Origin of the sequence: Streptomyces sp. NPDC048258 (genome assembly GCF_043201995.1) — a bacterium.
Classification (GTDB): domain Bacteria; phylum Actinomycetota; class Actinomycetes; order Streptomycetales; family Streptomycetaceae; genus Streptomyces.
Genome location: NZ_JBICZH010000020.1, coordinates 1 through 55180, shown reverse-complemented (window position 1 = coordinate 55180; position 55180 = coordinate 1). Strand labels below are relative to the sequence as shown.

Genomic DNA, 55180 nt, shown 5'->3' with positions numbered 1-55180 from the left:
ATGGTGCCTTCCCTTCAGCTCGCCGGAACTCTCTCGTGCCGGCGGTACTCGTGTCCGGAACGGTGACGGAACTGAACGAACCCGTCGAGCCGGGATGAAGCACCGGCCGCCCACGTGATCCCGGTCAGGGTCGAATACGGAGCGTGGGGGACTGCACAAGAAACCGTTCCAGCATCAACTGACAGAAAACTGCGTGGGGCGGAACGCCGAAGTGCGTCCGCCCCACGCAGTTCAAGCAATTCGGGATTACCTGTAGCTCCAGCCCGCGCAGGCGTCCGGAACGAAGTCCTCCTCGTCACAGGCCCGGAGCTTGTTCACCGAATTGGTGAGCGACGGACCGTACTTGACCGTGCCACCGCCGGTGGTGTTACGGACCTCGCGCCGGAAGGCGTCGACCCCGTAGTAGTACTCCGCGTACGCCTCGTCACCATCCGCGCTGCGGTCGCGGACTGCGACCTGCTCGTTGGTTCCGTAGCTCCAGGCATCGGTCTCGTCCGTCGCGGACCACATGTCGGTGGCCATCGCAGGCGTCGACGCGAATACCGCGAACGCGGTGACTCCGATCGCGGCTGCCTTCTTGAAGCGATTCATGCCCACCCCTTGATTCTCGTTGATTTCAGCCATGCGACCTCGGCGCCGAATGATGCGCAATCAGAGTGGCCCGGCCGAATGGGCGGCGGTCTCGTCCGCTCGCCGACACGCAGATGATCATAGACGAGGCTCGGTGATCTTGGAATCTTACGAAGCAGCAGGTCAGCCCAAACGACAACCCCCCGGAGCCAGTTGCTCCGGTTCGGGGCGATTCGTCGCTGCCGACAGCCCGCCGTCCGCTGACGACGGGCGTTGCGACAGAAAGTGATCTGGCGTCAGGCACCTGGGGCGGAGCCCCGGCAGCGGGGCCGCAGGGGGCCGTCAGCGGGGCGTGGTACTCGCGGTGGCGGACGGGCGGACGACGTCGCCCAGCGTCGGGATCGACTCCGGGCGGGAGCGGACCGCGTCCGTGCAGTCCCACGCCCGCGGCGGATCCGCGTCCGGCCCGCCCAGAACCACCGGCCCCGGCCCCGCCGACACGGCTTCGCTGCCCGCCAGCGTGCACACGATCTGCGACAGGGCCACCGGCGGCAGATCCTCCGGCTTACGGCTCAACCGCACCGTGCCCGCCGGATCGCCCGACCTCGGCGCGACCGCCGTCAGCCCCGAGGGGACCCCGGTCGTGAAGCCGGCATCCCGCTCCTCCCCGCTCGGCGTCCGCTCCAGCGCCTCCAGCAGCGCCTGCGCGACGAGCGCCACGGGATCCTTCAGCACTCGCTTCTCGGGGATCGGAACCACCCGCTCCACGCCCACCAGCTGCGATCCGCAGACCAGTTCCACCGTGGCCCGGAAGCCCTGCACCCCGCTCTGCCCACTCGGCTGCGCCGGGGTGTCGCAGGACACCCGCGAGGGCGCCGGGCCCACATCCACGGGCACGGTGGTCGCCCTGATCCCGCATCCCGACACGGCCAGCAGCACCAACGCCACCGGCAGAGCCCTACGCATCCTGGTCACCCGCGATCACCTTCCCCACATCCACCGGCAGCCGCAGCGTGAACAGCGCCCCGCCCTCCGGCCCGTTGGCGGCGGTGATGTCACCGCCGTGGATGTGCGCGTTCTCCATCGCGATCGACAGGCCCAGCCCGCTCCCGTCCGACTTCGGCCGCGACGCGCTCGCCTTGTAGAACCGGTCGAAGACGTGCGGCAGGACCTCCTCCGGAATGCCCGGCCCGTTGTCCTGGACCGCGATCACCAGCCACTCGCCCTCCACGACCACCGACACCCGCACCGGCGAGCCGCCGTGCTTGAGCGCGTTGCCGATCAGGTTGGCGAGGATGACGTCGAGGCGGCGCGGGTCGAGCCGCGCCACGATGCCCCGCTCGGCGTCGAGTTCGACCGCGTCCAGCCAGGCCCGCGCGTCGATACAGGCCGTGACCTGGTCGGCGACGTCCACGTCGTCCAGCACCAGCCGGGCCGTCCCCGCGTCGAAGCGGGTGACCTCCATCAGGTTCTCCACCAGGTCGTTGAGGCGCCGCGTCTCGCTGACGACCAGCGCCACCGCCGGCGCGATCATCGGGTCGAGGTCGTCGACCTCTTCCTCCAGCACCTCGGAGACCGCCGTCAACGCCGTCAGCGGCGTGCGCAGTTCGTGCGACATGTCCGCGACGAAGCGCCGGCTCGCCTCCTCCCGCGCGCTCATGTCGGCGACCTTCTTCTCCAGCGCCTCCGCCGTCTTGTTGAAGGTGTGCGACAGATCGGCGAGTTCGTCCGTCCCCGACACGTCCAGCCGGTGGTCCAGTTCGCCCTCGCCGAGCCGCCGCGCCGCGTCGCCGAGCCGCTGCACGGGCTTGAGCACCGTGCGGGCCGCGGCCTGCGCCAGCAGCGCCGAGCCCAGCAGCGCCAGACCCGTCGCGATCGTCAGCGACCAGGCCAGCGCATTCAGGTCGTCCCGCTCCTGCGCGAGCGACTTGTACATGTAGCCGGTCGGGCCGCCGCCCACGATGCGCGTGCCGCCGACCAGGTACGGATTGCCGTTCGGCTTCGTCCGCTGCCAGTACACGTGGTACTCGGCGTCGTTGGCCGCCGTCGTCTTCTGACGGTCGTTGACCGCGTTCTGCAGGGACTTCGGTACGTCGCCCAGCCCGAAGGTGTCCGGCCCCGCGGCCCCCGACACCTGGCGGTGGTCCTTGAGCTCCTGCACCAGCAGCACGCTGTACCCGGGACTGCTCCCCGCCATCAGTTCGGCGGTGCGCTGCAGCTCCTCCGGCGTCGGGTCGGCGGGCAGCGCCGCGGCGCGGTTCTGCATCTCCTGCCGGAAGTCGCCGAGCGCGGCGTCCTGGGTGCGGGTGAGGACCGCCTCCCGGTTGAGCCAGTACGCGATCCCCGAGGCGGACACCGCGGCCGTCAGCGCGACCAGCGCGAACACCACGAGGAGCCGCAGCCGCAGGCTGGTCCAGCGCCGACCCGCGAACAGAGCTCTGATCACTGCGGGGAGTCCAGCCGGTAGCCGACACCCCGGACGGTACGGATCAGGGTCGGGGAGGAGGGCACTTCCTCGACCTTGGCGCGCAGCCGCTGCACGCAGGCGTCGACGAGCCGCGAGTCGCCCAGGTAGTCGTGCTCCCAGACGAGCCGGAGCAACTGCTGCCGGGACAGCGCCTGTCCGGGACGGCGGCTCAGCTCCAGCAGCAGCCGCAGCTCGGTCGGCGTGAGCTGGAGGTCCTCGCCGTTCTTCGTCACCGTCATGGCGGCGCGGTCGATGACGAGGGAGCCGAAGCTCGCGGAGTCGCTGGACTCGCGCTCGCCGCGGCGCAGCACGGCCCGGATGCGGGCGTCGAGGACCCGCCCCTGGACCGGCTTGACCACGTAGTCGTCGGCCCCGGACTCCAGGCCCACGACCACGTCGATGTCGTCGCTGCGCGCGGTGAGCAGGATGATCGGCAGCTGGTCGGTGCGCCGGATGCGCCGGCACACCTCGAAACCGTCGATCCCGGGCAGCATCACGTCCAGCACGATCAGATCCGGCCGCTGCTCGCGCAGCAGTTTCAGGCCGTCCTCGCCCGTCGCCGCGGTGGCCACACGGTGGCCCTGGCGAGACAGCGAGAGTTCGAGGGCCGTGCGGATGGCGTCGTCGTCCTCGATCAGCAACAGGAAAGGCACGGGCTCATTCTGTCCCATCGGCCGACGGGAGTTCGACCGTCAGGCATACGGGTTCTCGCGGCGGCCCCCGCGACGGGCCCGGCGAGGTGGCTGTGACAGGGCTGTGACAGTCGACGGACACCCCGGTTAAGTCGGCCGGGCAGTCTTCTCATCAGCAACCGAACACGACGGACCCAAGCAGACTCCACGACGGGGGGCGCGAGATGAACACGCTGCACAGCACCACCACCAGCGCGGTTGTCACGCGGCTGCACGATGTGAACCGCCGGGCGGGTGTCCGTACGGTTGCGGTCACCCGGCCCCGGCCGGCACATGTCGTAGCCATTGACGCAAACCAGTACCGGGCGGTTCCCGCACAGGGCACCACCCCGTCCTCCACGTCGGAGGCCGAGTTCACGGCGTACGTCCAGGAGCGCCGGGCCGCGCTGTACGCGACGGCCTTCCACCTCACCGGCGACCGCCACGAGGCCGAGGACCTGCTGCAGAGCGCGCTGTTCTCGACGTACCGCGCCTGGGACCGGATCAGCGACAAGGCGGCCGTGGGCGGGTACCTGCGCCGCACGATGACGAACCTGCACATCAGCGCGTGGCGCCGGCGGAAGCTGAACGAGTACCCGACGGAGGAACTGCCGGAGACGGCCTCGGACACGGACGCGATGCGCGGCACGGAGCTGCGCGCGGTGCTGTGGCAGGCGCTGGCCCGGATCCCGGAGCCGCAGCGCACGATGCTGGTGCTGCGGTACTACGAGGGCCGGACGGACCCGGAGATCGCGGAGATCCTCGGGATCAGCGTCGGCACGGTGAAGTCGAGCATCTGGCGGTCGCTGCGGCGCATGCGGGAGGACGAGGCGCTGAGCTTCGGCCGTGACGAGTCGGAGTCGTTCGAGGAGCTCGTCGCGTAGCGCGGCGCGGCACCGAAGAGACCATCGGGCCAGGGGGCCCGTCCTACGGGGGTGGGGCGGGGGCCGCGGGGGGAAAAGGCGGGATCAAGCGGCCGGGGGTCCGCATGATCCCGCCTTTTCGCATGCGCGGCTCGCCGGTGGGGCTGGACTTGCCTGGCGCGGCTCAAAACCTGGGGCTCCGCCCCAGACCCTCCCCCAGACTCCGTCCGGGGGGACCCCCACGCCTCAAACGCCGGCGGGGCTGAATTTGCCCTCCGGGCAACCCAGCCCGCGCCAGCCAAGTCCAGCCCCACCGGCGTTCGAGGCGCGGGGGCCCAGGGGCGGAGCCCCCACCTCCAGCCCCGCCGACGCTTGAGCCGCGGGGGCCCCGGGGCGGAGCCCCCGTCTCCAGCCCCGCCGGCGTTTGAGGCGCGGGGGTCCGGGGGCTGGCCCCCGGCAGCGGCGCCGCAGGGGTCCGGGGGCTGGGGCGGAGCCCCGGCAGTGGAGTTGGGGGCGGCTACGCCGGGGCGGCGGCGCGGTGGCGGCCCGCCGCGGCGGCGGCCAGGCGACCGAGGGCCTCGTCGCGGCCACAGGCGTGCGCGCCCAGCGCGACGTGCCGGGCCACGATGCCCCGCTCGGCCCGCATCAGGCGCAAGCCCCTGCGCAGCAGGAAGGGGACGGACTTGCGCCCCTCCCGCAGGTCACGGGCCAGCCGCCGCCGGAAGGTGGTCGAGGGCCGCCCCCGCAGACAGATCGCGTCGGCCAGCAGCCCGAGCTCCTGGCAGCGCGCCGCGATGTCGGCGGCGAAGATCCCCTCCGCGATGAACAGCGGCGTCCGCGGCGACCGCGAGACGTCCAGGGTCTCGGTCCCGGTCCGCGAGGAGGTGGCGATGTCGTACACCGGCACCTCCGTCCGCCCCGCCGCGCACAGTTCCGCGATCGCGGCCACGGCCGCCTCCGCGTCCCAGGAGCCCGGGGAGTCCCAGTCGATGTCGGAGCTGCCGTCGACCAGCGGGAGGGTGGGGTCGCCGCCCTCCTTGTAGAAGTCGTCGAGACGCAGCACGGGCAGCCCGGAACGGGCGGCCAGTACGGATTTTCCGGAGCCCGACGGACCGGTCAGGAGTACGACGCGGGTCGGTGAAGGAGAAGAACAGCTCACGGGACACCAGTCTGAACCATTCCCCCGGGTAGGGGATCCTCCCGGTGGCCGGTTGGTATCCAGGATCACACGTCAACTACGCTGCGTGCGCACGCGACTACGACCACAGGCGGGAATCCCATGGCACGTCACGCAGCCCCCTCCGCAACGAACCGGCTCCGCTCCGCCGGGCTGACGGTCTCGATGGCCGGCGCGGCCCTGGCGATGGCCGCCGGCGGCGCGCAGGCCGGTGAACTCGATGTCCCGGCGGCCCTCACCGGGGTCACCGACCCGATCTCGAACCTCAAGGTGAACCCGCTGGCCCACACCGGCGTGGACCCGCTGGACAACGGCGTCGCCACCAAGGTCGCGGACTTCCCCGCGGTCGGTACGGGCATGGTCACCGGCGTCCTGACGCAGGGGCCGTCCGTCGGCGAGCTCCCCACGGCCGCCGTCACCTCGCTGCTGGGGCCGGTACTCCCCAAGGCGTAGGCACACGGGTACGAGAAGGCCCCGGCAGTGCTGGGGCCACCTCCCAGCGGTAGCTGGGGGAGGGACACTGCCGGGGCCGGTTCTCGGAGCTCCCCCGTCGGAGAGGTCCCTGGTCGGGGCTCTAGTACGAGGATCCGCCCGCGCCCAGCGAACCCGTCGGGTGCCAGACGGTCTTGGTCTCCAGGAACGCCGTCATGCGGTGCGTGCCCGGGTCGGCCGCCCAGTCGTCCACAGGCTGTGGACGGAGAACGCGCTTGAGGTTGTCGGCCGCCGCGATCTCCAGCTCCTTGGCCAGCGCGACATCCGCACCCGCCAGGTCGATCGCGTTGACGTCCTGGTGGGACGCCAGGTGCGGGCCCATCTCGGCGGCCTTGCCGGACAGGATGTTGACCACGCCGCCGGGCAGGTCGGAGGTGGCGAGCACCTCGCCGAGGGAGAGCGCCGGGAGCGGCGCCTTCTCGGAGGCGATCACGACGGCGGTGTTGCCGGTGGCGATCACCGGGGCGAGCACCGAGACGAGGCCCAGGAAGGACGAGTCCTGCGGGGCGACGACCGTGACGACACCGGTCGGCTCGGGGGTGGAGAGGTTGAAGAACGGGCCCGCGACCGGGTTGGCCCCGCCGACGATCTGGCCGATCTTGTCGGTCCAGCCCGCGTACCAGACCCAGCGGTCGATGGCCGCGTCCACGACGGCGCCGGCCTTCGACTTGGACAGGCCCTCGGCCTCGCCGACCTCGCGGACGAACTGGTCCCGGCGGCCCTCCAGCATCTCGGCGATGCGGTAGAGGATCTGGCCGCGGTTGTATGCGGTCGCGCCCGACCAGCCGCCGAAGGCCTTGCGGGCGGCGACGACCGCGTCACGCGCGTCCTTGCGGGAGGACAGGGGGGCGTTGGCCAGCCAGTTGCCCTTGGAGTCGCTCACCTCGTACACCCGGCCGCTCTCGGAGCGGGGGAACTTGCCCCCGACGTACAGCTTGTAGGTCTTGAAGACGCTCAGGCGGGACGGTGCCGCCGACTGGTCAGACATCGAGGTAGCCCTCCAGGCCGTGGCGGCCGCCCTCGCGGCCGAAGCCCGACTCCTTGTAGCCGCCGAAGGGCGAGGTCGGGTCGAACTTGTTGAACGTGTTGGCCCAGACGACGCCGGCCCGGAGCTGGCCCGCGACCGCGAGGATGCGCGAGCCCTTCTCCGTCCAGATGCCGGCGGACAGGCCGTACTGGCTGTTGTTCGCCTTGGCGACCGCCTCGTCCGGGGTACGGAACGTCAGCACCGACAGCACCGGGCCGAAGATCTCGTCGCGGGCGACGGTGTGCGCCTGGGTGACGTTCGTGAAGAGCGTCGGGGCGAACCAGTAGCCGGCGGACGGCAGCTCGCACGCCGGGGACCAGCGCTCGGCGCCCTCGGCCTCGCCGGTCTCCGCGAGCGCGGTGATCCGGGCGAGCTGCTCGGCGGAGTTGATCGCGCCGATGTCGGTGTTCTTGTCGAGCGGGTCGCCCAGGCGCAGCGTGGACAGGCGGCGCTTCAGGCTGTCCAGCAGCTCGTCGTGGATCGACTCCTGGACCAGCAGGCGCGAGCCCGCGCAGCAGACCTGGCCCTGGTTGAAGAAGATGCCGTTGACGATGCCCTCGACGGCCTGGTCGATGGGGGCGTCGTCGAAGACGATGTTGGCGCCCTTGCCGCCCAGCTCCAGCGTGACCTTCTTGTCGGTGCCGGCGACGTGGCGGGCGATCTTCTTGCCCACGGCCGTCGAGCCGGTGAAGGCGACCTTGTTGACGTCCGGGTGCTCGACGAGGGCCGCGCCCGCGTCCCCGTACCCGGTGAGGATGTTGACGACACCCTTGGGCAGGCCGGCCTGGCGGCAGATGTCCGCGAAGAACAGCGCCGAGAGGGGGGTCGTCTCCGCCGGCTTCAGGACGACCGTGTTGCCGGTGGCGAGCGCCGGGGCGATCTTCCACGCGAGCATGAGGAGGGGGAAGTTCCAGGGGATGACCTGGCCCGCCACACCCAGCGGGCGCGGGTTCGGGCCGTAGCCCGCGTGGTCGAGCTTGTCGGCCCAGCCCGCGTAGTAGAAGAAGTGCGCGGCGACCAGCGGGAGGTCCGCGTCGCGGGTCTCCTTGATCGGCTTGCCGTTGTCCAGGGTCTCCAGGACGGCCAGCTCGCGGCTGCGCTCCTGGATGATCCGGGCGATGCGGAAGAGGTACTTGGCGCGCTCGGAGCCGGGCAGCGCGGACCACTTCTCGAAGGCCTTGCGGGCGGCCTTGACGGCGCGCTCCACGTCGGCGGCGCCCGCCTGGGCGACCTCGGCCAGGACTTCCTCGGACGACGGGGAGACGGTCTTGAAGACCTTGCCGTCGGCGGCGTCGGTGAACTCCCCGTCGATGAAGAGTCCGTAGGAGGGGGCGATGTCGACGACCGAGCGGGACTCGGGAGCCGGTGCGTACTCGAAGAGGGATGCCATGGTGATCAGTCCACCGTCACGTAGTCGGGACCGGAGTAACGGCCGGTGCTCAGCTTCTGGCGCTGCATCAACAGGTCGTTGAGCAGGCTGGAGGCGCCGAAGCGGAACCAGTGGTTGCTCAGCCAGTCCTCGCCCGCGGTCTCGTTGACCAGGACCAGGAACTTGATCGCGTCCTTGGTGGTGCGGATGCCGCCGGCCGGCTTCACGCCGATCTGGATTCCAGTCTGCTCCCGGAAGTCGCGTACGGCTTCGAGCATGAGCAGGGTGTTGGCCGGGGTGGCGTTGACGCCCACCTTGCCCGTCGACGTCTTGATGAAGTCGGCGCCCGCGAGCATGCCGATCCAGGAGGCCCGGCGGATGTTGTCGTACGTGGACAGCTCGCCGGTCTCGAAGATGACCTTGAGGCGGGCCGCGCTGCCGTCGGGGCGCACGCACGCCTCCTTGACGGCCTTGATCAGCTCGTACGTGTCGAGGTAGCGACCGGCGAGGAAGGCGCCACGGTCGATGACCATGTCGATCTCGTCGGCGCCGGCGGCCACGGCGTCGGCCGTGTCCGCGAGCTTGACGGGCAGGGCCGCGCGGCCGGCCGGGAACGCGGTGGCGACGGAGGCGACCTTGACGTCGGCGCCGTTCAGCGCCGCCTTCGCGGTGGCCACCATGTCGGGGTACACGCAGACGGCGGCCGTCATGGGGGTGGTGCGGTCGGTCGGATCGGGGTTGACGGCCTTGGCGGAGAGCGCCCGGACCTTGCCCGGGGTGTCCGCGCCTTCCAGCGTCGTCAGGTCGATCATCGAGATGGCCAGGTCGATGGCGTACGCCTTGGCCGTCGTCTTGATCGAACGGGTGCCGAGGGAGGCCGCGCGGGCCTCCAGGCCGACAGCGTCGACGCCGGGCAGCCCGTGCAGGAAGCGGCGCAGCGCACTGTCGGACGTCGTCACGTCAGCGAATGCGGTGAGGGTGGTGGGCATGGTCACCACATGAGCATATCTACGCGCGTAGCGGCCTGTCACCCCCTCCCCTCGATTCCGGCGGAACCGCTACGGAATCGACACCTCCGTTCGTACGCGCGTTCGCTGTTACACGGCCATGACAGGACCCGGATCGTCCGACCGCACAAGATCCATAGGTTTCTCTTCAGCAGCCCGCCACACCTGACCCGGTGAACCAGACCGAACAGACTCAACGCGGCATGCGACTCTCCTCCACTCTCCTCACCCACGCTCCAGGAGTCGTTATGCGTACCGCCCTCCGCACCTCGATCGTCACCGCCGCCCTCGCCGGAATGTTCCTGGCGCCCGCCGCGACCGCGTTCGCCGCTCCCGCCGCGCAGACCGTCACGCCGGTCTCGGCGATGTCCGCGAACACCTCGGGCGACGACCGCTACGACGGTGAGGTCGTCCTCGTCGGCCCGGGCCGGATCGCAGTGCTGCGCAACAAGTCCGAGGGCCCCGAGGTCTGGATCCGCGCCGCCGCCGAGGGCTGGAAGCCGGGCGACGGCTGGGCGGGCCGCGTGCTGGCGAAGCTGGACCTCTCGAACCGCGTCGCGGTGGTCGACGGCACCGAGTACAAGCTCACCGACGAGGGCCGCTACGGGCTCGCCGTCCACCGGCAGGGCGAGGGGGCTGCGGACTTCTACCTGCTGCCGGAGTCCACCCCGACCACCACGCCCTCGACCAAGCCGTCGGCCAAGCCCTCGGCCCAGCCGTCCGCGAAGTCCTCCGCCAAGCCCTCCGCCAAGCCGACCGTCGCGCCCACCACCGACATGAAGCCGCAGACGGTCGTCGTCCCGAAGGGCGCCGTCGCCGCGGGCGCCGAGATCCCGGTCGCGACGGCCGAGGCCACCGCCGACGACAACACCACCACCGTGGCGGCCGGCGCGGGCCTGGTCGCGATCATCGGTGCGCTGGGCGCCGGCATCCTCCTGCGCCGCCGCCGCGCCCAGGGCTGACACCCCTCCGCGCACTTCCTCGCCCTCCGGCGGGCCACCGTGACGGTGGCCCGCCGGAGCCCGTTCCCGGGAGCACCCCATGGCCCCTCGCACCACCCGCCGGCTGCTCGCCGCCGTCCTCCTCACCGCCGCCCTGACCGGATGCGGCACCGCCGCCCCCGCCGCCACCACCAGCGCCCCGCCCACCGCCGCCGCCCCGCCCTCCGTCGCGCCCACGGCCGCGCCCCCGGCCACGGCGCCCGCCGCCCCGCTGCCCGCCTCCGCGCCCGTACGCGTACGGATCCCCGCGGCCGGCGTGGACGCCTCGCCGGTGCTGACGCTGGGACTGGCCGCCGACGGTACGGTCGAGGTGCCCTCCGTGGCCGACGGGGACAAGATCGGCTGGTACGGCAAGGGCGTCACCCCCGGCGAGACCGGACCCGCCGTGCTGATCGGCCACTTCGACACCGTCCGCGGCCCGGCCGTGCTCAAGGACGTCTCGCGGGTCCATGCCGGCGACGAGATCACGGTCTCGCGCGCGGACGGCAGCACCGCCGTCTTCCGCGTCCGCGAGCTGGAGCAGGTCGACAAGAAGGAGTTCCCCACCGCCAAGGTGTACGGGGACACCGCACGTCCGGAGCTGCGCGTCATCACCTGCGGCGGAGACATCACCGCCGGTCACCGGCCCGACAACATCATTCTGTACGCCGATCTCGTGGGGTGAGACGGCGTGGGGCAGAATCGAGCCCATGAGCAGCCAGCAGCCCGCCGATGAACCGGTGTACGACGACCGGGTCTACCGTTCCTCCATGGCCGTGGTCACCGGCGTGCTGCTGCTCGCCCTGATCGCGTGGCTCTGCGGGGACGCCGTGGTGCGCGGCTCCGGGAACGCCCCGTGGGTCGCCCTGGCCGTGGCGCTGTGCGCCGTACCGCTGGTGGTGGCCTTCACCATCCGCCCGGCCGTCTTCGCCAACGCCGACCGGCTGCGCGTACGGAACCCCTTCCGGGTCATCGAGCTGCCCTGGGCGGCCGTGGACTCGGTGCGCGCCGGGTACTCGGCCGAGGTGCTGGCCGAGGGCTCGAAGTACCAGCTCTGGTCCGTCCCCGTCTCGCTGCGGGAGCGGAAGAAGGCGGCCCGGCAGCAGCGGAAGCCCGGCCGTCGCGGCGGGCCCGCCGGCCTGGGGCCGTCCTCCTCGGAGGCGCAGAACCCCGCCGTACCGGCCAGGCCGCAGCGGGCCGAGGCCGACCGGGTCGTGGACGAGCTGCGCGACCTGGCCGAGCGCGGCGCCTCGCGGGCCGGCGCCCAGGGCAGCGTGCGCGTCAAGTGGTCGTACGAGGTCATCGCGCCCGTCGTCGTGGGCGCGGTACTGCTGATCGTGCTCCTCGCCACAGGCTGACCGGATCCCCCGAGGCGCTTCCCGATCGGGCGGAACCGGGGCTACCGCACGGTGCGTCCTCGCAGGTGTGCAGCGCAATGAGGCCGGCGGCAGCGCCGCCACCGCCATTCATCTCCGGTTCCGGCTCCTGGCCGCCCTCCTGCTGGCCGCCCACCTCGTGGTCGTCGGCTGGCTGACTCTGCGGCCACTGGACGTGCCCTGGGCCGCGGCCGCCAATCTGAACCCGCTGGAGGGGATCAGGGCGGACCTCGCCTACGGGCCGCTGGAGGCCGCCCACCGGATCGGCGAGGGGCTGGCGCTGCTGGCCCCGCTCGGCGTGCTGCTGCCGCTGGTCAGCGGGCGGCTCGCGCCGTCGGCGCTGTCCGCGTGGTCCTCGCTCGCCCGGACCGCGGCCGCGGGAGCGCTGGTCTCGGTGTGCATCGAGATGCTCCAGACCGCGGTGCCGGGCCAGGTGGCCGACGTGGACTCGGTCCTGCTGAACACCCTCGGCGTGCTGCTCGCGCACGCGGCCGTCGTACCGGCGCTGCGCGCCCGGATGCGGCGTTCACGCACCGCTTATCAGGGGGCCACCCCGAGAATTACCAGGGTCGGGCTCGGCCCCTGGACCGAGGTCCTGTCGGCGGTTCCCCGGGAGTATTGAGGCATCGCAAGAAAGCGATCCGATCCCGAAAGAGGAGAACCCCATGAGCGCCCTTGCCCGCCCCCGTGACGGCCGGTGGATCGGCGGAGTCTGCGCCGGACTGGCGCGCCGCTTCGGAATTTCCGCGAACACGATGCGCGTCATATTCGTCGTCTCGTGCCTGCTGCCCGGCCCGCAGTTCCTGATCTACCTGGCGCTGTGGCTGCTCCTGCCGAACGAGAAGTCCGCCTCCACCGCCTGGTGACCGGCCGGCCCACACCTGGTGGACGCCGCCCGGCAGGCGGAGCGGGTCAGCCGGCCCGCCGGACCTTTTCCAGCTGCTTGTCGGCGACTTCCTGCGGCACCTGCGTCTTCTGCTGGCCGGCCGCCACATTGAGGGCCATCAGCCGCACGACGGTGTCGCCCTCGCGTACGACGACCAGGTGGACCTGTGCCGAGACGCCCTGGGCCGCCGCGGTCGTGGTCCAGCTGACGCTCTCGTCGCCGGTCGTCCGGTAGGCGGCGGCCCGCACGTCGCGGTAGGTGCCGGTCTGCTTCTCGACCGAGGCGGAGAAACCCGTACCGCAGGCGGCGACGGCGGCCTTGAGCCGGGGGATCAGCGCCTTGGCGTCGCGCTCGGCGTACGAGCTGACCGAGGCGGAGACAGCCAGTCCGACCTGCTTCTGGGAGCCGACGCCGCGGTTGACCGTCTCGCGCGCGGCCGGGTCCGGCTTGTCGCCCATGATGTCGGCCAGCGGCTGGCAGGCCTTCTTGTCGGCCTGCGGCTGCCCGTCCGGGGCGCTGGGGTTCTTCCCCTGGGCGGAGACCTGGTAGCCGGGCAGGTCGCCCTGCTCCAGCGCGGACCGCTCCAGCCTGCTGCCGCCGGCCTTGGGCGTGGCGGAACCGCCGGGGGCGGCCGACGCCGGGGCGCCGGGCGCGCCCGAGGCCTGACCCGCGGAACCCTTGGGGTCGGGGTCCTTGTCCTTCGCGGGGCTGCCCGCGCCGCCGCACCCGACCGCCGCGAGCAGCAGGGCGGGGACCAGCGCGACCATCGTCGCTCGTGCCTTCATGCGCATGACCAAGGACCTCATACCGCGTGTGTCGGCGGGCAGTTGGTGGTGATCGTGGCACACGGCACGGCGGAGCACACACCTCGTCGAAGAGGTGTGCGCCCACCGTGCACATGTACGCATCTCGGCAGCGTCAGCCGCCGAGACCGTTGAGGGCGCCGGTGGCCGGGGCCAGGCCGCCGAGCAGGCCGGTGACCGGGGCGGTGGGGTCGCTCGACTGCTGGCCCTCCTCGGGGCTCACCTGCTGCTGGCTGGTCAGGCCCTGGACAGCGCCGGTGGCGGTGCCCAGCGCGTCGGTGAGGCCCACGGCCGGAACGGCGGCGGAGGCGGTACCGGCGGCGACGGCGGCGAAGGCGGCACCGACAGCGGCGGCACCGAGGATCTTGGCAGCTGACTGCTTCATGAAAAATATTCCTTGCGACGGGGAATTTGAGCGGCTCCGCAAACTAGTCACTTCAAACCCCCGCCCGCAAACATCCTTAAATATGAGAAAGCGCCCGGGAATTGCTCCCCCCGGGCGCTTTCAGTACGTCATGCCGTGGCCTACACCGCGACGGAACCGCTGGTGGAAGCGGTCTGCTGGAACAGCCACTCCGACTTCAGCTCCGCATAGCCGGGCTTGATGACCTCGTTGATCATGGCCAGTCGTTCATCGAAAGGAATGAACGCGGACTTCATCGCATTGACGGTGAACCACTGCATGTCGTCGAGCGAGTAGCCGAAGGTGTCGACCAGGTGCTCGAACTCGCGGCTCATGCTGGTGCCGCTCATCAGGCGGTTGTCGGTGTTCACCGTGAGCCTGAAGTGCAGCTTCCGCAGCAGGCCGATCGGGTGCTCGGCGTACGAGGCGGCCGCGGCCGTCTGCAGGTTCGACGTCGGGCACATCTCCAGGGGGATGCGCTTGTCCCGCACGTACGAGGCCAGCCGGCCCAGCTTCACGGAGCCGTCGGCGGCGACCTCGATGTCATCGATGATCTTCACACCGTGACCGAGGCGGTCGGCACCGCACCACTGCAGGGCCTGCCAGATCGACGGCAGGCCGAAGGCCTCGCCCGCGTGGATCGTGAAGTGGTTGTTCTCGCGCTTGAGGTACTCGAAGGCGTCGAGGTGGCGGGTGGGAGGGAACCCGGCCTCGGCGCCGGCGATGTCGAAGCCGACCACGCCGTTGTCGCGGTAGCGGTTGGCCAGCTCCGCGATCTCCAGCGCGCGGGCGGCGTGGCGCATCGCGGTCAGCAGGGCGCCGACGCGGATGCGGTGGCCGTTGGCCTTCGCGCGGCGCTCACCCTCGCGGAAGCCGTCGTTCACGGCCTCGACGACCTCTTCGAGGGTCAGGCCGGCTTCCAGGTGCTGCTCGGGGGCGTAGCGGATCTCGGCGTACACGACGCCGTCCTCGGCCAGGTCCTCGGCGCACTCGGCGGCGACCCGGAAGAGGGCCTCCTTCGTCTGCATGACCGCGCAGGTGTGCGCGAAGGTCTCCAGGTAGCGCGGAAGGGAACCGGAGTCGGCGGCTTCCCGGAACCAGATGCCGAGCTTGTCGGCGTCGGTCTCGGGGAGGTTCTCGTAGCCGGCCTCGCGGGCCAGCTCGATGATGGTCCCGGGGCGCAGTCCACCGTCGAGGTGATCGTGCAGCAGCACCTTCGGGGAGCGGCGGATCTGATCCGGGGTCGGCAGGTTGGGGGTCTCGCTCGTCATCCGGGCACTCTAATGCCTACGCGCGTAGAACGGGTGACGGCCGCGAGCGGCGATATGTAACAGAGACCGCAAGGACGGATGGCGTACACCTCGGCGTCTGAGACTGTTCCGTCATGGCACAGCATGCGCCGCCGGCGCGCGGGGCCCGCCTGGGGCGGGCGGCCGGCGCGAACGGCCCGGGATCGACGGTCAGTGGTGTGGTGCTCCTGCTTCCCGGAGCGTCCAGATTCTCCCCCGGTCCACTGCGCCCCCTCGGGCGGGCGCTGGTCCGGGCGGGCGGGGCGGAGGGGCTGGTCGCGCACACCGTCATCCACGGCGGGGGGTCCTCCCGCGAGGAGCAGGCGGGGTGGGCGGCGGACGAGGCGGTACGGCGGTACGGGGACGTGCCGGTGTGCCTGGCCGGCTTCGGCGCGGGCGGCCTGGCCGCGCTGCGGGCGGCGGGGCACCACGCCGTCAACTCCGTGGTGTCACTGGCCCCTTGCTTAGAGGAGGCGGCCGCGGCGGACTCCTCCGAGCCGGTGAAACAGCTGTCGGGGCGCCGGGTGCTGATCGTGCACGGAACGAACGACGCGCGCAGCGACCCGGAGGCATCGTTTCAGCTCGCGGCCCGGGCGAAGAAGGCCAACCGGTCGACCTGCCGCTTCGAGGTGCACTCGGACGGGCACGGGCTGCGCGAGCACCAGCCGGAAGTCGTCGCACTGGCGGTGGACTTCGTACTGGGCTCGGTGTTCTCGGGACGGTACTCGCGGCCGGTGACGGATGCGCTGGCCGCTCCCCCGCCGCTGGGCCTGCGGATGCCGCTGGCCTCGGGTTTCGGGCAGTCGCTGCGCAGGTGAGCGCCGGTGCCGGGTCGGCCCGCCCGCTCCGGCGTAGAGTGAAATCGAGTCTCGGGGTTTCTCCCAGGGAGGCGATGATCATGGCCGGTCTGTTCTCGAAGAACTTCGACACGGCAGACGAGACACGGCCGTTCGAGGACGGCAAGGGCAGGCTGGACCTGCTGGAGACGGACGGCGGGCCCGTCGGCCGCGCGGTCTTCGAGCCGGGCTGGAAGTGGTCGGAGCACATCAAGCCGCTGGCCGGGACGGACAGCTGCCAGGCCGCGCACACGGGGTACATCGTGAGCGGCCGCATGAAGGTCGTCATGGACGACGGGGAGAGCATCGAGATCGGCACCGGCGACTTCATCCAGATCGCGCCCGGGCACGACGCCTGGGTCCTGGGCGACGAGCGCTGTGTCGTACTGGACTGGACCGGCTACGGGAACTTCGCGAAGCCGGCTTCCGACTGACCCAGCAGCGCGCCGGCCCGGTCCAGGGTGCGGGCCAGGGAGCCCGCCGTCGCGGCGGTCGCGAGCACGTACGCGTGGTGCAGCGCGCCCGTAGGGGCGCGGCGGACCGTGGCGCCCGGCGGGATCTCCAACTGCACCCGTACCACGCCGGGTACGGCGCGCGCGGCGGCGATCCCCGGCCGGACCCCGTCGAGGCGGTGGCCGGGCGGGAAGTCGACGTACCGCAGCCCGGCGTACGCGGCGCGCGGGCTGTGCACCGGGTCGGGCAGGCCCAGCCCGGCGGCGAGCGCGAGGGCGAGCAGGTCGGTGCCGTGGGCGGCCCGGAGCAGGCGGCTGAACTCCTCGCCGCCGGGGCGGGCGTGGGCCTCGACGAGGCGGGGGCCGTGCGCGGTGAGGATGACCTCGGTGTGGGAGGGCCCGTCGCGGTGTCCGGCGAGGTCGAGGACGCCGCGTACGAGGGCCCGTACGGCCTCGGCGGTCCCGGGATCCAGGGCCACCGGCAGGTCGTGGCCGGTGGCGGTGAGGCGGGGGCCGGTGCGGCGGCGGGACCAGCCCAGGAGACGGTGGCGGCCCTCGCGGGAGAGGGCTTCGACGGTGAGTTCCGGCCCTTCGAGGTACTCCTCGACGAGGAGGTCGGTGACCTCGGGGTAGTCGTGGGCGGCGGCCCGCGCGCCGGCTTCGTCGTGGACGAGCCGGACCCCTTCGCCGTCGGCGCCCGCGCGGGGCTTGATGACGCACGGGTAGCCGATGAGGGTGGCGACGAAGGGGAGGGTGTCGGCGCGGCCGCAGCGGGCGAAGGAGACCGGCCGGGCGGGGTGCAGGGTGTTGGAGCGGGCGCGCAGGGCGGCCTTGTCCATCAGGGCGGTGACGGCGGCGGTGGGGGTGCCGGGCAGGCCCAGTTCCTCGTTGGCGCGGGCGGCGGCGAGGGCTCCGGCGGCGTCGAAGCCGAAGACTGCGGCGCGGCCGCGGCGTACCGCTTCCATGCGGCCGACGGCCCGGACGAGGTGCCGGTGGTCGCGCCAGTCCGCCCGTACCCGCCGCTCCGCCCCCTCACGGTCGGATGGCACCGATGGATCCGGCGCGACCACCACGGTGCGGGCACCCGCACGGCGGGCGGCCGCCACCACGGCGGGTCTCGGGCTCAGCAGGACGGCCACGGGCCCCCGCCCTTCCATGGGTGTCCGCTGCCGCATACCGCGCTCCCCCCTCACGCCGTGCTGCCAACTGTGCCGCTTCGGCATATGCCGATTGCCGCCCGACAGGCGTCGTCTTGCCGCCTTGCGGGAATACGAGGGGTTTATAAACAGACGCAGGCCGGGACGAATAGGCATATGCCAGCCGATCGAGCGGACGACCTCAGCCCCGCGGCCCGGCGCCTCTACGCGTACGCGGTCGAGCGGGACGCCTTCGACGCGGCCGAGGCCACCGAGGCCCTGGGCGTGCGCGCGGCCGCGGCGATCACCGAACTGGCCGCGGCGCACCTGCTGCAGCGGGCGCCGGGCGGCGGTTCCGACCGGTGGAGCGCGGTGGCGCCCCGGGCGGCGGCGGCCCGGGCGCTGGCCCCGCTGGCCCTGCTCGCGCGGGAGACCCACGACGAGATGGACCGGCTGCGGGCGCGGCTGGAGGCGCTGGTGCCGGCGTACGAGTCGGGGACCGCGCACCGGGACCTGAGCGGTTCGGGGCGCCTGGAGCTGGTGACGGACCTCGGCGCGGTACGGGGGCTGATCGCGGAGCTGGTCGCGGCGTGCGAGCGGGAGCTGCTCACCTCGCAGCCGGGCGGGGGCCGGCCGCTGGAGACGTTGGAGGAGTCGATCGGGAGGGACGAGTCGCTGCTGGCGCGCGGGGTCCGGATGCGGACGATCTACCAGCACACGGCGCGGTACTCGCGGCCGACGGCGGCGTACGTCGAGCGGGTGACGGCGCTGGGCGCGCAGGTACGGACGCTGGGCGACGGGCTGATGCGGATGCTGGTCTTCGACGACCACACGGGTCTGATGGCGGTGCCGGACCGCAGCGGGGCGGCGCTGGTGGTGCGCGAGCCGAGTGTCGTGCACTTCATGACGGCGGCCTTCGAGCGGTCCTGGGTGGGGGCGGAGCCCTTCCCGGTGACGGTGGGTCCGGAGGCGGCGCGGTCGATCTCGGACGAGCTGCGGCAGACGATCGTACGGCTGCTGTCGGAGGGGCTGGAGGACAAGGTGATCGCGCGGCGGCTCGGCATGTCGGAGCGGACGTGCCAGCGGCACATCGCGGAGATCATGCGGGCGGTGGGGGCGAAGTCCCGCTTCCAGGCGGGGTACTTGCTCTCCGCGACGCCGGCCCCGGCCCCGGCGGATCCGGGAGGGACGGCCTAGTACGGCCCGCTACGGCCTGCCGTACCGGTCGTAGTACGCGCGCAGCGACGGGCGGCGGATGGCGGACAGCCGGACAAGGGTGTCCGAGAAGGCGCTGGAGTGGGGCCGGAAGGGCCACCGCGGGCGCAGCGGCAGGGGGTAGTCGTCGCGCAGGACCCCCTCCGGCAGCCTGCCGGACGCAGGCAGCGGCGAGGTCTCCGCGGGGAGGACGAGGTGGGCCCAGACCCCGATGTCCAGCGGGACGACGGCCGCCGTGCCGTGCGGGGGCCGCCACGGCTCCCCGGTCACCGGATGACGCGGGACGAGGAGGATGTCGTCACCGGACCGGAGCACGGGCACCCCCGGCCCGGCGAGGCCCGCGGTGAGGGCCGGGGGCCCGGCGGGAAGGTAGCCGGCGACGGCCTCGCCGAGCAGCTCGGCGAGGCCGTCGGGCAGCGCCACCGCACGGGCGTCGCAGGCCACCACCAGGTGCGCGAGCGCCACCGGGACCGCGGCCTGCCAGCGGCGGCTCCAGGACCCGTCGAGTTCGACGGGCGGGACGGCGTACGACGGCAGGTCCAGCTCGTCCCAGTCGGGGGTCGGGACGGCGGGCAGGCCGGAGGGGAGGCGGCGGACCGCGTCGGGTTCCAGCCACACCGCCTGCCACAGGCCGCAGTCGTCCATCCGGGTCGCCACCGCGCTCCCGCACCGCTCGCACGCCAGGTTGGGGCCGTCGCGGCCGTCGATGCCCCTGCAGTAGCCCGCGCACTTCTCGGGGATCAAGGCCATGCCCCGGGAGTCGCCGGGCGCGATGACGATCCTGCCCCGCGCCGCGAAGGACACGGAGCAGACCGGCGCGTGGACCCCCTGCCGGGCCGCCAGGTCCTCCCCCACCTCGCCCCACACCCGCCAGGGCGCCCCGGTGGGCAGGGGGTCGACGGCGTACGTCGCCGGTTCCATCAGCGGGGGATGCAGCTCCTCCCACGCCCCGAAGTGGGTGTGGTCGGGAAGGGCGACCCGGGAGACCGGGGCCGTCAGCTCCGCACCGCACCCGGCGCACACGAACACGTCCAACCGGCATCCCCCTCGTCCCCGTACCCGGCGATTCTGCTCGGTCGGGCCGCGCACGGGCCATCGGTTTTCGGATCGCCGGCCCGGCTCACGCGGCGGGCGGCTCCAGTTCGGGGATCAGGCGCCCCCTCCTGGAAAGCAGGAAGCGTTTGAACTCCGCCACCGGCGGGGTGTCGGGGTGGCCGTCCAGCCAGGCGAGGCCGATTTCGCGGACGGCGCGCGGGGCGGTGACCGTCAGCTCGACGACGCCGGGGCGGGCCACGGCCGGGGGCGGCAGGAGGGCCACGCCGAGGCCGGCGGCGACCAGGCCGCGCAGGGTCTCGGCCTCCTCGCCCTCGAAGGCCACGCGGGGGGTGAAGCCGGCCTCCGCGCACAGGTCGTCGGTGATGCGGCGCAGGCCGTAGCCGGGCTCCAGGGTGACGAAGGTTTCCTCGGCGGCCTCGGCGAGGCGGATGCGCTTGCGGCCGGCGAGGCGGTGGTCGTCGGGGACGACCAGGCGCAGGCGCTGTTCGTCGAGGCGCCGGGCGACCAGGTCGGGCGCGTCGGGCAGCGGTGAGGTGAGGCAGAGGTCGAGCTCGCCCGCCCGCAGCCGCTCCAGCATGGCCTCGCCGTAGTTCTGGACGAGGGAGAAGCGCACGCGCGGGTGGTCGGCGCGGAAGGCGCGGATGAGGCCGGGTACGGTCTCGGAGCCCAGGGTGTGCAGGAAGCCGAACGCGACCTTGCCGAAGGCCGGGTCGGCGTCCTGCTGGACGGATTCGGCGGCGCGGGCGATCCCGTCGAGGGCCTGTTCGGCGGAGGCCAGGAAGGTGCGGCCCGCCGTGGTGAGGGCGACGGTGCGGCCCCTGCGGGCGAACAGCGTGACGCCGAGGTCCTGTTCGAGCCGGACCATGGCCCGCGACAGGGTGGACTGCGGGACGCCCAGTTCGTGGGCGGCCCGGGTGACGTGCTCGTGCCGGGCGACGGCCGCGAAATACGCGAGGCGCGGGGCCAGCAAACGTGTCACCGACACGTCTTCTTCGTAACGGTTCATCGACATGCGCCGCTCTGAGCTGTACTGATGCGTGAGTGGATCGATTATGGCGGATCTGTGCATTGGACGCATGAAAAACACGGGTCTACCTTCGACGTATGCCTCCCGCTCATACCGGGGCATCCGTCATCGCGGGTGCCTCCACCTCGTCGTTCCAGGACCTCAAGACCGACACCCCTGAGGGCCGGGAGCCCGGCCGACCCGGCTACCGCCGGATGACCCTCGCGCTCTTCGCCGCCGGACTCGCCACCTTCGCCCTCCTCTACTCCACCCAGGCGCTGCTGCCCGCGATCTCCGACGGCTTCGGGGTGACGGCGGGTCAGGCCAGCTGGACGGTGTCCGCGGCCACCGGCGCGCTCGCGCTGTTCGTCCTGCCGCTCAGCGCGCTGTCCGAGCGGTTCGGGCGCACCCGGATGATGACCTGGTCGATGGCGGTGGCCGTGGGCGTCGGCCTGCTGGTGCCGTTCGCGCCGAGCCTGGAGTGGCTGGTGGCGCTGCGCGCCGTCCAGGGCGCGGCGATCGCCGGGATCCCGGCGTCCGCGATGGCGTACCTGGCGGAGGAGGTCAAGCCGAAGGCCCTGGTCGGGGCGATCGGGCTGTTCGTCGCGGGCAATTCCATCGGCGGCATGAGCGGCCGTCTGGTCACCGGCTGGGCGGCGCAGCTGGGCGGTTGGCGGGCGGGTCTGCTGGCCGTCGGGCTGATGTCGCTGGCCTGCGCGGCGGCCTTCCTGGTGCTGCTGCCCCGGGCGCGGTTCTTCCGCCCCGCGTCGCTGAACCCGCGCGCGGTGGGCCGTACCGTCGCCGGTCACCTGCGCGATCCGCTGCTGCTGAGGCTGTACGGGATCGGCGCGCTGTTCATGACCGTCTTCGGCGCGGTGTACACCGTCATCGGCTACCGGCTGGTGGACGAGCCGTTCTCGCTCGGGCAGGGCGTGATCGGGTCGATCTTCCTGATCTACCTGGTCGGTACGGTCTCCTCGGCCGCCGCCGGGCAGCTCGTGGCCCGCGCGGGGCGCCGGGGCGCCCTGTACCTGGCGGTGACGACCACGGCGCTGGGGCTGCTGCTGTCGCTGTCCGACTCGCTGGCCGCGGTCCTGCTCGGCCTGGTCCTGATCACGGCGGGCTTCTTCGCAGGGCACGCGGTGGCCTCCGCGGCCGTCAGCCGGACCGCGAAGTCGGGCCGGGCGCAGGCCTCCGCGCTCTACCAGTCCGCGTACTACCTGGGTTCCAGCGCGGGCGGCACCCTGGGCGCGCTCGCCTACCACTCGGCCGGCTGGGCGGCCACGGTCGGCATCGCGCTGCTGGCCGTGCTCGGCGTCGTCTCGATCACGCTGTACGGGTCCCACGCGGCCCGCGCGGAGCGGCGGATGCCGGCTCCGGCGGTGGCCGCGCGCTGAACAAACTCCCCGAGTGAGCCGGGAAAGTCGGGAAAGACGAGAAATACGTCCCTCCCGCAGGCAACTCGCGCCGGTTTCCGGGCATGCACCACGGAGACGTACGGCGAAGGGGAGGACCGGATGGGAACGCGGAAGGCGCGCGTGCGCGCGGGGCGGCGGGCTGCGGTGGTGTTCGGCGGGGCGGTGGCGCTCGCGCTGCCGATGGTGGTCGCGGGCGGCACAGCGGCGCGGGCCGCTTCGTGCAACCTGACCACCGGGCCGTACCAGCGGCAGGTGGAGCAGTTCCTGGGGCGGCCGGTGGACGGCAGGCAGTCGGCGGCCGACTGCACGGCCATCAGGGCCTTCCAGGCGAGCCACGGAATCACTCCGACCCAGGGGTACGCGGGGCCGCTGACCTGGCGGACGATGAGCACCATGCTGGCCCAGCGGGCGGCCGGCACCACCCCCAACAAGGCCGGGGCCTGCCCGGTGAACCGGGGGCGCATCGCGTGCGTCGACCTGACGCGACAGCTCAGCTGGATCCAGGACGGCGCCGCCTTGAAGTACGGTCCCGTCCCGGTCCGCACGGGCAAGGACGGCACGGAGACCCGAACCGGCCTGAATAAGATCTACTACCGGAACATCGACCACTGGTCGACGATCTACAACGTGTCGATGCCGTACGCGCAGTTCTTCGACGGCGGCATCGCCTTCCACTCGACCACCAAGAGCATGTGGAATCCGCCCGGTTCGGGCGGCTGCGTGAACATGCGGCCCGCCGACGCCAAGGCGTACTGGAACCTGCTGGGGAACGGCGAGGACGTCTACGTCTACGGCCGCAAGCCGGGTACGTAGGACTTGCCGGCTTCCGCCAGGTCGTCCAACCGCCGCAGGCTTGCGCGTCGTTGTACGAGGGACAGCCCGGCCACCGCCGCCCCGAGGACCAGCCAGCCCGCCGGGCCCGCCGTCATGACCGCGCCGGTCAGCAGCAGCGGGCCGGCGGACTTCTGGACGGACTGGGCCATGCCGGCCACGCCGAGGTACGAGGCGCGCGCCTCCTCGGGCGCGAGGGAGACGGCCAGTTCCCAGGAGCTCACCGACCGCATCAGCTCCGCCGCGGTGACCAGGACCGCCGAGGCGAGCAGGACCACCGAGGCGAGCAGAACCCCGCCCCCGGTGGCGGTGGCCAGCAGGGCGCAGCCCGCGAGCATCGTCAGCCCGTACACGGCGACGGCTCCCGCCGCCTGGCGGGGGCCCTGGACCTTGGCCGACACGCGCAGCTGCAGGGCGACGACGAGCACGGTGTTGATGACCAGGAAGGCCGGGACCAGGGCGTGCGGCGCCGTGGTGTGGTGCACGAGCCACAGCGGCAGGCCGACGCCCAGGATCGAGTCGTCCAGGTTCATCGGGATGTCCAGCAGGGCGAACCGGAGGTAGCCGCGGTCCCGCCAGGGACTCCGCCCCGGCGCCGCGGCGCCCCCGGCATCCCCGGCCTCCCCGGCCGCCGGCTCCGGGGGTACGTCGCCGGACCGTGCGGCCACGAGCCCGCGGCCGCGCGGCTCGCGGGTGCGCCACACCAGGGCCGCGGCCACGAGGAACGACAGCGCGTCGGCCAGGATCAGCACGTGGTAGGCGCCCCTGGTCCCGACGGCGAGGCCGATGGCGGCGAGGCCCGCGCCGAGCGCGTAGCCGGCGTTCGCCGAACTGCGCGACAGCGCCTGGTACGTGGAGCGCCGCTCGCCCGCGACCCGGGTGGCGAAGAGCATCTCCAGCGTCTTGGCCGCCCGGTCGCCGAGGTAGGTGACGGCGACCACGGGCAGCAGCACGTCGAAGCGCGTGACCAGCAGCAGCGCGCAGAGGGTGCCGAGGCGGAGCAGGTGGCAGCCGATCAGCAGGGAGCGCACCGGGAAGCGGTCTGCGAGGTGGCCGGCCAGCGGTGATCCGGCGATGCCCGCCACTCCGGCCGCGCCGACCAGCAGGCCCAGCTGCCCGGTGTCGAGTCCGACCACGAAGGTGAAGTACAGGACGGAGGACGCGGCCCATACGCCCGTACCGGCGCGGTCCAGCAGTTGGGCGAGCAGCATGATCCGCGCGTCGCGGCCGCCGGGCGGCCGGCGCAGCTGCGCCAGCAGGCCGGGCTCCCCCTGCCGCGCCTTCCGGATCTCCGTGCCGCGCCGCATTCCGGGCCTCCCCCTCGGTCGCCATGTATCTCGATGTCGAGATACATGACGAAACCCTGCCCCAGATCAATCTTGACGTCAAGATACTTGATATCGATAGACAATCGCGTCCGGCTGCGGCTGTCAGACCCCTCCGGTAGTTTCCGAAGTACCGGGAACCACCAGGGGGATGAACGGACATGAGCGACCTCGCCACCAGCACGGACCTGGACACCGCGCTGGACCGCTACCGGGTCGAGCTGACGGGGTACTGCTACCGGATGCTCGGCTCGTCCTTCGACGCCGAGGACGCGGTGCAGGACACGTACATCCGCGCCTGGCGCAGCTTCGAGAAGTTCGAGGGCCGCTCCTCGCTGCGGTCGTGGCTGTACCGGATCGCCACCAACGTCTGCCTGGACCTGCTGAACGCGGGGAACAAGCGGGCCCGGCCGATGGACCTGTCCGCCCCGCAGCACCAGGCCTCCGCCGTGCTGAACGAGCGGCCCGAGGTGACCTGGCTGGAGCCGGTGCCCGACGGGCGGGTGCTGCCCCAGACCGCCGACCCGGCGGAGATGGCCCTCGCCAGGGAATCCGTACGGCTCGCGTTCGTCGCGGCGCTCCAGCACCTGCCGCCCAAGCAGCGGGCCGTGCTGATCCTGCGCGAGGTGCTGGCCTGGAAGGCGGACGAGGTCGCGACGCTCCTGGACACCACGGTGGCCTCGGTGAACAGCGCGCTCCAGCGGGCCCGGGCCACGCTGGCCGGCAGCCGGATCCGCGAGAGCGAGGCCGCCGACCCGCTGGACGCGGACCAGGCGAAACTGCTGGAGCAGTACCTGACCGCCTTCGAGGCGTACGACATCGCGCGGCTCACCACGCTCCTGCACGAGGACGCGGTGCTGTCGATGCCGCCGTTCGACCTGTGGCTGCAGGGCCACGAGGACATTGCCGCCTGGCACCTGAACCAGGGCATCGGCTGCAAGGGCTCCCGCCTGATCCCGACCACGGCGAACGGCATGCCCGCCTTCGGCCAGTACCGGCCGCGCGAGGACGGGGCGCCGGGGTACGTCCCGTGGGCGCTCCAGGTCCTGGAGATCTCAGACGGCAAGATCGTCGGGCTCAACGCCTTCCTGGACACCGCCCGGTGGTTCCCGCTCTTCGGCCTCCCCGAGCAGCTCGACGAGGCCTACGAGGTCCAGTAGGGCGCGCAGGGCCGGCCCGGCCCCGGTGATCCGGAAGGGCCGGTCCCCGGCGGTGAGCCGCAGCCGGGCCAGGGCCTCCACGGAGGCGAGGCCCGGCGCGGTGACGGCCGCCGCGTCGCACACCACGGCCGACGCCCCGCTGTCGTACAGCAGGGCGAGCCGGGCACACAGCCGTGCCGTGTCCTGCGCGGTCGGGGCCGGGCCGGGCAGCACGAGTCGAATGATCTCCACGAGGGGATGACTCCCCGTCCTGCCGGAACTCATCGACGGTTCGGACAATGGCCGGATGAAGCCTGCCTACTGGGACCCACTGCCCACCGCCCGTCGGCTCGTCGTGCCCGGGACCGTCCGCTTCCCGGTGTTCGAGGGGGTCTGGGCCGATCGGAACTGGCGCAACGTCCCCGGCCCGTTCTACGGGGCGAGCACCGACTGCATGGAGTTGGGACGGTGTGAGGCGCCACGCCATATCGCCTACGACGGCGACCACGAGTTCGTCTACCGCCAGCCGGGGAACGTCATCGAGACCGAGGCCCTGGTGAGCGCCGCCCAGGTGGAGCTGTACCTCGGTTACGGCTGGGACGGCGACGACCACTGGACCGTCGCGTCGGTCCGCGAGTGGTGGCGGGACCGGGGGCGGGTGCGGGAGTGGGCCGTGGCCGCCGCCGCGGAGTGGGCCGCCTACGACGGGGACCCGCAGTACGCCCCGCACCACCACGAAGCCGCGCAGGGCCACCGGGACTTCGTCGCGTACATCGACGACGGCCTGGAGGCGTACCTGCGCGGCTACCTGTTCTGGCTGGAGCAGCGGCGCACGCCGGAACACGGGGAGGCCTTGCCAGGCCTGTGAAAAGACGCCGGCGCGGCTCCGGACGGGGAGCCGCGCCGACGGGACGGGGGGCCAGGGATCAGGCGATGCGGTCCAGGACGATCGGCGTGGCGGAGAAGGACGTGCCCGCCGGGGCGATGTCGTACGAGCCCTCCAGGGAGGCGAGCGCGTAGTCGAACTTCTCCGGGGTGTCCGTGTGCAGGGTCATCAGGGGCTGGCCCGCCACGACGGAGTCGCCCGGCTTCGCGTGCAGCTCGATGCCCGCGCCCGCCTGGACCGGGTCCTCCTTGCGGGCGCGGCCCGCGCCGAGGCGCCAGGCGCCGACGCCCACCGCGTACGCGTCGAGGCGGGTCAGGACACCCGAGGCCGGGGCCGTCACCACGTGCTGCTCGCGCGCGACCGGCAGCGCCGCGTCCGGGTCGCCGCCCTGGGCCGCGATCATCCGGCGCCAGTGGTCCATGGCGGAGCCGTCGGCCAGGGCCTTCGCCGGGTCGGCGTCCTTGATGCCCGCCGCGTCCAGCATCTCCTTGGCCAGCGCGATGGTCAGCTCGACGACGTCCGCCGGGCCGCCCCCCGCCAGGACCTCGACCGACTCGCGGACCTCCAGCGCGTTGCCCGCGGTCAGGCCGAGCGGGGTGGACATGTCCGTGAGGAGGGCGACCGTCTTGACGCCGCTGTCCGTGCCCAGGCCCACCATCGTGCGCGCCAGCTCGCGCGCGTCCTCGATGTTCTTCATGAAGGCGCCGCTGCCGACCTTGACGTCGAGGACGAGCGAGCCCGTGCCCTCGGCGATCTTCTTCGACATGATCGAGGAGGCGATCAGCGGGATGGCCTCGACCGTGCCCGTCACGTCGCGCAGGGCGTAGAGCTTCTTGTCCGCCGGGGCCAGGCCGTCGCCCGCCGCGCAGATGACCGCGCCGGTGGTGTCCAGGACGTGCAGCATCTCCTCGTTGGACAGCAGCGCACGCCAGCCGGGGATGGACTCCAGCTTGTCGAGGGTGCCGCCGGTGTGGCCGAGCCCGCGGCCCGACAGCTGCGGTACGGCCGCGCCGCACGCGGCGACGAGCGGGGCCAGCGGCAGCGTGATCTTGTCGCCGACGCCGCCCGTGGAGTGCTTGTCGGCGGTCGGGCGGGAGAGGGAGTCGAAGTTCATGCGCTCACCGGACGCGATCATCGCGGCGGTCCAGCGGGCGATCTCGGTCCGGTTCATCCCGTTCAGCAGGATGGCCATCGCCAGCGCCGACATCTGCTCGTCGGCAACGACACCGCGGGTGTACGCGTCGATGACCCAGTCGATCTGCTCGGGGCTCAGCTCACCGCGGTCCCGCTTGGTCCGGATGACGGAGATGACGTCCATGAGGTGCTTCCTTCTACGCGCATAGAGAGAGGAGTGGGGAGGAATTGCGACGGCCCTCCGCCCCGGGGGAGCGGAGGGCCGTCGGCACGGCTATCTCAAGTGGTCGGGCCCGAAGGCCTGGGGCAGCATCTCCGCCAGCGGGAGGATCCCCTTCGGGGTCTCCACCAGCAGTTCGGGGCCGCCGAACTCGAACAGCAGCTGGCGGCAGCGTCCGCACGGGACGAGGATCTCGCCCTTGCCGTCCACGCACGTGAAGTGCGTGAGGCGGCCACCGCCCGTGGCCTGGAGCGAGGAGACCAGGCCGCACTCGGCGCACAGGCCGAGCCCGTAGCTCGCGTTCTCCACATTGCAGCCGACGACGGTGCGGCCGTCGTCGACGAGTGCGGCGACACCGACCGGGAAGCCCGAGTACGGGGCGTACGCCCGGGACATGGCGTCCCGGGCAGCCTCGCGCAGGGCTTCCCAGTCGACGGTGTGCGCCGTCGTCACTTGCCCTGGCCCTTGCGGTACGGCAGGCCGTCCGCCTTCGGCATGCGCAGGCGCTGCGCGGAGAGGGCGAGCACGAGCAGCGTCGTCAGGTACGGGGCCGCGTCGACGAACTGGCTCGGCACCGAGTCGGTCGTCGCGTACCAGACGAACAGCAGCACGGCGAAGACCGCCGAGACGCCGGCCTGGACGTACTTCTTCTTGTACAGCTGCCAGGCGCCGACCAGCAGCAGCAGGATCGCGATCAGCAGCAGCATCGCGTGGACGTTCTCGGCGCCACCGCGCAGCTTGAGGCTGTCGATGAAGCCGAACAGGCCCGCACCGAGGGCCATGCCGCCCGGCATCCAGTTACCGAAGATCATCGCGGCGAGACCGATGTAACCGCGGCCGCCGGTCTGGCCCTCCTGGTAGATGGGGCTGGCGACGATCGACAGGAACGCGCCGCCGAGGCCCGCGAGGGCGCCCGAGACGATCACGGCGATGTACTTGTACTTGTAGACGTTGACGCCGAGGGACTCGGCGGCGACCGGGTTCTCACCGCAGGAGCGCAGCCGCAGGCCGAAGGTCGTGCGCCACAGCACCCACCAGGTACCCGGGATCAGCAGGAGCGCGACGACGGTCAGCAGCGACAGGCCGGTGACCAGACCGCCGATGACTCCGGCGAGGTCCGAGATGAAGAACCAGTGCTTGCCCTGGAGGTCGGCCATCCAGTCCGACAGCCCTGGCACGGTGATCTTGTAGATCGGCTCGACCTGCGGGGACTGCTTGGAGGAGCCGCCCGGGGCGTCGGCGAACGTGAAGTTCGACAGGTACTGGGTGAAGCCCAGCGCCAGGATGTTGATGGCCACACCGGAGACGATGTGGTTGACGTTGAAGGTGACCGTGATGATCGCGTGCAGCAGGCCGCCGATGGCGCCGCCGATGATGCCGGCCATGACGCCGGTCCACGGACCCCACTGGTAGCCGGCCCAGGCACCGAACCAGGTGCCGAGGATCATCATGCCTTCGAGGCCGATGTTGACGACGCCCGCGCGCTCGGCCCACAGACCGCCGAGGCCGGCGAGGCCGATCGGCACCGCGAGGGAGAGGGCGCCGGAGACCTGGCCCACGGAGGTCAGGTCGTTCGCCCCGCTGATCAGGCGGACCAGCGAGACCAGCGCGAGGCCGCCCGCGATGATCAGCATGATCCAGGGCAGGGTGAGCTTCTTGCGGCCGCCCGACTTCTTCGGTGCGGCGGCCGTCGCGGAGACAGTGCTGGTGCTCACGCCGCGACCTCCTTATCGGTCTTGATGGCGTGGCCTGCGGCCAGCTCCTCGCCGACCTTCTGCTGCTGGCGCCGGATGCCGTAGCGGCGGATGAGCTCGTACGAGACCACGACCGCGATCACGATCAGGCCCTTCATGATCGTGCCGATCTCCTTCGCGTACCCGGCCTGGTCGAGCGAGGCCGAGGCCTTGTCGATGAAGGCCATCAGGAGCGCGGCGAAGAAGATGCCGACCGGGCTGTTGCGGCCGAGCAGCGCGATGGTGATGCCGGTGAAGCCGACGCCCACCGGGAAGCCCAGATTGTAGGTGTGGGTCTCGCCCAGCAGCTGCGGCATGCCGGAGAGGCCGGCGACCGCGCCCGAGATCAGCATCGAGGTGATGATCATCTTCTTGGCGTCCACACCGGACGCCTGGGCGGCGGTCTCGCTGGCGCCGGTGGCGCGCAGGTCGAAGCCGAAGCGGGTGCGGTTGAGCGAGAACCAGTAGACGACGCCGAGGGCGAAGGCCACGAAGGTGAAGCCGTAGATCTCCAGGCCGTCACCGATCGACAGGGCCGGGAACCAGCCGGACTCGGCGATGTCGCCGGTCGTCAGGTCGTTGGAACCCTCGGGCTGGACGCCCAGGTTCTTCGGCAGGATCAGCCAGGCGATCAGGCTGGTCGCGATGGCGTTCAGCATGATCGTGGAGACGACCTCGCTGACACCGCGCTTGGCCTTGAGGACACCCGCGATACCGGCCCAGAAGGCGCCGGTCAGCATCGCGACGACGATGATCAGCAGGATGTGCAGCGGGCCGGGCAGCGTGACCGCCGTGCCGACCAGCGCGGAGATCATCGCGGCGAGGCGGTACTGGCCGTCGACACCGATGTTGAAGAGGTTCATCCGGAAGCCGATGGCCACGGCCAGGGCTGCCAGATAGTAGGTGCCGGCCTGATTGATGATCAGGACCTGGACGTCCTCGTAACCGGCGTTCTCCACCATGAGGCGCAGCGGCTCGATCGGGTCGATGCCCGTCGCGGCCAGCACGATCATGGTCAGCAGGAAGGCGGTGACCAGCGCCAGCACGGGCCCGGCGATGCCGAGGATCAGCCGGTCCTTGTCGAATTTCTTCATCGGGCCTCGTCCTCCGGTGCATCGGTACCAGCCTCGGTACCGGCGGCGGAGTGGTTGTCGGTTGCTTCCAGGTGCCCGGAAGCGGCGCCCGTCATGGCGGTGCCGAGCTCCTCCGGGGTGACGGTCGCGGGGTCGGCGTCCGCGACCAGGCGGCCGCGGTACATGACGCGCAGCGTGTCGGACAGGCCGATGAGCTCGTCGAGGTCGGCGGAGATCAGGAGGACGGCCAGGCCCTCGCGGCGGGCGTCGCGGATCGCGTCCCAGATCTGCGCCTGCGCACCGACGTCCACACCGCGGGTGGGGTGGGCGGCGATGAGGAACTTGGGGTTGTGGCTCATCTCGCGGCCGACGATCAGCTTCTGCTGGTTGCCGCCGGAGAGCGAGGCCGCGGTGACCTCGATACCGGGGGTGCGGACGTCGTACTCGCGCACGATCCGCTCGGTGTCCTTGCGGGCCGCCTTGAGGTCGAGGATGCCGCGCTTGGAGTTGGGCGCCTCGGTGACGTGGCCGAGGATGCGGTTCTCCCACAGCGGGGACTCCAGCAGCAGGCCGTGCCGGTGGCGGTCCTCGGGGATGTAGCCGATGCCGCCCGTGCGGCGCTCGCGCACCGGGGCCTTGGTGATGTCCCGGCCGTCCAGCGTGATCACGCCCGCGTCGGCGGAGTTCATGCCCATGAGGGCTTCGATCAGCTCGGTCTGGCCGTTGCCCTCGACACCGGCGATGCCGAGGATCTCGCCCTTGTGGATGGTGAAGCTGACGTCGTCCAGCAGGAGGCGGCCGACTTCGACGTGCTCGTGGAGGGTGGAGTCCTCCGGGGCCTGGCGCGTCAGGATCTCCGGCTCCGCGACGACGGAGTCGCTCGCGGCGAGGGTCAGGCCCGCCACCTTCAGCATCGGGACGTCCGTCACGGTCGACTCGCGGGTCTCCGGCGAGGGCAGCTCCGCGCCGACCATCAGCTCGGCGAGCTGCTTGGTGGTGGCGGTCCTCGGGTCGGCGGTGCCGACCGTGGTGCCGCGCCGGATGACGGTGATGTCGTCGGCGACCTTCAGCACCTCGCCCAGCTTGTGCGAGATGAAGATGACGGTCAGGCCTTCGGCCTTGAGCTCGCGCAGGTTGTCGAAGAGCGCGTCCACTTCCTGCGGCACGAGCACGGCGGTCGGCTCGTCGAGGATGAGGATCTTGGCGCCGCGGTAGAGGACCTTGAGGATCTCCACGCGCTGCCGGTCGGCGACACCGAGGTCCTCGACCAGGGCGTCGGGGCGTACGCCGAGGCCGTACGCGTCCGAGATCTCCTTGATCTTCTTACGGGCCTTGGCGCCGATGCCGTAGAGCTTCTCGCCGCCGAGAACCACGTTCTCCAGGACGGTGAGGTTGTCGGCGAGCATGAAGTGCTGGTGCACCATGCCGATGCCGCGGGCGATGGCGTCGCCGGGGCTGTGGAAGGAGACCTGCTCCCCGTCGACGGCGATGGTGCCCTCGTCCGGCTTCTGCATGCCGTAGAGGATCTTCATCAGGGTCGACTTGCCGGCGCCGTTCTCGCCGATCAAGGCATGGACCGTGCCCTTGCGGACGGTGATCGCGATGTCCTTGTTGGCGACGACGCCGGGGAAGCGCTTGGTGATGCCGTGCAGTTCTACGGCGGGGGGCGGGCTGGACGCGTTGATGACGCACTCTCCTTGGCGCGGAAGGAGCGGAGGCAGGCGGGGGGACAGGGCGGGGAGTGAAAGTATCGCGTCCACGATGCTTCTACGCGCGTAGCACTGTCGGATGTGAAAACTTGAGGCCAAGTGGCCACAAGCAGCACGAACTGTGGTGTGCAGAACGTGGTTCGGGGCCCGGGAGCGGTAGAGACCGCTTCCCGGACCCCGGAGACCACGACTACATGTCAGGGACGGCCTTACGGCGCGGTCTTGACGGTGATCTTCTTGGCGATGATGTCGGCCTTGGCCTTCTCCACCGCGGCGGTGACATCGGTCATCTTCTTGTACTCGGGGTTGGAGTCGGCCAGGCCGACGCCGTCCTTGTCGAGACCGTAGCGGATCTCACCGGTCTCGGGCTTGCCGTCCTTGACCGACTTGATCAGGTTGAAGACCGAGTCCTGCACGTCCTTGGTGACCGAGGTCAGGATGTGGTCCTTGTACTTCGCCAGACCGGCCTGGTTGTACTGGTCGGAGTCGACGCCGATGGCCCACTTGCCCTTGGCCGAGGCGGCCTCGATGGCACCCGAGCCGGCCAGACCGGCGGCGGCGTAGACCACGTCGGCGCCCTTGTCGAGCTGACCCTGCGCGGCGGCCTTGCCGAGGTCGGGCTTGGCGAAACCGTCGAAGTTCGGCGGCTGCGTCAGGTACTGGACGAGCACGTTGGCGTTCGGGTTGGTCTCCTTGACGCCCTGGACGAAGCCCGCCTCGAACTTCTTGATCAGCGGAACCTCGACACCGCCGATGAAGCCGACCGTGCCGGTCTTGGACGCCTTGGCGGCGGCGACGCCGGCCAGGTAGGAGCCCTGCTCCTCGTTGAAGACGAGGTTGGCGATGTTCGAGCCGGTCACCGAGGTGTCGTCGATGATGCCGAACGTGGTGTTCGGGAACTTCGGCGCGACCTTCTTGATGGCCGGGGCGTACGAGAAGCCGACACCGATGACCGGGTTGTTGCCCTTGCGGGCCAGCTCGGTGAGGCGCTGGACCTTGTCGGCCTCGCCCTCGCCGTCGGTGGGCTCCGCCTCGGCGGTCTTGATCTTCAGGTCGTTCTTGGCCTGCTCGAGACCCGCGTAGGCGGCGTCGTTGAACGACTGGTCGCCGCGGCCACCGATGTCGTACGCGATGGCGGCGCTGGAAGCTCCGCTCGCCGACGGGGAAGAGCTGGTGTCCGACGACTTCTTACCGCCACAGGCGGTGGCCGAGAGGGCCAGCGCCGCGGACGCGATGCCCACGGTGGCGATCCTGGTGATCCGGCGCAAGGGGAGGCTCCTTCAAAACCTGACCGAAGCGCCACGACCGGCGCTGGTTTCGCCGCGATCGTAACGCGCGTAGATGTCAGTTAAAGGCCCGTTCATGAGTCGTTATCGGATCGTCGCGAACCGGACAGTGACCGATCAGTAACGCGCCACGTGCCCAGCCCTTGTGTACCAAGGGCTGGACACGTCCGACGCGCGACGCGCGCGTGTTGTATCCGGCTTCTACCCGATCGGCCTGGCCCGGCGCCCGTCGAGGAGCGCCGCGGCCGTGAAGAACTCCACGCCGACGGCGATCGCGGACTCGTCCACGTCGAAGTCGCCCCGGTGCAGGTCGTGCTTGGCGGTGTCGCCGGGCCTGCGCACCCCCAGGCGGGCCATGGCGCCCGGGACGTGCTCCAGGTACCAGGAGAAGTCCTCGCCGCCCAGGCTCTGCTCGGTGTCCTCGACCGACTCGGCGCCGCGGCGGACCGACATCGCCTCGCGGAGCAGTTCGGTGACCACGGGATCGTTGACCACCGGGGGCACCCCGCGGACGTGGTTGATCTCGAACTTGGCCCCGTGCATGGTCGCGACCTCGTCGATCGCCGCGTGGATCATGTCCGGCGCCTCGTGCCATGCGTTCAGGTCCAGGCACCGAACGGTTCCGGACAGCTCGGCGTGCATCGGGATGACGTTGCAGGCGTGCCCGGCCTCGATGCGGCCCCAGGTGACCGACATGCCCGAGCGGGCGTCCATCCGGCGGGTCAGCAGGGCCGGGACGTCCACGGCCACCCGGGCGGCGGCCGTCACCAGGTCGGTGGTCAGGTGCGGGCGCGCGGTGTGCCCGCCGGAGCCGGTGAGGCTGACCTCCAGCCGGTCGCAGGCCGAGGTGATGGGCCCGGGCCGCAGCCCGATCCGCCCGGCGTCGACCCGCGGGTCGCAGTGCACGGCGATCATCTTGCCCACGCCGTCCAGGATCCCGGAGTCGATGGCCTCGGTGGCCCCGCCCGGGAGCACTTCCTCGGCGGGCTGGAAGAGCAGCCGAACGGGGCGGGGCAGCAACCCCTGGCGGTCGAGCTCGGCGAGCACCAGTCCGGCGCCGAGGACGACGGTGGTGTGCACGTCGTGGCCGCAGGCGTGGGCCCGGTCGGGATAGACCGAGCGGTACGAGACGTGCGTCTTGGCATCCGGGATGGGCAGGGCGTCGATGTCCGCGCGCATGGCCAGCATGGGCCGTACGCCGTCCCAGGTCCCGACGTCACAGACCAGACCCGTCCCGCAGGCCAGTACCCGTGGTCGGAGGCCGGCTTTTTCGAGCCGGGCCTTGATCGCCGCCGTGGTGCGGAATTCCTGGTGTCCGAGCTCGGGGTGCATGTGCAAGTCCCGGCGGAAGGCGATCAGTTCGGCACGCAGGTGGTCCGGAAGCTTGCCGGGCAGCTCGGGCCGCTCGGAGGCGGCGGGCTGGTCGGTCTGGGACTCGCGGGACATCAACTGGGTCACCTGTTGAAGGGTAGGCGCACCCATGGGTCAACTGGCCGGGGATCACGAAAAGTTCATGCCGTTAGGGGAAAGAAACGCGGCCTCTGGCGCATGACCGGGTGCGTCCGGGGGTAAACTCGCGCGCTCACCCGGCCGCCGGAGCCGCCTGAGCGGGCAGTCTGTGCACATCACGGGCGGTATCGGTGACCCCGGCGAGGAACCCGCGGGCGCGCGGCGACGCCGACCCGGTCAGCCAGGCGGGGTCGATATCGCATACAGCGACGGTGACTCCCGTACCGGTCAGTGCGTAGGGCAGGGTGTGGACGACCGTGGACGGAAAGCTGACGATCGTTCGGCCGACGGGGCCGCGCCGGGCGATCAGCTCCAGCGGCAGGTCCGGGCGGACGATCTCCAGTCCGGTCGCCTCGCTCAGCGCGCGCAGCTTCTCCGGGGACTCCCGGCGGTGCGCGAAGTAGCGGGTGGCACTGTGCTCCCGGGTCAGGGCGCGCACCGCGTCGAGGTAGCACGCCGGGTCCACCACGCCGGTCTCCACGAGCGAGGTGCCGACCAGGTCGGTGCCCTTGGTCAGCCGGGGCGGGCCGAAGCGGGCCCGGGTCCAGGCGAAGTCGTTGACCCGCAGCGTCATCGCGCCGTGGGCGGTCACGGGCATCGAGCTGAACACCTCGACCCGTCGAGCTGCGCCTGTGCCGGTGGCCTTACCCGGTTTGAAGCGGCGCCGGGCCGTCGCCGAGACGGGCGCGTACGCCAGCTCGCGCACCCGGCCGGGCAGTCCCCCGCCGCCGACCCGGTGCCAGCGGACGAGACGTTCGCCGCGGGCGGTCTGGGCGATGAACTCCATCGTGGCGGTGCCGTCGTCGACCACGACCAGCTCCTCGGCCCGTACGAGGGTCAGCAGCAGCTGGACGTAGCGGGAGAAGGGGTCGCCGACGACGACCGTGCGCGCCGCGCGTACGTCGCGGGACAGTGCGGCGAGCGCCTTCAGCGGTGCGAGCCGGCCGCCGCGGGCCTCCTGCCAGCGGACCTCGTGCCCTTCGTCCCGGGCGAGCGCCGCCATCCGGCGCAGCTGGCCGCGGGACATCGGGTCGGTGGGGGGCAGGACGACGATCCGCAGGGCGGGCGCGGCGGCCCCTGCCGGGTCCGGGCGGTCCGAGCCCCCGGCCGGCTGGCGCGGGACGCCGTCCAGCAGCGGGCCGCGGGGCGCGGCGCCGTGCGCGTACGCCCACTCCAGCACGTTCAGGAGCTGGACCGGGCTCTCGACGAAAGCCAGGGTGGAGGCTGAAGTGGGCATCACGTACTCCTCGGCAGGGGACGGGACCTCGTACGCGCCGGACCGCGGGCCGGGTCAGACGCCGGCGAGCTCGCCCTGGACGCGGCGGAGCTTCTTCATCGGGCCCAGCTCGGACTCGTAGACCCGCTTGACGCCGTCGCCGAGGGCGGTCTCGATGGTGCGGATGTCGCGGACCAGGCGGGCGAGGCCGCCGGGCTCGACGGAGGCGGCCTGGTCGGAGCCCCACATCGCGCGGTCGAGGGTGATGTGGCGCTCGACGAAGGCGGCGCCGAGGGCGACGGCGGCGAGGGTGGTCTGCAGGCCCGTCTCGTGGCCGGAGTAGCCGATCGGGACGTTGGGGTACTCCTCCTGGAGGGTGTTGATCACCCGCAGGTTGAGCTCCTCGGCCTTGGCCGGGTATGTCGAAGTGGCGTGGCAGAGAAGGATGTTGTCGCTGCCGAGCACCTCCACCGCGTGGCGGATCTGCTTCGGGGTGGACATGCCGGTGGACAGGACGACGGTGCGGCCGGTGGCGCGCAGGGCGCGCAGCAGCTCGTCGTCGGTGAGCGAGGCGGAGGCGACCTTGTGGGCGGGGAGGTCGAACTTCTCCAGGAAGGCGACGGCCTCGGTGTCCCACGGGGAGGCGAACCAGTCGATGCCGCGCTTGGCGCAGTGCTCGTCGATGGCGCGGTACTCGGTCTCGCCGAACTCGACCTTGTGGCGGTAGTCGATGTAGGTCATCCGGCCCCAGGGGGTGTCGCGCTCGATGTCCCACTGGTCGCGCGGGGTGCAGATCTCCGGGGTGCGCTTCTGGAACTTGACCGCGTCGCAGCCGGCCTCGGCGGCGGCGTCGATCAGGGCGAAGGCGTTGCCGAGGTCGCCGTTGTGGTTGATGCCGATCTCGCCGACGACGTACACGGGCCGGCCGGGGCCGGCGGTGCGCGTTGCGAAGGTGCGCAGGCGGGTGTTGGGGGAGGCGGTCATGGCAGGTGACGTCCTTCGGTGCGGGGGTGCGGGGGTGCGGGGTGTGCGGGGTGTGGACGGAGTACGGGGTGTGGGCTGCGGGTCGGGTCGTACGTCGAGCAGCGGGGCGAGCAGGCGGGCCCGCTCCAGGTCGTGCGGGTCGTCGATCTCCAGGACCCGCGCGGGGTCGGTGGCGACGGGCAGGACACGGCCGAAGAAGCGGTGCCGGGCGGTGCGGAAGCCGGGGGCGTCCATGGCGTAGGCGGCGCCCGTCTCCAGCAGGTCCTGGGGGCGGTCCTGGCGCCGGGGGCGGTACGTCGTGTCGTGGTTGACCCCGATTCCGGCGCCGTCGGGGTCCTCCCGCCAGAGGAAGCCGTGGAAGGGGGCCACGGTCAGGGCGGAGTCGGCGGCCCCGGAGGCGACGGCCGCGGCGACGGATTCGACGTCGGAGGCGGCCAGGAAGGGGCTGGTGCACTGGACGAGGAGGACCACGTCCACGGTGAGGGAGTGCAGTTCCTCGAAGGCGGTGAGGGCGTGCAGCAGGGCGGCCTCACTGCTCGCGGTGTCGCCGGAGATCGCGGTGGGGCGGGCGATCACGTCGGCGCCCGCGGCGCGGGCGACGGCGGCGATCTCCGTGGAGTCGGTGGAGACCACCACGTCGGTGACGGTCGGCGCGGCGAGGCAGGCCTCGACGGCGCGGGCGACCAGCGGGGTGCCGGCGACCTCGGCGAGGTTCTTGCCGGGGACCCCCTTGGAGCCGCCGCGCGCGGGGATCACGGCCAGGACGCGGGGGCTCACAGCTCCCCCATCCGGCGGATCACGGGGGCCACCCGCTGCACTCCGTGCCGGTACGCCCCGCGGGCGGCCTCGCGGAGATGGGCGCGGAGCCGTCGGCGCAGCCGGGACTGCCCGGCCGTTTGGCGCACCTCGCCGGGCAGCGGGGTCCCGTCGGGTGCGAGGTGCTGCCGCGCGAGGATCCCGGGCAGGTACCCGGGGGCGGTGGTGAGCGTGTAGTACGGCGCGGGCGCGGGAAGCTCGGCCCGGGCCAGCAGCCCGGCGACCTTGTCCCGGGCGGCGGCGTAGGGGTCGGCCTCCGCCGGCGCGGCAACGGCGGCGGATGATCCCCGCGTCGCCGCCGGGGCGGCCTGGCCCGGGGCAGCCGGAGCCCGCACAGCGGCGCCCGGCGCAGCCGGAGCCGCGTCCGGCGCGGGCCGGGCCGGGAGCACCCCCTGGGCCGCCAGCCAGTCCGCGTCCCCCTGCGGGAGCAGACCGGCGTCGAGCTGGTCCCACGAGGCCAGGCAGCCCGAGCCGAGGAAGTGGTGGTTGCCGAGGGATTCGCGGATGCCGAGGTCGGTGAGGACGGCCGTGGGGATGGACCGGTGCAGGGACTCCAGGGCGGCGGTGGAGGAGACGGTGACGAGCAGGTCGGTGCCGTCCAGCACCTCGCCCATGTTCCCGTACACCAGCCGGCAGTTGGGCGGGAGTCCGCCGGGGAGCTTGGCGGCGAGCCGCTGGTACGGCTGCTCCTCCAGGTGCGTGGTGTGCTCCCCGGGCCGGCTGCGCAGCTTGATCAGCACCTCGCGCTCCGGGTGCAGCCGCGCGTGCCCGGCCGCCCGCTCCAGCAGGTACGCGCGGTCGGCGCGGCTCTCGGGTACGGAGGGCTGGACGGCGAAGACGACGGTGTGGGCGGACGGCGGGGTCCGGCTTCCGGCGGGCTCGTACGGGGCCCCGCCGAGGAAGGGGAGCGCGGTCTCGGTGACGGCGCCCGCGTCCGCGCCGACGCCTTCGTACACGGCGCGGAACCGCTCCGCGTCGTGCCGCGAGTTGGCGAGGACGAGGTCGGCGCCGTGCCGCAGCAGCAGCCCGTCGGCGAGCTTCTCGTACACGACACCCACGTAGCCGGTGACGAGGACGGGGCGGGCCGACGGTTCGGGCCACAGGGCGCGGGCCCCGTGCAGGACGGCCTGGACGGCCCCGCCGACGAGGGCGAGGACGACCACGTCGTACTGCTCCCGCCCGATCTCGGCGAGGAATTCGGCGCAGGTCACCTCGGCCGGCCGGTCGCCCTGGACCCCCACTTCGCCGAGCTGGCGCGCGGTGGGTGTGGCTCGGCCGCGCAGCAGGTATCCGGCGAGTCGGTGGTCGGGCACGAGACGGCGGGCGGTGAGTGCGCCCCATTTCCATCGCGTGTCGGAATCGGCGAGGACGGCGACGCGTTTGCGTTCTGGCACGCGGCAGAAGCTATTCCGCAATTTCGGTGATCGGCCCAACGAACGCACAACAGCGGGTTAACAACGCGTCGACTGAATGCGAAAGCGCGCGGGTTAACGCGCCCGCCCCGCTTCGTTCATGTGGAATCCGCATCCGGGCCATGGTGAATGCCGGACGGCGCCCTAATGTCTCGCGGGTGCCCAAGCTCTCTGTTGTCGTGCCGTTCTACAACGTGCAGACATACGCACCGGATGCCCTGAAGAGTCTCGAACTCAACGCCCGGGACGATTTCGAGTTCCTGCTCGTCGACGACTGCTCGACGGACGGGACGCCCGGCCTGCTGGAGCGGGCCGCCCGCGAGCTGCCCGGGGCGGTGCACCTCAGACACGAGCACAACGGCGGTCTGGCCACCGCCCGGAACACCGGTCTGGACGCGGCCCGCGGCGAGTACCTGGCCTTCCTGGACGGGGACGACTGGCTGGCTCCCGGCCACCTGGCCCGGACCCTGGCCGCCATCGAGGCCCTGGACTGCGACTTCGTCCGTACCGACCACGTGAAGTGCACGGGCAGGTCCCGCAGCGTCCAGCGGGTCCCGTACGGGCCGCAGTCGGTCGTCGCCGATCCGCGCTCCGCGATCCTGCCCGCCGACCGGGCCACCTCGGTGGACTACCCGTACGCCTGGGCCGGCATGTACCACCGGCGGCTGCTGGACAGCGGGGCGCTGCACTTCACCGACGGGCTGCGGACGGCGGAGGACCGGCCGTGGATCTGGCGGCTGCACCGGGAGGCCCGGTCCTTCGCCGCGGTCGGACTGCCCGGAATCTTCTACCGGCGCGGGGTCGCCACCTCGCTGACGCAAATCAAGGACGAACGGCAGCTCGATTTCATCCGCGCATTCGATCAAGTGATCTCTGATGTCACCGCGGACCGGGAATCCGACCTGCTTCTCCCGAAAGCCGTCCGAACATATTGCGCGATTATCGCGCACCATTTCGGTTCCATCGAGAGGTTCGAACCGGCCGTGGCCAGAAAACTCCGCTCGATGAGCACGGCGGCGCTCGGGCGCATGCCCCAGGACGTACTCGACCGGGTCCTGGACTCGATGGACACGGAACGCTCCACCCTGCTGCGCCGCCTGCGCGGCCGCCGCCGCGGCACGTCGGGAGCGGCCGCCTGATGCCCACGCAGATCTTCCTGGCCTCCACCCTCTACGGGGCCGCCACCCTCGCCGCGGGCATCGACGCCGGCTGCTTCCCGCCCGCCGGCCGCCGCATCCTGCTGACCAGCAACCACGCCGTCACCGCCGAGGTCAGCCCCGGCATCGCGGACATGCCGGGCTTCGCCGCCCTGCGCACCCGCTTCGACGAGGTGCTCGACTGGAACCGCGTCATCGAGCCGCAGCACCCGAGCACCTGGGCCCCGCGCGCGGAGGACGTCCCCCTGTGGGAGCGGCAGCTGCGCACCCTGTGGAGCCTGGGCGAGGACCGCGTCGAGCTGATCGTGGAGTCCCTCCAGGTACCGCCCGCCCAGACCCTGTGCCGGCTCTTCCCGGGCGCGGCGGTCGACGTCTACGCGGACGGGCTGATGAGTTACGGGCCCACGCGCTTCCGCCTCGACCCGCAGCTCGGGATGCGCGTACGGCGCGTACTGCACCTGGACCTGGTGCCGGGGCTGGAGCCGCTGCTGCTGACGGAGTTCGGGGTACGGGTCGAGCTGGTGCCGACGGAGCCGTTCCTGAAGGTCCTGGCGGAACTGCCCTCGCACGACGTGGACCTGGACGGAATCGGGGAGTCCCCGGCCCTGCTCCTGGGCCAGTACCTCTCGGCCCTCGACCTCATGACCCCGGACCAGGAGGAGGAGCTCCACGTCTCGATGGTCCGCGGCGCGCACGCCCTGGGCCACACCGAGCTGGTCTTCAAGCCGCACCCCAGCGCTCCGGCCGCCTACTCGCGCCGCGCGGAGGCGGAGGCCGAGCGGCTCGGCGCCCGCATCACCGTGATCGACACCCCGGTCCTGGCCGAGGCCCTCTACCAGCGGCTGCGCCCGGCGCTGGTCGTCGGCTGCTTCTCGACGGGCCTGCTGACCGCCGCCACGCTGTACGGGCTCCCGGTGGCCCGGACCGGTACGGACGCCATACTGGCCCGTCTGACCCCGTACCCGAACAGCAACCGCGTCCCGCTGGTCCTGGTGGACGCGCTGCTCCCCGACCTCGCGGACGCGGAGGCGGTGCGCTCCTGGACTCCCCCGACGCCCGAGCGGGTCCGGACGGAGTCGGCCGGGCTGCTGACCGCGGTCGGGTTCACCATGCAGCCGCAGATCCTCGCGGCGCGCAGGCCGGTGGCCGAGGCCTACCTGGCCCGGCATCTGACGACCCGCACCTGGCGGTACTTCACCCGCCGCCGGCTGACCGCCCTCGGCCTGCCGGGCGGCATCCCCGCCCAGCTGTCGTTCCTGCCGCGGAGCCGGGCGGTGCGGCGCGTGGCCCGGCGGCTGCGCCGCGTCCTCAGCTGAGGGGTCTCAGCTGAGGGGCCTCAGCTGACGGCGAGCTTGGCCGCGAAGCCCAGGAACAGCACGCCCGCCGCCGAGGTGGCCCCGGCCGACAGCCGCTTGCGGCGCCGGAAGGCCGCCGAGAGACGGGTGCCGCCGAAAATCAGCAGCGTCAGGTACAGGAAGCTGCCCGTCTGCAGCAGCCCGCCCAGGACCAGGAACGACACGGCCGGGTAGGCGTAGGACGGGTCCACGAACTGCACGAAGAAGGACATCAGGAAGAGGATGGCCTTCGGGTTGAACAGGCTGATCAGCAGCGCCCGCCGGTAGGGCCGCTCGGTCTCGCCCGGGTCGGCGGGGGCGGCGGCTTCCGCCTCGACCCGCGCCGCCCGCGTGCGCCACAGCGCCCAGGCGCCCCGCATCATGCCCACGGCCAGCCACGCCAGGTACCCGGCGCCGAGGAACTTCACCACGGTGAAGAGCAGCGGGCTCGCCTTGAGCAGCGCCCCGGCGCCCACGGCGGTCAGCAGCATCAGCACGGCGTCGCCGGTGAACACCCCGGCGGCGGCCTTGTACCCGGTGCGCACCCCGCGGCGGGCGGCGACGGACAGCACGTAGAGCGAGTTCGGCCCCGGCAGCAGAATGATCAGCACCAGGCCGGCGAGATAGGTAGGCAGATCGGTGACACCCAGCATGGGCAGGAGTGTCCCATAAGGACGCACCTGTCGCGCCAGTCGGTTTGGGGTGAGCGCGGTCACCAGGTGGAATCGACCGGCTCGTACGCCCCCCACACCTCCCTCAGCGTCCCGCACACCTCCCCCACCGTGGCCCGGGCCCGCAGCGCCTCCTTCATCGGGTACAGCACGTTCTCCGTCCCCGCGGCCGCCTCCCGCACCTCTGCGAGCGCCGCCGTCACCGCCGCCCCGTCCCGCTCCGCGCGCAGCCGGGCCAGCGCCGCGCACTGCCGCGCCTCGATCTCCGGGTCCACGCGCAGCGGCTCGTACGGCTCCTCCCGCTCCAGCGCGAAACGGTTCACCCCGACCACCACCCGCTCCCCGCTCTCGGTCTCCCGCGCGATGCGGTAGGCGTTCCGCTCGATCTCGCCCTTCTGGAACCCGGCCTCGATCGCGGCGACCGCCCCGCCCTGGGCCTCGACCCGCCGCATCAGGTCGAGCGCGGCCGCCTCCAGGTCGTCCGTCATCCGCTCCACCGCGTACGAGCCGGCGAAGGGATCCGCGGTGTGCGGCACGTCCGTCTCGTACGCGAGGACCTGCTGGGTGCGCAGCGCGAGGCGGGCGGACTTCTCCGTGGGCAGCGCGATCGCCTCGTCGAAGGAGTTGGTGTGCAGCGACTGCGTGCCTCCCAGTACGGCGGCCAGTGCCTGCACGGCCACCCGTACGAGGTTCAGCTCGGGCTGCTGCGCCGTCAGCTGGACCCCGGCGGTCTGGGTGTGGAAGCGCAGCATCAGCGACTTCGGATCCCGCGCCCCGAACTCCTCCCGCATGACGCGGGCCCAGATCCGCCGGGCGGCGCGGAACTTCGCGACCTCCTCCAGCAGGGTGGTGCGGGCGACGAAGAAGAAGGAGAGCCGGGGCGCGAACTCGTCGACGGCCATCCCCGCCGCCAGGGCCGTACGGACGTACGCGATGCCGTCGGCGAGGGTGAAGGCCACCTCCTGTGCGGGCGAGGCTCCCGCTTCGGCCATGTGGTAGCCGGAGATGGAGATGGTGTTCCACTTCGGGATCTCGGCCCGGCAGTAGCGGAAGGTGTCGGCGGTGAGCCGGAGCGAGGGTTCGGGCGGGAAGATGTAGGTCCCGCGGGCGATGTACTCCTTCAGCACGTCGTTCTGGACGGTGCCGGTCAGCTGCGCGCCCTCGATCCCCTGCTCCTCGGCGACCAGCTGGTAGAGCAGCAGGAGCAGCGCGGCGGGCGCGTTGATGGTCATCGAGGTGGAGACCCGGTCGAGGGGGATCCCGTCGAACAGGGTCCGCATGTCATCGATCGAGTCGATGGCGACGCCGACCTTGCCTACCTCGCCGTGCGCGAGGGGGGCGTCGGAGTCGTGGCCCATCTGCGTCGGCAGGTCGAAGGCGACGGACAGCCCGGTCCCGCCGCCCTCGATGAGCTGCCGGTAGCGCGCGTTGGACTCGGTGGCCGTGCCGAAGCCGGCGTACTGGCGCATGGTCCACGGCCGACCGGTGTACATGGTCGGATAAATCCCCCTGGTGTAGGGGAAATCGCCCGGTCCGCCCAGTTCGTCCGCCGGGTCCCACCCCGTCAGGTCGCCGGGCCCGTAGACCGGTTCGATCGGAATGCCGCTCTCGGTACGTGCCATGTGACGAAACCCTCCATAGAGCGACCGGGCCCGGGACTGATACAACGTCCCCGCTCAATCGCTTCGTAAGGCTGCGGACGACCCCTGGTCACAATGGCGCAACATCCCGGGTCCGAGTGCAACTCTCCACGCACGCGAGGCATCACCTACATACACGACGTAGAAATCGGGGGACTGCAATGCAGCGCCAGAGAGTCATAATCCGCACGATCGGGGTGGCAACCGCCGTCGCGCTCGCCGCGACCGCCTGCGGGCCGCAGAAGTCGGAGTCCGCGGGCTCCGTTTCCCCGGCCCCCTCTTCGCCCACGGCGGGCGCCACCCCCGAAGCCTCTCCGTCCACCGACGCCAAGCCGGGCGACGCCTCGCCGTCGGCCTCGCCCTCGGCGTCGGCGTCCCCGTCCGCCAAGCCTTCGCCGACGGTGAAGCAGATCATGGCCAACGGCGACGACTCCGACCAGGTGCGTGAGCTCCAGGCACGCCTGAAGCAGCTCAAGCTGATGTCGGTCGCGCCGACCGGTTTCTACGGCACGAAGACCACCGCGGCGGTCAAGTCCTTCCAGTCGAAGAACGGCCTGAACCCCACCGGTTCGGTCGACGAGGCCACCTGGAAGAAGATCCAGAGCTCCACCAAGAAGCCCACCGCCGACGAGCTGCGCCCGCCGACGGTCAACGAGGCGGACGCGCCCGACCCGCGCTGCATGGAGGGCCGGGTCATGTGCATCAGCAAGGAGAGCCGCACCCTCGCCTGGATGATCGACGGCAAGGTCGTCTCCACGATGGACGTGCGCTTCGGCTCGGAGAACACCCCGACCCGCGAGGGCGTGTTCAACGTGGGCTGGAAGGCCAAGGACTGGACGTCGACGATCTACCACACGCCGATGCCGTACGCGATGTTCTTCAGCGGCGGCCAGGCGGTCCACTACTCGGCCGACTTCGCGGCCCGCGGCTACGCCGGCGCCTCGCACGGCTGTGTGAACGTCCGGGACAAGGGGAAGCTGTCGGCCCTCTTCGACCAGGTGCAGGTCGGCGACAAGGTCGTCGTCTACTGGTGAGCCGGGCGGCGGCCGCAGGCCGGTGGTCGGAAGTTAGAGGCGCGGGCAGGGCCGGGGGAACGTGCCCCGCCCGCGCCGTTTGCGCAGAGCCCAGGGGTACGGGGGGAACCCCGGCTCATGCGCGGCCGATGACCAGTCGGCTCGCTATGTACTGCGCCACCGGTTCGAAAAGTGTTACAGGCTGCTCGGCGCGTGTCGCCGGAGGCGCACAGAGCCGGATCAGAGCCGGTCGGGCAGGGTCACCGAAGCACCCGGGAGCGCCGGTGTCGGGGTCGGAGCCTTGACCACCCCGTCACCCGTACCGCCCACGGACGGAGCCTCCAGATGCTTGCCTCCGTCGACGACCCCGTCCAGCAGTGCCCCGCAGTAGTACGGGATGCGGTCGAGGCCCCGGGCCAGGCGTGAGAGGCGCTCGCGCCGGTCGGCGTTGAGGTGGCCGGACCGGTATTCCTTGCAGAGGTCCACGGCCCGGCGCTGGTTCTCCCGGTCCTGGTCGCGGTCGTTGCCGCTGCCCGCGCTGCCGGAGACGTCCAGGGTTCCGTCCGTCTTGGGCTTGCCGTCCTTGCCCGAGCCGCCGGTGACGGACGTACCGGACGAGGGTCCGCCGGCTGACGCCGTACCGTCCACGAGCAGGCTCGGCGGCTGGGTCGTGCCCGCGGAGGCCGACGGACTCGCGCCGTCCCGCGGCTGGGTGGGCCGCAGTTGCGGGCTGAGCGTCGAGGCCCCGCCGTCGCCCGGGGTGGGCACCCCGTCGGCGCTCACCGACATCGCGGGTCCCGGACCGGCGCTGTCGTGCCGCGACTGGTCCATCAGCCCCGCGCCGGCCGCGGCGGCCAGTCCGCCGACCGCGACACTCGCCAGGGCCGCCGCCAGGCCGAACCGCACCGTCCGGGCGCGCCGGGGCGCGGGTACGCGGAGGGTGGTGGTGGCGCGGCCGAGGTCGATCAGGGGTTCGCCGGAGGAAGCCGCGGACCCGGGGCGCCCGGGCACGGCCGCGGAGGCGCCGCGCGCCGCGCGGAAGGCGGCCACGGCCGCGGCCTCACCGGGCAGTTCCCCGGTCGCGGGCGGCGGTCCGGCCAGGGCGTCGAGGGCAGCGCGCAGCCGGGCGGCTTCGCGCCGGGCCCGCGGGTCGGCGGCCGGTCCCACAGGTTCCGCCGGTTCACCGCGCAGCAGTTTGTCCGCCGCGGCTCTGTCCAGCCACCTGTCGCGCTCGTCGGCCATCACATGTCCTTCTGCGTCCGCCAACGTGAATGCGTCACACCGGTTTGTTCCACTAGGCCCCCGCCATGGCCGCGCTGTGCGGGTACGGCGTCGAGATCCCTCCCGCCCCCGCCGCCCCGTGCCTGGCCACCGGCATTATGGCCGACGCGCCGGCCCGGCCCCGCGTCCGGTACCGAGTCCGGCCCGAAGCCGCCCTCCGCGTCCTGCGCTCCGAGCAGCTCCGCGAGCTTCTTCAGACCGCGGTGGGCGGCGGTGCGCACGGCGCCGGGCCGCTTGCCGAGGGCCTCGGCCGCGCTCTTCGCGTCCAGGCCGACCACGACGCGAAGGACGACGGCCTCGGCCTGGTCCTGCGGCAGCTGCGCGATGAGCGCCATGGTCGTGCCGGTGGACAGGGACTCCATGGCCGCGCCCGCGGTGTCGCTGTCGGCGGCCCAGCCGGTGAGCTCGGTGTCGTCGCCGCCGATGGCGGGGCGGCGGCCGCGCATGCGGATGTGATCGAGGGCACGGTTGCGGGCGATGCGGGCGGCCCAGCCCCTGAAGCGGTCGGCGTCGCCGGTGAAGGAGTCGAGGTCGCGGGCGATCTGCAGCCAGGCCTCGGAGGTCACGTCTTCCGCGTCGCCGTCCCCGACGAGCGTGCGTACGTATCCGAGCAGGCGTGGGTGCACGGCGCGGTACACAGCACGGAACGCGTTCTCGTCGCCGTCCTGTGCCGCGAGCACCGCGGCGGTCAGCTCCGCGTCGTCCCCCAGCAAAGTCCCCAACCCGTTCACTGTCCTGTACGTCTGGCGCAAATCAGCACGTTACGGCTTTCCCGCACCTTCGTCCACGCGTTGTACAACGAGCAACCAATCCTGCGCGGAGCGGGGTGTGACACAAAACGCACTCAGGACGCTGACAGGGATACGGGCTTGTCGCACGAGCCCGTGACGGATGGCGGCTGGGGCCTCTCCTGTGGGGGGTGGCGGCCTCGGCCGCCTTCCCCTTTCCGATCCCGGGCGCTCGCCCGTCGAGGTCCACGGTACCCACGTCATCCTTTCGGCTCACTTCCGGGTGAAATCCCCGAATGGGTACGCCACACCCTGCCCTGCGTCTATAGCGTGGCGGTACACCCGCGCCACGCCCGAGGAGCCCCCCGCTGTCCACCCACCTTCCGGCACAGGCCCATCGGGGTTCTCACGGTTCCGGGCTGGCGCGGTTCAACGCCCTGTCCCCCGAAGCCGCCCAGGCGGCCCTGATGCACTGCTGCGGAAGCCGCCGCTGGGCACACCGGGTCGCCATGCACCGCCCTTACCCCGATCTCGACACTTTGATCGCCGCCGCGGACGAAGCCTCGTACGACCTCTCGCAGGCGGACCTGACGGAGGCGCTGGCCGCCGAGTGCTCGGAGGAGCTGGACCACGGGGCCTCGTACGCGGCGCTGCTGGCCCTCGACGCGGCCCACGCCGAGTACGAACGGAAGTTCGGCCACGCCTTCGTGATCTGCCTCGACGGGCACCCGCCGGAGGAACAGGCCGCCCATCTGCTGGCCGCGATCCGCCGCCGGATGGGGCACGAGGTGGACGAGGAGCGCTCGATCTCCGCCGACGAACTGCGCCGCGTCGCGCAGGCCCGACTGTGCGACCTGACACACTGGCTGACGTCGGCGAATGGTCTGTCCGGTGCGGAAATGGGGCTATTCGCCCCTGTCGGATAGTCCGTCCGAGCCTGTTTGATCACACCGATGGACCCCGCGCGAAGGAACCGACAAAGCGTCGCTACGATGTCCGGGGCCGGAGGACCGTACCCGGCCGGGCCCGACCGACAAAGAAGCCGGCTGGCCCCCGCCCCGCTTCCGGAGGGTTTTCCGTGCCGGCTGGAACGTTGTACCGCGGCCGGGAAGGAATGTGGTCCTGGGTGGCTCATCGAGTCACCGGCGTCCTCATCTTCTTCTTCCTGTTCGTACACGTCCTCGACACCGCACTCGTCCGCGTCTCCCCCGAGGCGTACGACGATGTCGTGGCTACCTACAAGACTCCGATCGTCGCGCTGCTGGAGTACGGCCTCGTCGCCGCAATCCTGTTCCACGCGCTCAACGGTCTCCGTGTCATCGCCGTGGACTTCTGGTCCAAGGGCCCGCGCCACCAGAAGAAGATGCTCTGGTGGGTCGTGATCATCTGGGTCGTGCTGATGGCCGGCGCCCTGTACCCCGTACTCGGCCACGCCTACCTTGAACTGTTCGGGAAGTGACACGCATGTCTTCTGACACTTCTTCCGCCAAGGTCATCAGTGACGTGGAGGGCGTGCCCCTCTACGACACCGAGAACCCGGCGCCGTACATCGAGGCCCCGCGCAAGCGCACCGGCAAGACCCCGCGCTCGACCCGCGGCAACTTCGAGATGGTCGCGTGGCTCTTCATGCGCCTCTCGGGCATCGTGCTCGTCGTCCTGGTCATCGGCCACCTGCTGATCCAGCTGGTGCTCGACGGTGGCGTCTCCAAGATCGGCTTCGCCTTCGTGGCCGGCCGCTGGGCGTCCCCGTTCTGGCAGGTCTGGGACCTGCTGATGCTGTGGCTGGCCATGCTGCACGGCGCCAACGGTCTGCGTACCGTCATCAACGACTACGCGGAGCGCGCCAACACGCGGCTGTGGCTGAAGGGCCTGCTCTACACCGCCACGGTGTTCACCATCCTTCTGGGCACGCTGGTGATCTTCACCTTCGACCCGAACATCCGCTAGGCACGGGCTGAGGCGAATCGACTCATGAAGATCCACAAGTACGACACCGTCATCGTCGGCGCCGGCGGCGCGGGCATGCGCGCCGCCATCGAGGCGACGAAGCGCAGCCGCACCGCCGTGCTGACGAAGCTCTACCCCACCCGTTCCCACACGGGCGCCGCGCAGGGCGGCATGGCCGCCGCGCTGGCCAACGTGGAAGAGGACAACTGGGAGTGGCACACCTTCGACACGGTCAAGGGCGGTGACTACCTGGTCGACCAGGACGCCGCCGAGATCCTGGCGAAGGAGGCCATCGACGCCGTCCTCGACCTGGAGAAGATGGGCCTGCCGTTCAACCGCACCCCGGACGGCACCATCGACCAGCGCCGCTTCGGCGGCCACTCCCGCAACCACGGCGAGGCCCCGGTCCGCCGGTCCTGCTACGCCGCGGACCGCACGGGCCACATGATCCTCCAGACGCTGTACCAGAACTGCGTCAAGGAGGGCGTGGAGTTCTTCAACGAGTTCTACGTCCTGGACCAGCTCCTGGTCGAGGAGGACGGCGTCAAGAAGTCGGCCGGTGTGGTCGCGTACGAGCTCGCCACCGGCGAGATCCACGTGTTCCAGGCCAAGGCCGTCATCTACGCCTCCGGCGGCACCGGCAAGTTCTTCAAGGTGACCTCCAACGCGCACACCCTCACGGGTGACGGCCAGGCGGCCTGCTACCGCCGCGGCCTGCCGCTGGAGGACATGGAGTTCTTCCAGTTCCACCCGACGGGCATCTGGCGCATGGGCATCCTGCTGACGGAGGGCGCCCGCGGTGAGGGCGGCATCCTCCGCAACAAGGACGGCGAGCGCTTCATGGAGAAGTACGCGCCGGTCATGAAGGACCTCGCGTCCCGTGACGTCGTCTCGCGCTCCATCTACACCGAGATCCGTGAGGGCCGCGGCTGCGGTCCGGCCGGTGACCACGTGTACCTGGACCTGACGCACCTGCCCCCGGAGCAGCTCGACGCGAAGCTCCCGGACATCACCGAGTTCGCGCGTACGTACCTGGGCATCGAGCCGTACACGGACCCGATCCCGATCCAGCCCACCGCGCACTACGCCATGGGCGGCATCCCGACCAACGTCGAGGGTGAGGTCCTCATGGACAACACCACCGTCGTCCCGGGCCTGTACGCGGCCGGCGAGGTCGCGTGCGTGTCGGTCCACGGCGCGAACCGCCTGGGCACGAACTCGCTGCTGGACATCAACGTCTTCGGCAAGCGCTCGGGCATCGCCGCGGCCGCGTACGCCCACGAGAACGACTACGTCGAGCTGCCGGAGAACCCGGCGCAGGACGTCGCCGACCTCGTCGAGCGGCTGCGCAACTCCACGGGCAAGGAGCGGGTCGCCGACCTGCGCCTGGAGCTCCAGGAGACGATGGACGCGTGCGTGATGGTGTTCCGTACGGAGCAGACCATCAAGACCGCGGTCGAGAAGATCGCGGAGCTGCGCGAGCGCTACAAGAACGTGTCCGTCCAGGACAAGGGCAAGCGCTTCAACACGGACCTGCTGGAGGCCATCGAGCTGGGCAACCTGCTCGACCTGGCCGAGGTCATGGCCGTGTCCGCGCTGGCGCGCAAGGAGTCCCGCGGTGGTCACTACCGCGAGGACTACCCGAACCGCGACGACGTCAACTTCATGCGCCACACCATGGCGTACCGCGAGGTTGGCGACGACGGCAAGGACTCCGTCCGGCTGGACTACAAGCCCGTCGTCGTCACCCGCTACCAGCCGATGGAGCGTAAGTACTGATGGGCACCCCGACCCTGAGCAAGACGGACCAGATGGAGGCCGCGGCCGCGGCTTCGCCCTTCATCACGGTCACGTTCCGGATCCGCCGCTACAACCCCGAGATCTCGGACGAGGCGCAGTGGCAGGACTTCCAGATCGAGATCGACCCGAAGGAGCGCGTGCTCGACGGTCTCCACAAGATCAAGTGGGACCTCGACGGCACGCTGACCTTCCGCCGCTCGTGCGCGCACGGCATCTGCGGCTCCGACGCGATGCGGATCAACGGCAAGAACAGGCTCGCCTGCAAGACGCTGATCAAGGACATCAACCCGGAGAAGCCGATCACCGTCGAGGCCATCAAGGGCCTCACGGTGATGAAGGACCTTGTCGTCGACATGGAGCCCTTCTTCCAGGCGTACCGCGACGTCATGCCGTTCCTGGTCACCACGGGCAACGAGCCGACGCGCGAGCGCCGGCAGTCCGCCGAGGACCGCGAGCGCTTCGACGACACCACCAAGTGCATCCTGTGCGCCGCGTGCACGTCCTCGTGCCCGGTGTTCTGGAACGACGGCCAGTACTTCGGCCCGGCGGCGATCGTCAACGCGCACCGCTTCATCTTCGACAGCCGTGACGAGGCGGGCGAGCAGCGTCTCGAAATCCTCAACGACAAGGACGGCGTGTGGCGCTGCCGCACGACCTTCAACTGCACCGACGCGTGCCCCCGTGGCATCGAGGTCACGAAGGCGATCCAGGAAGTGAAGCGGGCTCTCATCACCCGCCGCTTCTGATTCCCTCTCCTTGACGCGGTAAGGCCCGTACCCCTCGGGGTGCGGGCCTTACGCGTACCCGGGGGCGCGTCAGGGTCGGGTGGGGGCCGTCCCCCATGGTCGGCGGATCTTCCTCACGGCAGGCTCTCAGCCATGACGAACTCCGCGAACTCCGCCACCCGCAAGGCCCGTTGGGCCACCCTGATCGCCGCCGGCGCGGCCCTCGTATCGCTCACGGTGGCGGGCCTGCCGGCCACGGCGGCCGAGCGGACCCCGGCCCCCGTGACGGACACCGCGCGCGGGGGCAGGCCCGCCGACGGCATCGACACCGCCGCCCTCGCCGCGCTGATGGCCCCGGGCTCGGTGGCGAACGGGACCATGGTCCGGGTGGGCGGGCACGGCGGCGTGCGGTGGACCGGGGCCACCGGGCCGCTCTCGCAGGACCCGGAGGCGAACTTCCGCATCGGCAGCGTCACCAAGCTGTTCACCTCCGCCGTGGTGCTCCAGCTGATCGGCGAGGGCCGCTTCACCATGGACACCCCGGTCCAGGAGATCCTCCCGGGGACCCTCCCCGCGCACTGGCAGCCGATCACCGTGGGCCAGCTGCTGAGTCACACCAGCGGGCTGCGGATGCCCTGCGTCGAGTTCGGGAAGGACGAGCACCCGACCCCGGAGCAGGTGATCGCCCACTGGACCGCCCCGGGCTGCGCCGCGCCCCAGTACCCGGTCCTCACCCAGCAGTACAACGGAGCCAACTACTTCCTCCTCGGCATGGTGATCGAGAAGGCCACCGGCCGGTCCTACGCGGACGAGGTCCAGCGCCGGATCGCCCGCCCGCTCGCCCTGCGCCACACGTACTCCCCGAAGGCCGGCGACGGCTCCCTCCCCGGCCCGGTGCTGGCCGACCCCGGCGAGATCGACCCGTGGGCCTGGGCCGAGGGCGGCATGATCTCCAACGCCCCGGATCTGGAACGGTTCATGGCCGCCCTGCTGCGCGGCCGGCTGCTGAAGCCCGCCCAGCAGCGGCAGTTGTTCACCATGCCGGCGCTCTCGGTGGGCAACACGGACCGCTTCAGCATGAGCGGCATGATGCGCAGCGAGGTCGACGGCACCGTCGTCTGGGGCAAGACCGGCTCCATGGGCCTGTCCACCAGCGGCGTGTTCGCCACCGAACGCGGCACCCGGACCGTCGTCTACTCCCTCGTTCCCGCCACCAAGGACCGTACGGAGATGCGCGTTCACCTCGGCCGCCTCATCGGGGCGGCGCTCTGACGGGGGTACAGCGCGGGGGGTCGCTGTGGAAGGATCGGCCACATGAGTGAGCAGCAGCCGAATCCTTACGCGAGCGACCCCGGCCAGGGCGGCCAGCCCGGCATGCCCGGCCCTCCGGGCCAGGGCGACTACAAGTGGGGCCCGGGTGAGGCCAGTTACGGCTACCCGCAGCCCTACCCGGCGGCGGGGCCCCCGGCCTACCAGCCGACCATGGCCGTGGGCATCCCGGCTCCCGTCCCGGCCCCGGCGCCCATGAACGGCGCCGGCGTGTCCATCGGCGACATCACGGTCGTGGGGGACCAGATCATCACGCCGTCGGGCAACATGCCCCTCAAGGGCGCGGTCTGGAACGCGACGGACTTCTCGCGCACCGAGGAGAAGATCCCGACCCACGCGATCATCCTCGCCGTCATCTTCTTCCTGTTCTGCCTCCTGGGCCTGCTGTTCCTCCTGATGAAGGAGAAGAAGACCACGGGCTACATCCAGATCTCGGTCACCAGCGGCGGCCGCCACCACTCGACGATGATCCCGGCCCAGGACCAGAACACGTACCCGTGGGTGATGTCGCAGCTCAACTTCGCCCGGTCGCTGAGCATCTGAGGGGGCGGGGGCTTCGGGGGCGGGGGCTTCGGGGGGGCGGGACCTCAGCGGGGCGGGATCAGGGACGCTGGTCGGGGGCTTCGGATTGCCGGGACCGCTCACTCGGGATCAGAGAAGATCTGGGGGTTTCCCGTCCGTCCCATCGTCTTCCGGGTCGGGCCGGTCCCTCAAGGGCGCTCCCTTCGGTCGCGTCGCTTCGCGATGGCCTTCGGCCACCCTTGACCGACCGGCCCGACCCGGAAAGCTCGAGGACAGACGGGAAGCCCCCAAAAGAACGGTCACGGGTGTTCGAGGGGCCATGCGGCCACATCAGGGATGCGGGTGCCCGCTTCCCCGAGGATCAGCCGAGCCCCATCACCGAGCCCGGCCAGGGTCGGGGGCGCGGGCACCAGCCCAACCCACACCAGACAGCGACCAGAAGCCCATCGGGTCCGGGGGCGCGCCAGATCGCTACGCGCTCCTCATTTCTTGGCGTCTCCGGGCCGTCTGGGGCTGGGAATAGGCCGCCACCGATCGCTACACAGCTGACGTGAGCCGGCGGCGAGCAGCGCGATGTGGCTGGTCACATGCCGCCCCAGGCAGCTATTTCGGTGCCGATGGCAGGCGTCTGCGGGCAGTTGGGGCACGGAAAGGCGCCCACCCGCACCGGAAGAGCGATGGCGGGTGCCTGCGGGCAGTTGGAGCGCGGAGACGCGCCCACCGGCACCGGAAGAGACCGTTGGCGGGTGTCTGCGGGCGGTCGGGACGCAAAAAGGCGGCTGCGGGACCGTGGTGCCGGATTTCTCGCTCTCCCACTCCGGGAAGTGATCCATTAGCTCTCAACTCGCGCCTAAATAGGGGCAAACTACCCGCAGTCGCCTCCCTGGAGATGTATGCGGCGATCGTGGGCGGCTTATGTCCAGCCCCAGACGGGCGGCGGACGCTTGGCCGTGAGAAGCGCGTAGCGATCTGACGCGACTGCCCGCATGGTCGACCCCGATGGGCTACTGGTCGCTGTCTGGTGCGGGCTGGGCCGCCCCGACCCGGGAATCCGCTGCATGCGGGCCCGTGTGGGTGTCCGCCCCGGCCCGCGCCCCCGACCCCGGCCGGGCTCGGTGATGGGCCCTGGCTGGCCCCGGGAACCGGGCACCCGCATCCCTGATGACCCTGCCCCTGGATATGAACACTGGTGACCGTTCTTTTGGGGGCTTCCCGTCTGTCCTCGAGCTTTCCGGGTCGGGCCGGTCGGTCAAGGGTGGAG

55 protein-coding genes and 1 pseudogene (1 of these 56 cut by a window edge) are annotated in these 55180 nt (G+C 71.6%); 24 read left to right on the top strand and 32 right to left on the bottom strand.

Annotated features, from left to right (window positions below; translation table 11 throughout):
• From ACGFYQ_RS33295 to afsQ1, 5 genes are all read right to left on the bottom strand, one after another.
• Positions 1–2: a 2-nt sliver of an ABC transporter ATP-binding protein gene (locus tag ACGFYQ_RS33295; RefSeq protein ID WP_393749911.1), read on the bottom strand. 706 nt of this gene lie to the left of the window's left edge; only 2 of the gene's 708 nt are visible here; the start codon is cut by the window's left edge — 2 of its three bases fall inside, at positions 1–2; its stop codon lies off the left edge, out of view.
• A 244-nt stretch (positions 3–246) separates the two neighbouring features.
• The gene (locus tag ACGFYQ_RS33290) at positions 247–591 is read right to left on the bottom strand and encodes a hypothetical protein (RefSeq protein ID WP_393749910.1); all 345 of its coding nucleotides are present in this window, start codon (positions 589–591) and stop codon (positions 247–249) included.
• A 321-nt stretch (positions 592–912) separates the two neighbouring features.
• Positions 913–1536, bottom strand: coding sequence for a hypothetical protein (locus ACGFYQ_RS33285; protein ID WP_393749979.1), 624 nt, complete (start codon positions 1534–1536; stop codon positions 913–915).
• Positions 1529–3016 carry an ATP-binding protein gene (locus ACGFYQ_RS33280; RefSeq protein ID WP_393749909.1) on the bottom strand — a complete coding sequence of 496 codons (1488 nt, stop codon included), beginning with the start codon at positions 3014–3016 and terminating at the stop codon, positions 1529–1531. Before ACGFYQ_RS33280 ends, ACGFYQ_RS33285 begins: the two co-directional genes overlap by 8 nt.
• The gene (afsQ1, locus tag ACGFYQ_RS33275) at positions 3013–3690 is read right to left on the bottom strand and encodes a two-component system response regulator AfsQ1 (protein ID WP_063783935.1); all 678 of its coding nucleotides are present in this window, start codon (positions 3688–3690) and stop codon (positions 3013–3015) included. The genes ACGFYQ_RS33280 and afsQ1 overlap by 4 nt, the downstream gene beginning before the upstream one ends.
• Before the next feature lie 203 nt (positions 3691–3893).
• Here afsQ1 and ACGFYQ_RS33270 point away from each other — a divergent pair, with 203 nt between their 5' ends.
• Positions 3894–4592: a SigE family RNA polymerase sigma factor gene (locus tag ACGFYQ_RS33270; protein ID WP_393749908.1), complete on the top strand. Its 699-nt coding sequence runs from the start codon at positions 3894–3896 to the stop codon at positions 4590–4592.
• A 496-nt stretch (positions 4593–5088) separates the two neighbouring features.
• On the opposite strand, the gene ACGFYQ_RS33265 is transcribed toward ACGFYQ_RS33270, so the two are convergent.
• On the bottom strand, positions 5089–5796 hold the full coding sequence (locus ACGFYQ_RS33265; RefSeq protein WP_393749978.1) for a uridine kinase: 708 nt from the start codon (positions 5794–5796) through the stop codon (positions 5089–5091).
• Between the two features lie 54 nt (positions 5797–5850).
• On the opposite strand from ACGFYQ_RS33265, the gene ACGFYQ_RS33260 reads away from it, so the two are divergent.
• A complete protein-coding gene (locus ACGFYQ_RS33260; protein ID WP_393749907.1) occupies positions 5851–6201 on the top strand; it encodes a hypothetical protein in 351 nt (116 codons plus the stop codon).
• Positions 6202–6322: 121 nt separating this feature from the next.
• Here the strand turns inward: ACGFYQ_RS33260 and ACGFYQ_RS33255 are convergent, their stop codons facing one another.
• From ACGFYQ_RS33255 to deoC, 3 genes are read right to left on the bottom strand one after another with little or no spacing between them, the layout of a single operon-like run.
• Entirely contained in the window at positions 6323–7228 is a 906-nt protein-coding gene (locus ACGFYQ_RS33255; RefSeq protein WP_393749906.1) for an aldehyde dehydrogenase family protein, read from the bottom strand.
• Complete coding sequence (locus ACGFYQ_RS33250) at positions 7221–8657, bottom strand: aldehyde dehydrogenase family protein (RefSeq protein ID WP_393749905.1); 1437 nt, start codon at positions 8655–8657, stop codon at positions 7221–7223. Before ACGFYQ_RS33250 ends, ACGFYQ_RS33255 begins: the two co-directional genes overlap by 8 nt.
• A gap of 5 nt (positions 8658–8662) precedes the next feature.
• A complete protein-coding gene (gene deoC, locus ACGFYQ_RS33245; protein ID WP_393749977.1) occupies positions 8663–9625 on the bottom strand; it encodes a deoxyribose-phosphate aldolase in 963 nt (320 codons plus the stop codon).
• A 266-nt stretch (positions 9626–9891) separates the two neighbouring features.
• Here deoC and ACGFYQ_RS33240 point away from each other — a divergent pair, with 266 nt between their 5' ends.
• The 5 genes from ACGFYQ_RS33240 to ACGFYQ_RS33220 all read left to right on the top strand — a co-directional run bounded on the left by ACGFYQ_RS33240 (position 9892) and on the right by ACGFYQ_RS33220 (position 12865).
• Positions 9892–10605: a hypothetical protein gene (locus ACGFYQ_RS33240; RefSeq protein WP_393749904.1), complete on the top strand. Its 714-nt coding sequence runs from the start codon at positions 9892–9894 to the stop codon at positions 10603–10605.
• A gap of 79 nt (positions 10606–10684) precedes the next feature.
• Entirely contained in the window at positions 10685–11308 is a 624-nt protein-coding gene (locus tag ACGFYQ_RS33235) for a class F sortase (protein ID WP_393749903.1), read from the top strand.
• 25 nt (positions 11309–11333) lie between these two features.
• Positions 11334–11981: a PH domain-containing protein gene (locus ACGFYQ_RS33230; RefSeq protein WP_393749902.1), complete on the top strand. Its 648-nt coding sequence runs from the start codon at positions 11334–11336 to the stop codon at positions 11979–11981.
• A 67-nt stretch (positions 11982–12048) separates the two neighbouring features.
• On the top strand, positions 12049–12621 hold the full coding sequence (locus tag ACGFYQ_RS33225) for a VanZ family protein (RefSeq protein WP_362403171.1): 573 nt from the start codon (positions 12049–12051) through the stop codon (positions 12619–12621).
• A gap of 43 nt (positions 12622–12664) precedes the next feature.
• Positions 12665–12865: a PspC domain-containing protein gene (locus ACGFYQ_RS33220; RefSeq protein ID WP_388562124.1), complete on the top strand. Its 201-nt coding sequence runs from the start codon at positions 12665–12667 to the stop codon at positions 12863–12865.
• 46 nt (positions 12866–12911) lie between these two features.
• Here ACGFYQ_RS33220 and ACGFYQ_RS33215 read toward each other — a convergent pair whose 3' ends face one another.
• The 3 genes from ACGFYQ_RS33215 to ACGFYQ_RS33205 all read right to left on the bottom strand — a co-directional run bounded on the left by ACGFYQ_RS33215 (position 12912) and on the right by ACGFYQ_RS33205 (position 15362).
• Complete coding sequence (locus ACGFYQ_RS33215) at positions 12912–13670, bottom strand: hypothetical protein (protein WP_393749901.1); 759 nt, start codon at positions 13668–13670, stop codon at positions 12912–12914.
• A gap of 133 nt (positions 13671–13803) precedes the next feature.
• Positions 13804–14073: a hypothetical protein gene (locus ACGFYQ_RS33210; RefSeq protein ID WP_393749900.1), complete on the bottom strand. Its 270-nt coding sequence runs from the start codon at positions 14071–14073 to the stop codon at positions 13804–13806.
• A 140-nt stretch (positions 14074–14213) separates the two neighbouring features.
• Entirely contained in the window at positions 14214–15362 is a 1149-nt protein-coding gene (locus ACGFYQ_RS33205; RefSeq protein ID WP_393749899.1) for an adenosine deaminase, read from the bottom strand.
• Between the two features lie 113 nt (positions 15363–15475).
• On the opposite strand from ACGFYQ_RS33205, the gene ACGFYQ_RS33200 reads away from it, so the two are divergent.
• Entirely contained in the window at positions 15476–16198 is a 723-nt protein-coding gene (locus ACGFYQ_RS33200; RefSeq protein WP_393749898.1) for an alpha/beta hydrolase, read from the top strand.
• Between the two features lie 80 nt (positions 16199–16278).
• A complete protein-coding gene (locus ACGFYQ_RS33195) occupies positions 16279–16650 on the top strand; it encodes a cupin domain-containing protein (protein WP_393749897.1) in 372 nt (123 codons plus the stop codon).
• Here ACGFYQ_RS33195 and ACGFYQ_RS33190 read toward each other — a convergent pair.
• The gene (locus ACGFYQ_RS33190) at positions 16617–17843 is read right to left on the bottom strand and encodes an ATP-grasp domain-containing protein (RefSeq protein ID WP_393749896.1); all 1227 of its coding nucleotides are present in this window, start codon (positions 17841–17843) and stop codon (positions 16617–16619) included. The genes ACGFYQ_RS33195 and ACGFYQ_RS33190 overlap by 34 nt on opposite strands.
• A 138-nt stretch (positions 17844–17981) precedes the next feature.
• Between ACGFYQ_RS33190 and ACGFYQ_RS33185 the strand changes: the two genes are divergently transcribed.
• Positions 17982–19001 carry a LuxR C-terminal-related transcriptional regulator gene (locus tag ACGFYQ_RS33185; RefSeq protein ID WP_393749895.1) on the top strand — a complete coding sequence of 340 codons (1020 nt, stop codon included), beginning with the start codon at positions 17982–17984 and terminating at the stop codon, positions 18999–19001.
• A gap of 9 nt (positions 19002–19010) precedes the next feature.
• On the opposite strand, the gene ACGFYQ_RS33180 is transcribed toward ACGFYQ_RS33185, so the two are convergent.
• Together ACGFYQ_RS33180 and ACGFYQ_RS33175 are read right to left on the bottom strand one after the other, a co-directional pair.
• On the bottom strand, positions 19011–20054 hold the full coding sequence (locus ACGFYQ_RS33180; RefSeq protein ID WP_393749894.1) for a hypothetical protein: 1044 nt from the start codon (positions 20052–20054) through the stop codon (positions 19011–19013).
• An 85-nt stretch (positions 20055–20139) separates the two neighbouring features.
• Positions 20140–21081: a LysR family transcriptional regulator gene (locus tag ACGFYQ_RS33175; protein WP_393749976.1), complete on the bottom strand. Its 942-nt coding sequence runs from the start codon at positions 21079–21081 to the stop codon at positions 20140–20142.
• Between the two features lie 98 nt (positions 21082–21179).
• Here ACGFYQ_RS33175 and ACGFYQ_RS33170 point away from each other — a divergent pair, with 98 nt between their 5' ends.
• Together ACGFYQ_RS33170 and ACGFYQ_RS33165 are read left to right on the top strand one after the other, a co-directional pair.
• Positions 21180–22478, top strand: coding sequence for an MFS transporter (locus ACGFYQ_RS33170; RefSeq protein ID WP_393749893.1), 1299 nt, complete (start codon positions 21180–21182; stop codon positions 22476–22478).
• A 120-nt stretch (positions 22479–22598) separates the two neighbouring features.
• A complete protein-coding gene (locus ACGFYQ_RS33165; RefSeq protein WP_393749892.1) occupies positions 22599–23312 on the top strand; it encodes a L,D-transpeptidase family protein in 714 nt (237 codons plus the stop codon).
• On the opposite strand, the gene ACGFYQ_RS33160 is transcribed toward ACGFYQ_RS33165, so the two are convergent.
• The gene (locus ACGFYQ_RS33160; RefSeq protein WP_393749891.1) at positions 23288–24637 is read right to left on the bottom strand and encodes an MFS transporter; all 1350 of its coding nucleotides are present in this window, start codon (positions 24635–24637) and stop codon (positions 23288–23290) included. The two genes, ACGFYQ_RS33165 and ACGFYQ_RS33160, sit on opposite strands and share 25 nt — an antisense overlap.
• 179 nt (positions 24638–24816) lie before the next feature.
• On the opposite strand from ACGFYQ_RS33160, the gene ACGFYQ_RS33155 reads away from it, so the two are divergent.
• Positions 24817–25815 (top strand): sigma-70 family RNA polymerase sigma factor, encoded by a 999-nt coding sequence (locus ACGFYQ_RS33155; RefSeq protein ID WP_393749890.1) that lies wholly within the window; start codon positions 24817–24819, stop codon positions 25813–25815.
• Here ACGFYQ_RS33155 and ACGFYQ_RS33150 read toward each other — a convergent pair.
• Entirely contained in the window at positions 25711–26046 is a 336-nt protein-coding gene (locus ACGFYQ_RS33150) for an STAS domain-containing protein (RefSeq protein WP_393749889.1), read from the bottom strand. The genes ACGFYQ_RS33155 and ACGFYQ_RS33150 overlap by 105 nt on opposite strands.
• 55 nt (positions 26047–26101) lie before the next feature.
• Between ACGFYQ_RS33150 and ACGFYQ_RS33145 the strand changes: the two genes are divergently transcribed.
• On the top strand, positions 26102–26662 hold the full coding sequence (locus ACGFYQ_RS33145; protein ID WP_393749888.1) for a ferredoxin: 561 nt from the start codon (positions 26102–26104) through the stop codon (positions 26660–26662).
• 58 nt (positions 26663–26720) lie between these two features.
• On the opposite strand, the gene ACGFYQ_RS33140 is transcribed toward ACGFYQ_RS33145, so the two are convergent.
• The 11 genes and pseudogenes from ACGFYQ_RS33140 to ACGFYQ_RS33090 all read right to left on the bottom strand — a co-directional run bounded on the left by ACGFYQ_RS33140 (position 26721) and on the right by ACGFYQ_RS33090 (position 39754).
• Positions 26721–27998 (bottom strand): thymidine phosphorylase, encoded by a 1278-nt coding sequence (locus tag ACGFYQ_RS33140; protein ID WP_393749887.1) that lies wholly within the window; start codon positions 27996–27998, stop codon positions 26721–26723.
• Positions 27999–28088: 90 nt separating this feature from the next.
• A complete protein-coding gene (locus tag ACGFYQ_RS33135; RefSeq protein ID WP_393749886.1) occupies positions 28089–28487 on the bottom strand; it encodes a cytidine deaminase in 399 nt (132 codons plus the stop codon).
• Positions 28484–29749 carry an ABC transporter permease gene (locus ACGFYQ_RS33130; RefSeq protein ID WP_393749885.1) on the bottom strand — a complete coding sequence of 422 codons (1266 nt, stop codon included), beginning with the start codon at positions 29747–29749 and terminating at the stop codon, positions 28484–28486. Before ACGFYQ_RS33130 ends, ACGFYQ_RS33135 begins: the two co-directional genes overlap by 4 nt.
• Positions 29746–30861: an ABC transporter permease gene (locus tag ACGFYQ_RS33125; RefSeq protein WP_393749884.1), complete on the bottom strand. Its 1116-nt coding sequence runs from the start codon at positions 30859–30861 to the stop codon at positions 29746–29748. Before ACGFYQ_RS33125 ends, ACGFYQ_RS33130 begins: the two co-directional genes overlap by 4 nt.
• Positions 30858–32525, bottom strand: a complete 1668-nt coding sequence (locus ACGFYQ_RS33120) for an ABC transporter ATP-binding protein (protein ID WP_393749975.1) — start codon at positions 32523–32525, stop codon at positions 30858–30860. The genes ACGFYQ_RS33125 and ACGFYQ_RS33120 overlap by 4 nt, the downstream gene beginning before the upstream one ends.
• 233 nt (positions 32526–32758) lie before the next feature.
• On the bottom strand, positions 32759–33817 hold the full coding sequence (locus tag ACGFYQ_RS33115) for a BMP family protein (protein ID WP_393749883.1): 1059 nt from the start codon (positions 33815–33817) through the stop codon (positions 32759–32761).
• A 219-nt stretch (positions 33818–34036) separates the two neighbouring features.
• On the bottom strand, positions 34037–35281 hold the full coding sequence (locus tag ACGFYQ_RS33110) for an amidohydrolase (RefSeq protein WP_393749974.1): 1245 nt from the start codon (positions 35279–35281) through the stop codon (positions 34037–34039).
• Between the two features lie 136 nt (positions 35282–35417).
• The gene (locus ACGFYQ_RS33105) at positions 35418–36581 is read right to left on the bottom strand and encodes a hypothetical protein (protein ID WP_393749882.1); all 1164 of its coding nucleotides are present in this window, start codon (positions 36579–36581) and stop codon (positions 35418–35420) included.
• Positions 36582–36635: 54 nt separating this feature from the next.
• The gene (locus tag ACGFYQ_RS33100; RefSeq protein WP_393749973.1) at positions 36636–37544 is read right to left on the bottom strand and encodes an N-acetylneuraminate synthase family protein; all 909 of its coding nucleotides are present in this window, start codon (positions 37542–37544) and stop codon (positions 36636–36638) included.
• Positions 37545–37946: 402 nt separating this feature from the next.
• Positions 37947–38300 (bottom strand): annotated as a pseudogene (locus ACGFYQ_RS33095) (cytidylyltransferase domain-containing protein); the annotation flags it as partial.
• A gap of 17 nt (positions 38301–38317) precedes the next feature.
• Complete coding sequence (locus tag ACGFYQ_RS33090) at positions 38318–39754, bottom strand: DUF6716 putative glycosyltransferase (protein WP_393749881.1); 1437 nt, start codon at positions 39752–39754, stop codon at positions 38318–38320.
• A 176-nt stretch (positions 39755–39930) separates the two neighbouring features.
• On the opposite strand from ACGFYQ_RS33090, the gene ACGFYQ_RS33085 reads away from it, so the two are divergent.
• Both ACGFYQ_RS33085 and ACGFYQ_RS33080 read left to right on the top strand, forming a co-directional pair.
• Entirely contained in the window at positions 39931–40911 is a 981-nt protein-coding gene (locus ACGFYQ_RS33085) for a glycosyltransferase family 2 protein (protein ID WP_393749880.1), read from the top strand.
• Entirely contained in the window at positions 40911–42245 is a 1335-nt protein-coding gene (locus ACGFYQ_RS33080; protein WP_393749879.1) for a polysialyltransferase family glycosyltransferase, read from the top strand. The genes ACGFYQ_RS33085 and ACGFYQ_RS33080 overlap by 1 nt, the downstream gene beginning before the upstream one ends.
• 20 nt (positions 42246–42265) lie before the next feature.
• On the opposite strand, the gene leuE is transcribed toward ACGFYQ_RS33080, so the two are convergent.
• Both leuE and ACGFYQ_RS33070 read right to left on the bottom strand, forming a co-directional pair.
• Positions 42266–42916, bottom strand: a complete 651-nt coding sequence (leuE, locus tag ACGFYQ_RS33075; RefSeq protein WP_393749878.1) for a leucine efflux protein LeuE — start codon at positions 42914–42916, stop codon at positions 42266–42268.
• Between the two features lie 59 nt (positions 42917–42975).
• Positions 42976–44556: a methylmalonyl-CoA mutase gene (locus tag ACGFYQ_RS33070; protein WP_393749877.1), complete on the bottom strand. Its 1581-nt coding sequence runs from the start codon at positions 44554–44556 to the stop codon at positions 42976–42978.
• 179 nt (positions 44557–44735) lie between these two features.
• Between ACGFYQ_RS33070 and ACGFYQ_RS33065 the strand changes: the two genes are divergently transcribed.
• Positions 44736–45608: a peptidoglycan-binding protein gene (locus ACGFYQ_RS33065; protein WP_393749876.1), complete on the top strand. Its 873-nt coding sequence runs from the start codon at positions 44736–44738 to the stop codon at positions 45606–45608.
• A gap of 219 nt (positions 45609–45827) precedes the next feature.
• On the opposite strand, the gene ACGFYQ_RS33060 is transcribed toward ACGFYQ_RS33065, so the two are convergent.
• Entirely contained in the window at positions 45828–46829 is a 1002-nt protein-coding gene (locus tag ACGFYQ_RS33060) for a hypothetical protein (RefSeq protein WP_393749875.1), read from the bottom strand.
• Positions 46829–47581: an RNA polymerase sigma factor gene (locus ACGFYQ_RS33055; RefSeq protein WP_393749972.1), complete on the bottom strand. Its 753-nt coding sequence runs from the start codon at positions 47579–47581 to the stop codon at positions 46829–46831. Before ACGFYQ_RS33055 ends, ACGFYQ_RS33060 begins: the two co-directional genes overlap by 1 nt.
• A gap of 383 nt (positions 47582–47964) precedes the next feature.
• Here ACGFYQ_RS33055 and ACGFYQ_RS33050 point away from each other — a divergent pair, with 383 nt between their 5' ends.
• The 7 genes from ACGFYQ_RS33050 (at position 47965) to ACGFYQ_RS33020 (ending at position 53940) form a co-directional block, all read left to right on the top strand.
• Positions 47965–48522, top strand: a complete 558-nt coding sequence (locus ACGFYQ_RS33050) for a 2-oxo-4-hydroxy-4-carboxy-5-ureidoimidazoline decarboxylase (RefSeq protein WP_393749971.1) — start codon at positions 47965–47967, stop codon at positions 48520–48522.
• 152 nt (positions 48523–48674) lie between these two features.
• Positions 48675–49055, top strand: coding sequence for a succinate dehydrogenase, cytochrome b556 subunit (sdhC, locus tag ACGFYQ_RS33045; RefSeq protein ID WP_328927269.1), 381 nt, complete (start codon positions 48675–48677; stop codon positions 49053–49055).
• A gap of 5 nt (positions 49056–49060) precedes the next feature.
• Positions 49061–49543, top strand: coding sequence for a succinate dehydrogenase hydrophobic membrane anchor subunit (locus tag ACGFYQ_RS33040; protein WP_393749874.1), 483 nt, complete (start codon positions 49061–49063; stop codon positions 49541–49543).
• 24 nt (positions 49544–49567) lie between these two features.
• Positions 49568–51322: a succinate dehydrogenase flavoprotein subunit gene (sdhA, locus tag ACGFYQ_RS33035; protein WP_393749873.1), complete on the top strand. Its 1755-nt coding sequence runs from the start codon at positions 49568–49570 to the stop codon at positions 51320–51322.
• Positions 51322–52089 (top strand): succinate dehydrogenase iron-sulfur subunit, encoded by a 768-nt coding sequence (locus ACGFYQ_RS33030; protein WP_393749872.1) that lies wholly within the window; start codon positions 51322–51324, stop codon positions 52087–52089. The genes sdhA and ACGFYQ_RS33030 overlap by 1 nt, the downstream gene beginning before the upstream one ends.
• 132 nt (positions 52090–52221) lie before the next feature.
• On the top strand, positions 52222–53340 hold the full coding sequence (locus ACGFYQ_RS33025) for a serine hydrolase domain-containing protein (RefSeq protein WP_393749871.1): 1119 nt from the start codon (positions 52222–52224) through the stop codon (positions 53338–53340).
• A 42-nt stretch (positions 53341–53382) separates the two neighbouring features.
• The gene (locus tag ACGFYQ_RS33020) at positions 53383–53940 is read left to right on the top strand and encodes a hypothetical protein (protein WP_393749870.1); all 558 of its coding nucleotides are present in this window, start codon (positions 53383–53385) and stop codon (positions 53938–53940) included.
• The last annotated feature ends 1240 nt before the right edge of the window (positions 53941–55180 follow it).

What these genes read in the sequence shown, in the direction of transcription:
- ACGFYQ_RS33160 (WP_393749891.1), bottom strand. Translation starts at nt 24,637, where the DNA reads ATGCGGCGCGGCACGGAGATCCGGAAGGCGCGGCAGGGGGAGCCCGGC.
- ACGFYQ_RS33190 (WP_393749896.1), bottom strand. Translation starts at nt 17,843, where the DNA reads ATGCGGCAGCGGACACCCATGGAAGGGCGGGGGCCCGTGGCCGTCCTG.
- ACGFYQ_RS33125 (WP_393749884.1), bottom strand. Translation starts at nt 30,861, where the DNA reads ATGAAGAAATTCGACAAGGACCGGCTGATCCTCGGCATCGCCGGGCCC.
- deoC (WP_393749977.1), bottom strand. Translation starts at nt 9,625, where the DNA reads ATGCCCACCACCCTCACCGCATTCGCTGACGTGACGACGTCCGACAGT.
- ACGFYQ_RS33060 (WP_393749875.1), bottom strand. Translation starts at nt 46,829, where the DNA reads ATGGCCGACGAGCGCGACAGGTGGCTGGACAGAGCCGCGGCGGACAAA.
- ACGFYQ_RS33200 (WP_393749898.1), top strand. Translation starts at nt 15,476, where the DNA reads ATGGCACAGCATGCGCCGCCGGCGCGCGGGGCCCGCCTGGGGCGGGCG.
- ACGFYQ_RS33140 (WP_393749887.1), bottom strand. Translation starts at nt 27,998, where the DNA reads ATGGACGTCATCTCCGTCATCCGGACCAAGCGGGACCGCGGTGAGCTG.
- ACGFYQ_RS33255 (WP_393749906.1), bottom strand. Translation starts at nt 7,228, where the DNA reads ATGTCTGACCAGTCGGCGGCACCGTCCCGCCTGAGCGTCTTCAAGACC.
- ACGFYQ_RS33175 (WP_393749976.1), bottom strand. Translation starts at nt 21,081, where the DNA reads ATGAACCGTTACGAAGAAGACGTGTCGGTGACACGTTTGCTGGCCCCG.
- ACGFYQ_RS33285 (WP_393749979.1), bottom strand. Translation starts at nt 1,536, where the DNA reads ATGCGTAGGGCTCTGCCGGTGGCGTTGGTGCTGCTGGCCGTGTCGGGA.
- leuE (WP_393749878.1), bottom strand. Translation starts at nt 42,916, where the DNA reads ATGCTGGGTGTCACCGATCTGCCTACCTATCTCGCCGGCCTGGTGCTG.
- ACGFYQ_RS33270 (WP_393749908.1), top strand. Translation starts at nt 3,894, where the DNA reads ATGAACACGCTGCACAGCACCACCACCAGCGCGGTTGTCACGCGGCTG.
- ACGFYQ_RS33020 (WP_393749870.1), top strand. Translation starts at nt 53,383, where the DNA reads ATGAGTGAGCAGCAGCCGAATCCTTACGCGAGCGACCCCGGCCAGGGC.
- ACGFYQ_RS33210 (WP_393749900.1), bottom strand. Translation starts at nt 14,073, where the DNA reads ATGAAGCAGTCAGCTGCCAAGATCCTCGGTGCCGCCGCTGTCGGTGCC.
- ACGFYQ_RS33155 (WP_393749890.1), top strand. Translation starts at nt 24,817, where the DNA reads ATGAGCGACCTCGCCACCAGCACGGACCTGGACACCGCGCTGGACCGC.
- ACGFYQ_RS33220 (WP_388562124.1), top strand. Translation starts at nt 12,665, where the DNA reads ATGAGCGCCCTTGCCCGCCCCCGTGACGGCCGGTGGATCGGCGGAGTC.
- ACGFYQ_RS33205 (WP_393749899.1), bottom strand. Translation starts at nt 15,362, where the DNA reads ATGACGAGCGAGACCCCCAACCTGCCGACCCCGGATCAGATCCGCCGC.
- ACGFYQ_RS33080 (WP_393749879.1), top strand. Translation starts at nt 40,911, where the DNA reads ATGCCCACGCAGATCTTCCTGGCCTCCACCCTCTACGGGGCCGCCACC.
- ACGFYQ_RS33230 (WP_393749902.1), top strand. Translation starts at nt 11,334, where the DNA reads ATGAGCAGCCAGCAGCCCGCCGATGAACCGGTGTACGACGACCGGGTC.
- ACGFYQ_RS33025 (WP_393749871.1), top strand. Translation starts at nt 52,222, where the DNA reads ATGACGAACTCCGCGAACTCCGCCACCCGCAAGGCCCGTTGGGCCACC.
- ACGFYQ_RS33170 (WP_393749893.1), top strand. Translation starts at nt 21,180, where the DNA reads ATGCCTCCCGCTCATACCGGGGCATCCGTCATCGCGGGTGCCTCCACC.
- ACGFYQ_RS33185 (WP_393749895.1), top strand. Translation starts at nt 17,982, where the DNA reads ATGCCAGCCGATCGAGCGGACGACCTCAGCCCCGCGGCCCGGCGCCTC.
- ACGFYQ_RS33240 (WP_393749904.1), top strand. Translation starts at nt 9,892, where the DNA reads ATGCGTACCGCCCTCCGCACCTCGATCGTCACCGCCGCCCTCGCCGGA.
- ACGFYQ_RS33030 (WP_393749872.1), top strand. Translation starts at nt 51,322, where the DNA reads ATGGGCACCCCGACCCTGAGCAAGACGGACCAGATGGAGGCCGCGGCC.
- ACGFYQ_RS33250 (WP_393749905.1), bottom strand. Translation starts at nt 8,657, where the DNA reads ATGGCATCCCTCTTCGAGTACGCACCGGCTCCCGAGTCCCGCTCGGTC.
- ACGFYQ_RS33235 (WP_393749903.1), top strand. Translation starts at nt 10,685, where the DNA reads ATGGCCCCTCGCACCACCCGCCGGCTGCTCGCCGCCGTCCTCCTCACC.
- ACGFYQ_RS33195 (WP_393749897.1), top strand. Translation starts at nt 16,279, where the DNA reads ATGGCCGGTCTGTTCTCGAAGAACTTCGACACGGCAGACGAGACACGG.
- ACGFYQ_RS33145 (WP_393749888.1), top strand. Translation starts at nt 26,102, where the DNA reads ATGAAGCCTGCCTACTGGGACCCACTGCCCACCGCCCGTCGGCTCGTC.
- ACGFYQ_RS33165 (WP_393749892.1), top strand. Translation starts at nt 22,599, where the DNA reads ATGGGAACGCGGAAGGCGCGCGTGCGCGCGGGGCGGCGGGCTGCGGTG.
- ACGFYQ_RS33260 (WP_393749907.1), top strand. Translation starts at nt 5,851, where the DNA reads ATGGCACGTCACGCAGCCCCCTCCGCAACGAACCGGCTCCGCTCCGCC.
- ACGFYQ_RS33065 (WP_393749876.1), top strand. Translation starts at nt 44,736, where the DNA reads ATGCAGCGCCAGAGAGTCATAATCCGCACGATCGGGGTGGCAACCGCC.
- ACGFYQ_RS33110 (WP_393749974.1), bottom strand. Translation starts at nt 35,281, where the DNA reads ATGTCCCGCGAGTCCCAGACCGACCAGCCCGCCGCCTCCGAGCGGCCC.
- ACGFYQ_RS33100 (WP_393749973.1), bottom strand. Translation starts at nt 37,544, where the DNA reads ATGACCGCCTCCCCCAACACCCGCCTGCGCACCTTCGCAACGCGCACC.
- sdhA (WP_393749873.1), top strand. Translation starts at nt 49,568, where the DNA reads ATGAAGATCCACAAGTACGACACCGTCATCGTCGGCGCCGGCGGCGCG.
- ACGFYQ_RS33290 (WP_393749910.1), bottom strand. Translation starts at nt 591, where the DNA reads ATGAATCGCTTCAAGAAGGCAGCCGCGATCGGAGTCACCGCGTTCGCG.
- ACGFYQ_RS33105 (WP_393749882.1), bottom strand. Translation starts at nt 36,581, where the DNA reads ATGCCCACTTCAGCCTCCACCCTGGCTTTCGTCGAGAGCCCGGTCCAG.
- ACGFYQ_RS33215 (WP_393749901.1), bottom strand. Translation starts at nt 13,670, where the DNA reads ATGAAGGCACGAGCGACGATGGTCGCGCTGGTCCCCGCCCTGCTGCTC.
- ACGFYQ_RS33070 (WP_393749877.1), bottom strand. Translation starts at nt 44,556, where the DNA reads ATGGCACGTACCGAGAGCGGCATTCCGATCGAACCGGTCTACGGGCCC.
- ACGFYQ_RS33040 (WP_393749874.1), top strand. Translation starts at nt 49,061, where the DNA reads ATGTCTTCTGACACTTCTTCCGCCAAGGTCATCAGTGACGTGGAGGGC.